Raw genomic sequence first — 57,128 nt, forward strand, 5'->3', positions numbered from 1 at the left:
GGAGCCGCTCAAGGCGGACCATCCATCCTTGCCAGTCCGCGATCTGCCGATCGAGCGTGGCGACGACACCTTGTTCGACGTCCAGCCGGCGCGTGAATGCAGCGATGGTCGATCGCCCGCGCAGGCCCGCGCGAATACGCTCGAGCCGATCAATGCCGCTCGGCCCCTTGAGCGCCTGCCACTGGTCCTGCGGGTCGCGGCTGGTGAACCGCTGCTGCGCTGCCTGGCCGAGGAAATGAGTGAGGGCGAGATAGGTCCCAAGATCGCTGATCGTGCGGCGGTCGGGCCGCGAAAGTTGCGCGACGATGTCCACCATCGCCGTACCGCCGGTTGCGCTGCGCTCGACAGCATCGCCGTCCGAGAAAGTCAGCGCCACGCTATGCGACCCCGGCTCAGCCCCCCGGCGCGTAAGGTAATCCTTCTCGACGAGCTTCCTGCGGCCCTTGTTGATATAGGGTTCGAACCGGCGGATCTTGTTGGTCAGTCCCCATTCGATCGCATCGAAGAAGCTGCTTTTTCCCAAGCCGTTAGTGCCGGTGAGCAGAACAAGACCGGGCGCCGCCGGAATGTCGATCGCAAAGTCGCCGAAGGTCCGGAAATCTTGGATAGCGATGCTGGAGAGGAAGATCTCGCTCATGCCTGACCCCTCCGACTCCAGGATTTGACCAACGCCGCGACAATCTCATCCGGCGTCTTCTTTTCGTCGAGGGCGATCCGCTCCCATTCGTCCGCCGTCGTCCGCGGTAAACCCGGCGCAGTCGCTCCGGTGCCGCTCAGCTCATCGAGCGCCACATCCTCGAACTGGCCTTCGGCATGGACCCATGGCCGGGCGAGGAAGGTTCGCTTGAGAAAGTCAGCGAAACTCTGTTCGTCATTTAACGGGTCTTCGGGGCGTAGCCACGCCAGCTTGCGAGCGACACGGTCATCGCGCTCGACCATCAACGCCATTGCACGCCAGGCTTCTTGCCGTTCGCTTGCGCGTGGTCCCAATAGCATCAACTGCAAGTCCAGCGTCTCGTTGGTGCCGAGGAACGAGCGCGCGACGACGCACTGGTTGCGGCAGCGCCGCAGCGTCTCGATCACCGCTTCCATGGTGGCAACGTCGGGGAGGATGCCAAGCACGATATTGAAGCGATCGATCCGGATCGCATGACTCTCCGCCGGCAGATCGGTCGGACTGAGCGTCGTCGACGTGGTCGATCCGCCGTTGAAGGTCGCGCTCGCCAGTTCGGGCCGATCCTCAACCTTGAGTCCGAGCTTTAGCGCCGCGCGGCGCAGCCGGTCAGCGAAATCAGCCAGTCCGGGTGACAGAGTCGCACTATCCGTCATGCCGCGCCTTTCATGATCGTCTTTTCGAGCGCCTCAAAGTGCCGCGTCTCCGCCGTCGCTAGCAGGGCGCGTAGCTCGGCCAAGCCCGCCGCCGCCGCGTCGATGAAATCGCGGCTGATCGACATGATCACCGGACCAGAGCCATCCGTATCGCTGAGCCCCGGCTGGTCGGTGTCGATCTGCGCGAACGGCCGCTCGGCGATTCGGCTGACCTCAATAGCGCTCTTGACTACGAGGATGACGAACTGAGTCTGCCACATGAACGACGCGGCACACAAAGACATCTCGTCACCGTTGATCATATCGGCCGCGCAGCCGTGGCCGGCCCATTCGCTGTCGCCATCGCGCAGGCGAACCAGATTGCCCGGTCTAGCACTTTTCGGGGATGTCGCGTCCCAAGCCGCAGCGATGGCGAGCGCGACCGCGGTGCCGCGTAGAATTGCAGGCCATTTGCTCGGGCCAACAAGAATTTGCGCTGCGTCGGGATGATCGTCCTCATCGACCGCACAAATCATCAAGCGCAGGAAATGATTTAGCAGTGCCGGGTCGTCGGTGAACGACGCATGCCAAACCGCCCATGTCGTGGCCATCGCCGCCCGAAGATCCTGCGCGATCTTTACATTGATTGGGCGGCCCGGATCGGCATTGCTGGCGAAGAACGGTTGGAGGTGCGCGTCCAGCCGCTCAAGAAGCCAGCTGTCGAGCGACCGGTGGATCCGACGCGCAAGAATATCGGGCGGCAGTGAAACCGGGTCCTGGGCAGCGCCTCCGGGATTGCCGGCAATGATCTCCGGCATCGCCATGCCTTCGGCGTGTGGCGAATCCAGGCTGAGTTCTCGGACAAGCTGGCTCCACAGGCCGGGCGCGGCGTGGAGCCGGCAATTGCTGCTATGGCAGGCGACCCGCAGCACCGCACCCGCAACGGCACCAAGCGCCTCGGGACCATCCGGCAATATGATCTCGAAGGGATGTTGCTCGCTCCACGAACGGATGAGCTGGTCTGCCGCTATCGCGCCAGACCAGCGAATGTTGGTGCCTTCGCGCAACAGTTGCACCGATATGGGAAGCTGGTTGGCCGCCAGTCGCTGCAGTCGCGGCGCAAGGATATTCGCACTGCGCGCCGCCTCCTTGAACAGAGAACGTGCCAGTGCTGACAATTTCGGGACAAGCGTTGCCTCGCCGTATCGGGCGAGCCATTCTTTGTGCGTCACATCAAAGCTGTCCAGGTGTGGGGCAAAGGGTGCCCGCACCACATCGCGCTGGGGACCGCGCCGGACGATCACCGCATCCGCCGCAACCGCCTCCCCGGCGCAGTCGAGCCAAAAGGTGGCGACGACCGGTGCCGGATTCGGCGCGTTAATCCGGGCTACGACATTGCAATGCAAGTGCCGGAACGAGCGCTGGGCGTCGCCCGCGCAAGCCTTGATAGTGAGATAGGCCGCGAGCCGGTTGAGCGTTGCCGTTGAGACGTCGAACAGTTCAGCATGCTGAGTCTGAAACGTGAGCTGCACGCCGGGACGGAGTTGCTGCGCGACCGCAGCGACCAGACCGATGTCGGTGAGGGACTGTAGAAGCTCGGCATCATAGGCCGCCATGAAATCAAAGCGGGCGCCATTGGCGTCCTCGACGCGGGCGCGCACATCGATTTCTGCAAGGATCGGCTTCAACGCCGCGATGCCGGGATGTTCGGAGATCAGTCGGATCATGCCGGCATGATCGAAATCGCGGGCTCCGGCGGCTACGAAATCGATCAGTCCACCATCGCCCGCGCCGCTGACGAAAAACCGAGGGGTCGGCCGACCTGCGAACTCGGCAACCGGAACGCCGGCATCGGTCCAATAGCTGGCGCTCTGTATAGCCGGCACCGGTTCGCCCGGTTCAAGCCCGAACCCGATGGCGAGAAACACCATGTGAAATTGTTCGCGCAGCCCGGCGCCTGGCGTTGGTGCCGGCGCATTAAGATCGGTGATGTCAAGCTGATACCCCTCAGCTGTCCGTGTCAGCGCGGTAACCTGATGGCGCAGCCGTCGCTCCAGGCGCGGCGCGAGCCTGATGACGATGTCCTCGAACCCAAGCAGAACATCGTCGCGAACGGCGCGACACGTTCCGGATTCCCAGTCAAGAATCGGCAGGTCGGCGATGGGATCGGTCGTGTAGTGCGCTGGCCAATCGTAGATATGCGGATCAAGCCGCCGACGATCGGTCGTCGACTGCAGGGGCAGAAGCGCATCGGCAGATTCGAACAAGACGACCTGCGACCCGGTGACCAGCGCGGCAGCCGCGGCTGCGGTGACGCCGGCCGCCCCACCGCCGACGACCGCGATCCTCGGATTGGCATTAAGGTAGCCAAGTTCCTTGAGCGCGTGGATTAACGATAGCGCCCTGACCTGCTGGGAATAGAAGGTGATGCGCCGGTCGAAGCTGCCGATGACAAACAGGTTCGGCCGGTCGCGAACAGCCGAGCCATCAAGGATGTCCTGGGCAAGCAAGGCATCAACCAACGACGCATACTCCCGCAATCGCTCGCGTTCGCCGTACCGGCACCAAAGCTGTAGGGTGATTTCTCGCACGCACGTTTGACAATCCGTTCCCCCTCCAGCCACGTCGCTGCGACGGCCTGCATATTAGCTTATGGGAAGAAATCGAGGGTGCCGCAAGATTCTGATAGGTCTTGCGAAATAGCTTCTAGCTGGACTCGCTGCCCGCCGCTCAACTTCATTGATTCGCCCCCGAGCAGCGTCCCGATCTACGCCGTAACAGGCGGTGACGGCGGCAGCCCATGGTGCTGATTGTGTCACACAATGAGCGTCTGGAGTTGCGATTATAGATCTTGAGGCTTCCATAGCGAGCCAAACGAAAATCCGCTTTTCACATCTGACGACAATGGGGCGACCGGCGATATAGTGGCCGCTTGCGTCACTAGACCACTTGCGCATCCTAGAGGGCTATAGCGTACACATAGTTCCCATCATCACTGTTCACAGCCCGCCAAACATCGCCGATTGCCCTCTATAGTGCGACATTGCCGGCGATCACCGCACGCCCACCAATCGGCATGCAAAACCGCCGATTCTACACTACTGCCCTATATATTCTGACGATCGGCGACGGCAGCAGGCTACCGATCGCGACCATTCCATGTTTGGGCGCAAACTCCTAGCAGCTGCCAAACGAAGAGCAAAGGAACACTGGGCGCATCGCGTTCGAACGGGGAGGTCAGCCTTCTTCGCTGCGATCATGCAAAACGGACATGCAAATCGCAGAGGTGGCAGCCACGACTATTTACACCTGCTCGACAAGGTATTTTTGGAAAAGGCTGAGCCTACACGCTGAGCGGGCCAGCAGAATCACGCTCGTGACTTTAATGAAAGGTCGAGCACGACCACATCGATCAGACCTCGGATGTGTGGAGGAATTCTCTGCTCGATCATGTTCTTTAGTTCGGCCGGTGATTTTACTTCGTGCGTCTGACGACCTGCCAAGGATTCCCCTGGCCCAAACCATAGCACGAGGTAGATGCCCTGTTGCGCGGCATCGGGATGGCTGCTGTAGCGCTCGTGCAATTGCGCTGACGCCGCAGTGAAGAGTTCGCGATGCCATTGGCCTTTGACCTCGACAACGAGCAAGCGCCGCGATCCATCGATCATCGCAGCAGCCGTAATGTCGCATCGGTTTGAATCCACAAAATACTGCTCGATCACCACCAACAGATTGCGCGCACGCATCTGGGCATTGAGGTGGTCAACGATACGATCGCGGCAGCCGTTCTCATCAAGCCGCTTTCCTCGCGGATGAAACACGGAAAGCGGGTTGGTTTCCGCGTAACGAAGCCATGTCTGGTAGTCTGAAAAGTCCTGCACGAGGACGGCTCGAAGGTCCTCGACGCTCGCGATCCGATTGTGATTGAGCAACTCATTCACTGCGACAGCTGAGGGCGGTTCGAATGCCAGAAGCGCCTTCTTGCGCAGGGCGGCAGCCTTGAGGCTTTTCGCCTCTGCGTGAAAATCCACGAATCTTGTATCAGCAAGAATGCGATCGAGCGCGGCAATCGCGTTCTGCAGCTCGTCGCGGCTTATGGTGTAGATCACCTCCGTGAGAAAACGGTACGCTGTTTCTCCGTCCGGCGAGTGAGAACCCCAACTGCTTGGCAAGTACACTTTGGGCCAGGCATCGATGTAAATATCGAGGATGCCATATACCTTGTTTGCGGAGAGTGTTGGCCAACCGCGATGCTCGTCGCGTGACATTCGCCCAGCGTATTGCTCGATGGACAGGAGGACACTCGGGTCGCTCCTGAGATACGCCCAGATTGGTTCAGGTGGATCAGAGAGGAAAAAGAAGCCGCGAAGCAGCCAGAATGCGCTGGGTCCATGCCGGCCGCCGTTCTCTCACCAGCGTCCGACTGAACCTCTTCACATCGCGACGAAATGAGCGCGTTGAGGGCAGCCCGGTCGCCATGCTCGGCCGCGAGATTGAACAGCGTATCACGCGCATTGTAAGGCATGAACGGGAACCGCGTCAGCCATTCAAGCGGTAGATGCGCTCTTAAATTGCTGAATGCCGCCTTGTAGTTCAGCCAGCTAACGTCCGTGGCAGCTTCCGGCGAATGCAACAATTGCGGCTCGATGAAAGCACGCGCGAACGCCTCGGCGTCGGCATCGCTTGCGAGTATGAGGCGGTCGATCTCAGCCTCAAATTCCTCGCTCTCGTTCTCGCGGTAGCCCGGATAGCTGCCGACATCGGTTTTGACCGCTCTGAGAACATCGTGATCGATGTGCTCCAGCGTCCGCTCTCTGCGGAAGGTCGCCAGACATGCTGCATGCAGGACACGCGTCACCACCAGTCTATCTGCGCTGAGCTTTGCCAGGGTGGGTGTATGCGGGGTCAACAGCGCAAACGCGTTGCACAGCGCGATGTCGGCTGTTGCGACGTCATCCAGAAACTCTGTGAGCTTTTCCGGTTCGAGCAGGTAGTATTGGGCGATGTCACGAACCGCGCCCCAATGCTGCCCGGCTTCGATGCGCGCTCTGTTTTCGCGGAAGAAGGTGGCCCTGTTTTCTTTTTCGGCGCTTTCCCGAAGTTGCCAGCGGCGCTGCCGGCGGGACCATCGTTCTTGCTGTTCTGAGCGGAGCTTGCGTGACCCTCTCTCAAGCTCTCCCCAGATTCTTGAGAATCGCGGATCGCTGCGTGCGTGTTTACGCAGATGAGCCCTTAGCGGATCAGGCCCCTTGTTTTCCGACCAGACATTATGACTTGCGTAAAATCCCGCCCAGAGAGCCAGATTTCCGGTCGAAAATGCTTCCGATGTAATTGCTACCAAGTCCTCCGATTTCATCCGCAGTCCGGCATGGCCATCGCTGCTCCAAAAGCGCGTACCCGCCTTCCAGACTGCCTGTTTGTCGGGGAGTTCGGCCATCGCAATAAGGTAGATGGCGCGTCGCGACCCGTCCTCCTCCTGAAGGCGCTTTATGGCGCTGCTACTCTCGGGTGATCGACGATCGGGAAAGATGAGGTGCTGTGTCCAGCGCCAGACACGCTGCGGATCGTAGGGGCCATCTGCCAGTTCGAAATAACGATCGAGCAGCGATCCGACTATCTTGCTCGGGCCAGGCCGGCACTCGCACTCGTAGGATCGTGACTTGCCGCATGTGCATTGGAGATCGCTCGTCAGGTCATCGAGCAGCGCGATTGTGGTCGTCAGATCAAACCCGGCTATCATCTGCTTCGTATGATAGCGAAGGTTGAACCGGGACTCGCTGTCTTCGTGCGCCCGCTTGGATGTCCTTTTCCCGACCCCTCTCAGGAGGGCGATGATCGCCGACAGTTCAATCGATTTCCGGAGTATTTCGACGCTTTCGACAGCAATCCGCAGCGAGGCGGAGTCACTTTTTTTAACCAGCGAATTGGTGAGCGAAGTGTGGTTATAGGATGCAAAACCGACCAGGATGCGCTGCGCGCGGATGCGGGCATATACGTCCATGCTGGCATCAAGAACGATATCGCGAAGGGTGTCAGCCAATTGCGATGCAATCGGCGATCCGTCCAGCAGCTCCAGAAGGAGGTTGCGAAGATCCGATGACGTTCCGCTCCCCGACAGCGCCGAGCGCACGTCTTCTACGATTTCCGGGGTGAGCAGTCCGGCCACGCTGAAGCGACGCCATGCGTCACTTCGCCGAAAATACGGGTCGACTTCGGACAGTTCCTGAAGCGACTTAAGCAAGAGGCGTTTGGATGAGGAGGAAAGCTGCGACGGGTCCCCATTGGCCAACACTGCATAGGGGTCGATCCGAATGCAGGCTTCCTGTGTCTGCGGGTTGCCGAGCGACGCCACCCAACCGAGGAGTCCGCGAAGTTCGTCACGCACGACGTTGTTGGGAGCAACGACTGACAAGACACGGCTGAGCATCAGATTGTCAGCATTGTCCTCCGTGCGGCGAACCAGATATCGGGCGGCGCAGTATTCGGCGACGATCCGGTGCACCGGCTCATGGTTGGTCAGTTCGTTTGTGGGTTTGAAGAGGCGCGTATTGAGTGCGATACCCACAGTGCCTGCATCTGCCGTGCTGAGCGAAAACAGGTATGGAAAATCTCGATCGCCGCTGTCTGCAACGGAAAGCCCGCTGGCTCCAGCCAGCATCGTCTTCGCAAACAACTCCTCGGCGATGACGACGATGCTCTCGATGGGCGGGCGGTTTCTTTGCCATTCAGACGAGATGGACTCAGATGCGAGCTTCTCGATGGCGTCAACAAAGATTTGCCGTTTCGAGATGAGCTGTCTTCCGCGCCTGACATAGGCGTCTGCGAACAGCTTCAGGAACTGCGGGTTGCCCAAGAGCGGCGACAAGTCGAACCGCTCGACCTCCTCACTAAATCGCGCGAACTCCTCTCCGGGAACATGCTGCTCGAAAAGTGCTCTTTGCTCTTCTCGTGTGAAGGGCTGTAGTCGGATAACGGCAGCGTCTATCCCGAAGGCTTCCTTGAGCAGGTGCGTGCGCGGCGTATCCCATTCGCTCGACCGCGAGGCCATGACAACGCGGCTGGCACCTGTCGCGCGGGCTTTCTCGATTACCTGATCTATGGCCGATTGATCGATCTTTGCGAGTTCGTCAAGGGCATCGATGACGAGCGCGTGGACTCCCGACGGAATTTCGCGGTGCCGGAACAAACTCGCCCGGATTGGCGCGGTGCCCGTTCGGGCTCCGAGGCTGCGGAGAAGTTCGGATTTCCCGGCGCCGGGCTCGGCCAAGACAAGGACGATTTCGTATTTCGACAGCAAGTCCTCCTCAGTGACAATCGTGTCACCGAGTTGTAGACCGCGTTGTACGTAGTGTTCCCGCATGGCGTGAAGCATAAATTCGGCAACGGGGAGTCTCTACAGGCAACTGAGACTTTCCCGTGCATTTTTCTGATCGCATGGCTTCACGTCACCAATGGTGCCCTGGCTGCATTCCCATTAAGGGTCATCACAAGTCAGCGTAGATAAACATTAAAGGAGCTCGACGCTCACGGAAGGCGTCCAAACCCCCGCTCCGGATGTTAGCCAATCTCGCGGCAACGCCTGGGTCTATGATGAAGGTGGAACAGCGTGGATCGCTGCAACCCACACGGCCTGATCGTCTTACCGCGCAGACCACCAACAAAGGTGCGACGCAGCTTATCGACGAGTTTTAAGGCCTTCCTGATTTTTGCTTTCGTTGGTACGTTCCGCAAGTGATGCAGCGAAGGTATCCGGCGTATTATTTCCCTTCGCGTGTGCGCCATATACCGTTGTTGAGCGAGGCAATCCTATATTCGAAGGCGGTCTGGAACGCAGGCAGGGAGCTTTCTTCCTGAAACGGCGTCTGAAAGGCCGGTCGCTGGAATATCACGGCAATCTGCGCCAAGGCTTCATCGTCGGTCAGGCCGGGAAAATCGTTCGCAAAATGGCGGAGTTCATCAGGACGGTCCGGAAACCGTTCGCCGTCGCAGAAGCGTCGCAGGAGATCGTCTCCGATCAAACGGAGATGTTCTTCAAATCGACTCCGGACCATATCGTCAGCGACGTTGTCCTCGCACTGACTGCAGCCTCTTTGACTGCATCGCGTCTTGTCGCAGAGACAGCGCCACCCACAACGAACTTGAACGTCTTGAGTTTGTTCGAGGACGCTGCGATGGCGCGCGTCATGTCCTCTTCTGCCTTCTTTTTCGTCAGCGTTTTACGACTGACACATTGAATGACGCTGGATCAAAACCCATCATTTTCGAGCGGTTCTTGTCACACAATGTCGCGTCCGCCGTCGCTGTCGGTCTGCCCATACCAGGCAAGGTCAGACCAGCCCGCGCGAACATGGTAGGCAGGCACAAGCCGCTCAAACTCGGAGCCACCGATGTCTTCGAAATGGATACGTTGAACAAGGCGAGAGGGCATGGATTTAAATGACAAGCGCTGGTCTCTGCTACAGGGTGGATACCGCGCTCCTTATGACGCAAGCGCTGCGCTGCAAAGATTAGCAAGTGGCGACATGACAGCTTGGGAAGAGCTCTGGGAGGAACTCCATCATCAAAGCGATGTCGGTGAAGCGTCGTATGCCGCGTTGCCTGAGATCGTGCGATTGCACAAAGTAAGTAGCAAAGGCGAATGGAATACCTACGCACTGGCCGCGACGATCGAAAGATCGCGTCTCAATGGCCGCAATCCACCGCTTCCTGACTGGCTGAAACGGGACTACGATGCCGCTTGGGCGGAATTGCAGAAGCTCGCTCTCCAAGAGTTGCCCCAGGCTGCCAACGATGCGTTGGCCGACAGCATCATAGCCGTACTTGCGCTTACAAAGGGACGGCGCACCCTCGCGGGTTTGGTGATGCTGACCGAAGACGAAAGGCAGGAAATCGTCAGCACGTACGGTGTTCTGTGATCGATCTTCGATGGCCGCTTTCCACTTATTCCGGTCCATCAGCAGGGTGCCAAAGCAAGGCACAGCTTGACAGCGCGCGCCCGATTATAGAAGCCGTCGTTGTTCGACAGCACAATCACCGGCTGATGCGCGAGTTTCGGCTGGAACGCCCGTTCACAGCTACAGTAACAGCTGTTGCTATCGATCCGCGCGTAGACGCGGCCTGGACCCGGGTTTTGTGCAGGGTCCATGTGGCCGCTCCCCAGACCTCCACCTGCGCCATGTCACCATCGGGAACGCCGGCATGTCGCGGTTGGCGAAGGCCAGCCGCAGGGGTCGGCCGTTGCGGTACAGCTTGAGGCTGGTTTTGCCGTTGATGACGGCCACCACCACGTACCGTACCACGGTGCCACGCTGCGGTCGACCACCACCACGTCCCCGTCGAAGATGCCGGCGTCGCGCATGGAGTGCCCGGACACGCGCCACAGGAACGTCGCCGGTCGGTTCCGGACCAGGATGCGGGTGAGATCGAGCTCGCCGTCGAGGAAATGTCGGCGGGGCTCGAGGACCCCGCGCAGATCCGCATACCCATCATGGGCAGGCGATCGGCCAGGCTGAGGGTGTACCCAGGTAGGCAAGCGTAGAAGTAAGGATGCGAATATGTGGAGCATAACAGGAACAATTTCCCGTCGGCAAATGATTTTGTGTGCGCCTTTCATGGGCGGGCCGGCCAGTCCTGATAACAGGCATCGACAGGATCAGCCTGGATGCTCCTGCAGGTGATCCCTATTCATATTGAAGTGGCGAGATAAGCATGTCCCATAGGAGCTCGGCGCCCCCTTCATACGTCATCTTCTGATCCCGGCCGCCGGTTCGTACGATACTCATTCCCATGCTCCGCAGGAAAAGGCCCTGCTCGTCACTGTCGACACGCAGCTGCTCGTTGAAACCGTTCCGCTCGGATTGCGAGTAGGAAATCCCCTTCCCCATCTCCTCACCGAGGGTCACCCAGCACCGTGATACCTCCTTGCCGTGGCGGTAGATCTTCGCCGAGAAGCGGTTGCCGCTGATCTGGCGGAACGACGTGTCGACATCGGTATGGCGCATCTTCAGTTCTTCAAGGGAATTGTCGAAGAAGCGCTCGATGTAGGCGTAGGCCTCCTCGAGGAACTGGTCACGATCACGGTCCGAAAACCGCTTGCTGACAGCCAGATTGCTCGACCTCGGACCTGCCCCGCGCACGGGCATGGCTGAAGGCGGCACGTTCCGCTGCACGTTTCGGAAGGGATCGGCCTGAGGAGCGCTACCTTTGGCTTCAAGCGCCTTGCGAATGGCAACCGTCACAACCTGGAAGGCTTCATCCAGATCGGCCCAGGCCCGTATGGGTTTGCCATCCGTCGGCGTTGCCAGGAGTTTGCCGAAGGGCGCCGCGTGCCAGTCGCAATGCCGCAGGATCACGGGAATGACCACCGCTTCACCCGCACGGTGGCGCTCCAGCGCACGCGCCAGTTCAACATCGTAACAGTAGTCAGATGCCAGGAAGTCCGGACTTACCAGCAGGAGTATAACGTCCGCCGCCTCCAGATTGTCACTGATGGCGCGATCCAGTTCATCTCCCACGATGATGCGGCGATCATGCCAGGTTTCGATCAGCCCCTGCCGCTGGAGCATCTTGAGAGAGACTTCAAGACGATCCCTCAGTTCCTCATCCTTGTGCGTGTACGAGAAAAAGACTTTCGCCATTGGTCCTCTTTGCTCCGACTTGGGAACCCTTGCCGCTCGTGCGCGAGCTTCCCCGGATTGGCATTACCGTATTCCTCGATGACATAGCGCCCTATCTTGGCGCTTCGATAGGGCGACAAGGGGGGTCGCCGTTAGCGGAGCTAAACGGAAGCGCTATAATAGGTTTTGAGAAGCGCTTTGCCAAAGTTGCCCGCACTTGGCAGACGTTGCGAAAGTCTAAACCATGCATTCGATAGCGCTAGGCTTTGTTACTCCCATAATTCGCGTATTTTCCTGATTCAACTCCCTTCTCCAAGCGCCTGCTTTCCATTCTCACTCCACAGCGTCCGCGCATGCTCCGCGTGGTCGCTCCGCAGCTTCCCCGCCATCCAGAGCAGCCCTCCATAGATCACGGCACGATCATCGCCGGTCAGCTCTACAACGCCCGCTTTGATGACGAGCCCGCCGAGCTCGATCAGATACCGCGTCCGCTTGCGGCGCTCCACTTGCCAGCTACGCATGTCATGCCTCGCCTGTGCTGCCTGATGACGGTTGCGTGCTGCCTTGTTGCGACGGATCGCTGTTGATGTCGCGCTGAGGTGCTGGCGCATTTCGCCGCGACCTAGCTTGAAAGAACGCGGCGCCGCGCCTAGCCCACGCCTCCCGTTTCGTTGCGTCCTTTGTTTCCGCCAGCACGATCAACGCACCAGCAAGTTCCTCAGCACTGAAGGCATCTGCTCCCGTCGCAATCACCAGCTCACCAAGTTGCTGAACCTTGCGGGTCTTCAGCTCCTTGGCCTTGTCTTCCAGCGCCTTCAGCTCGGCGTCAAAGTCTCGCGGTTTGCGCATCGTCGGCTCCATTCGTTGTCGATGCACTGATGCTAGTTCAGTCTGTTCTGGAAGGCTTCCCTGTTGCCGGGACCGGCTGTGACGGCTTGATCCCGCCCGAGATTTTAATCGAGGAGGGCGCGCTTATACGTCGTTCCGACGTCGCTTTTCCCGTGCTGATGATCGTCCCTGCCATGGCGATCTATCACCTCCACGTCAAAGTCATCGGCCGCAAGGCTGGCTCGAGTGCGGTGGCGTCTTCTGCCTATCGATCAGCCTCCCGGCTGCGTGACGATCGCATCGATCGTGTGCAGGATTTTTCCGCAAAGCGCGGCGTCGTTCATTCCGAGGTGCTGCTGCCGGATGGTGCGCCGGATCGCTGGTCCGATCGCGAGCAGCTGTGGAACGATGTCGAAGCCTGTGAAGTTCGTCGCGATGCCCAGCTTGCCCGCGAGGTCGAGTTTGCCATCCCACGTGAGCTGAACCAGGCACAAGGCACTGAGCTTGCCCGCTCCTTTGCGCAAACGGAGTTCGTCGATCACGGCATGGTTGCCGATCTCAACGTGCATTGGGACTTTGCCGAAGACGGCAGCCCCAAGCCGCATGCCCATGTCATGCTCACCATGCGCCAGATTGAGGTCAACGGCGATGAGATTGGCTTCGGCGCAAAGGTGCGGGATTGGAACCGCACCGAGCTTGTTGAGCGCTGGCGGCGACGCTGGGCCGAGCATGTCAATGAACGGCTAGCCGAGCTCGACATCGACACGCGGATTGATCACCGCAGCCTGGAGCAACAGGGCATTGATCTAGAGCCGCAAAGCCAGATCGGCGCACCGGCACAGCGCATCGAACAACAGGAACTGGCCGTCGACGTGAGCGAAGCCGATCGCGCTGCTTTGCATCGTGAGATCGCGCGCGGCAATGGCGAGCGCATCATCGCCGATCCTCAGCTGGCATTAAACGCCATCACCAATCAGCAATCGACCTTCACGCAGCGCGACCTGGCGCGCTTTGTTCATCGCCACAGCGACGGCATGGAGCAGTTCAACACCGTCATGGTCGCGGTTCGTGGCGCACCGGATGTCGTTCAGCTCGGCACCGACACACGCGGCGAAAAGCGCTTCACCACGCGGCAGATGATCGAGACCGAACAGCGCCTGCATCGCGCTGCCGATCTGATGGCGCAGCGTGAACGGCATAAGGTCGGAGATAGCTACAGGAAAGCCGCGCTGGCTCACGCCGAACAACGCGGCTTGGTTCTATCCGGTGAGCAGTCTGACGCCTTGGTGCACATCACGGAAGGGCGTGGTCTCGGCATCATTGTTGGTCATCCCGGCACGGGTAAAAGCGCCATGCTTGGCGTTGCAGGCGAAGCCTGGGAAGCCGCCGGCTACCAAGTCCGCGGTGCTGCCTTGTCTGGCATTGCAGCCGAGAACCTTGAAGGCGGATCCGGCATTGCGTCACGTACCGTTGCCAGCCTTGAACACAGCTGGAGCCAAGGTCGTGATCAGCTCACCCGCCGCGATGTTCTGATCATCGACGAAGCCGGCATGGTGGGTACACGGCAGCTTGAGCGCGTGCTGTCCCATGCAGCTGATGCCGGCGCCAAGGTTGTGCTGGTGGGTGATCCACAACAGCTGCAAGCCATCGAAGCCGGCGCTGCCTTTCGCTCGCTTCACGAGCGTCACGGCGGCGCAGAGATCGGTGAAGTCAGGCGCCAGCGTGATGACTGGCAGCGTGAGGCAACGCGCGATCTGGCAACAAGCAGAACCGGCGACGCGATCCGCAGCTATGACCGCCATGGCATGGTGCATGCGGCGCCAACACGTGAGCAGGCACGCGCGGATCTGATCGAGCGCTGGGATCGTGATCGGCAAGCGTCACCGGATCAAAGCCGCATTATCCTGACCCACACCAATGCGGAAGTCCGTTCGCTCAACGAAGCGGCGCGTGAGCGCATGCGCGATGCAGGTGGTCTTGGGGAGGATCTAAGCCTGACAGTGGAGCGGGGCGCTCGCAGCTTCGCGAGCGGCGACCGCGTCATGTTCCTGCAGAACGAGCGCAGCCTTGGCGTGAAGAACGGCACGCTCGGTACCGTGGGACATGTCACTACACAAACCATGCAGGTGCACATCGATGATGGTCGATCGGTCCGCTTTGACCTGAAGGACTACAACCGCATTGATCATGGCTATGCCGCCACCATCCACAAGGCGCAGGGCCTGACGGTGGACCGTACCTATGTGCTGGCGACACCAGGCTTGGATGCTCATGGCAGCTACGTGGCGCTGTCACGTCACCGCGAGAGCATGGCACTGCATTATGGCGGCGATGACTTCGCCGACGAGAAGCAACTGATCCGCACCCTATCGCGCGAGCGCGCCAAGGACATGGCGTCCGACTACGACCAGCGAGACCCGGCACAAGACTATGCCGAACGACGCGGCATCACCTTCCGCGCCCGTGTGGCTGAGATCGTGCGCAAGATCGTGCCCGAGCATCTGCGCGACAGGGTCGATGCGATGCTGGGAAAGGGGCGGCAACCGGAAACAGGAGGGTCGAGCGATAAACCGGAGCGGCGACCGGAACGGGAGGAAAGAGGGGTTGAAGTCAGTCCAGGCGGACAGCAAACGACGAGGCCAGAAGGCGTGCGCGATCAAACGCCAGCGGAACCTCAGCCGATGCTCGACGAGGAGGCTCTTCAGCGCAGAGCGCGCACAAAGGCGCTGGTCCGGCATGCACGCGTCGTGGATGCAATCCTCAACAATGGGGATGCAGACGGTAAGATCACGCCTGAGCAAACGCGCCAGCTGACAGACGCAAGGAAGGCCTTCGACGACGTCCGCCCGCATGGCTGGCGCGATGCCGAAGCCGCTTACACCAAGGATCCGAGCCTGGTCAGCGAAGCGGCTTCAGGACGAACCGCACGTACCATCCGCGCCTTGCAGCTTGAGGCCGAGCTGCGCACTGATCCGCAGCGCCGCGCCGACCGCTTTGTGGAGCGCTGGCAGAAGCTCGAGCGAACAAGCCAGCACCACTACCAGGCTGGTGACATGTCGGCTTATCAATCCACGCGAGCAACCATGGGAGCCATGGCAAAAAGCCTCGAGCGTGACCCACAGCTGGAGTCCATCCTCGCCAGCCGCAGCAAAGAGCTCGGCATCACCATCGACTCAGGTCGCGGCCTTGGACAAGCGCTCGCGATCTCCCACGGCCTGGCACGCGGCAGAGGCATCGGGTTGTAGACCCAAACCATCCGATTTGCCGCCGATCCTGCGCCGGCATACTACGGCCCCAACAGCGAGCTTGTGCAGCCGCGGCGGCTTGTTCTGTCTGGCTCAGAAACCGTCAGGAAAGCTCAGCCAGAGGCACCGAAGCCATGCCAGCACCAGATCGCATCATCCGCATGAAGACCGTGCTCGCCCGCACCGGCCTATCGCGATCAACCATCTACCGCAAGATCGCTGAAGGGACCTTCCCAGGGCAGATGAAGATCAGCGCTAACGGCACAGGCTGGCACGAAAGCGAGGTGAACCGATGGATCGACGATCCGACTAAGTGGCGGCCACAGAGCGTGGTTGACGTGGATCTTTGAAAAACAGGACATCTAACTTTGCAGATACAGTCCAAAGTTGCGCAGTCTAATTCATGGAGCTGTTCAGTGCCTCAACGCTTGTCTTCGATCGGCAAAACGAAACCTGCCTTGACCCGGTCCATTACCACCATCGTCTTGAAGCCTTTGATGTCGTGGTTCTCATAGAAAAAGCGCCGGGTGAACGCTTCATAATCTTCCATGTCCCTCGCCGTGACCACGAGCATGAAGTCGGCATCCCCCGTCACGTAATAGCCGACCATCACTTCCTTTGTGGCTCGTATTGCTGCTTTGAAGCGATCGACGATGTCTGCCCGCTCGCGTTCAAGCGAAACAAGCACGATCATCGTGATTCCGCGCCCGACTGCCTTCGGCGAGATGATGGCGACGTCGGCTTCGATCACGCCTTCCTCGCGTAAGCGCTTCAACCGCCTTTGGCAGGCTGTCGGAGACAGGTTGGCGAGTTCGGCAAGCTCATCCGAAGTCAGCCGGTTGTTCTTCTGGACCGCTTCCAGCAAGGCACGGTCGGCGCGATCGAGGTTGGTCATGCAGTTTTCCTGCGTAATATCCGAGAATAAGCTTTTTTCCTGCGCAAATTTCTAAGCTGACGCAGCCTTTCAATGATTGCCGTCCGCTACGCTCATGTAAACCCATGGAGCTCCTTCAATGCACGGCATTGCTGTCCAATCCTTCCGAAATCTTGCACGCCCGGATTTGCTCGAGCACCGCGCCTTTCTGGACGGAGCATGGGTGGCGCGCGAAAAGACCTTGGCGGTGATCGATCCTGCGAACGGCGAACATCTTTCGGACGTGGCAGCCTGCACGCTGGAGGATGCCGATGCAGCCGTTGAGGCTGCGCAAGATGCCTTCATGGAATGGCGCGACCGGCTTCCCGCTGAACGCGGCCTGATCCTGCGTGGATGGGCAAACCTGATGCGTCAGCATGCGCAGGACCTGGCCGTCATCATGACCGCCGAGCAAGGCAAGCCTCTGTCGGAAGCGCTTGGCGAAATTACCTATGCCGCGAACTTCCTGGATTGGTTCGCGGCCGAAGGCGAGCGCGCTTACGGCGAAACCATCCCTAGCCACCTGCCCGGCAGCCGTCTGTCGGTCCAAATGCAGCCGCTCGGGGTCGCTGTGGCGATAACACCTTGGAATTTTCCAACCGCGATGATCACCCGCAAGGCGGGCGCGGCATTGGCTGCCGGCTGCACCATGATCGTCAAACCGGCGCCTGAAACACCACTGTCTGCGCTCGCTTTGGCCAAGCTTGCGCAAGAAGCAGGTATGCCGACCGGTGTCTTCCAGGTCGTGACCGGCGAGGCAGCGCCGCTGGCAAAGCGTCTGCTGGAGCATACGCAAGTGCGCGCCTTTTCCTTTACAGGCTCAACGGAAGTCGGGCGTATTCTACTCACGCAGTCTGCTGCAACGATCAAGAAAGCGTCGCTTGAGCTTGGCGGCCATGCACCCTTCATCGTCTTTAAGGATTCCGAGATCGCGACGGCCGTTAAAGGTTGCATCGGCGCGAAATTCGCCACATCCGGTCAGGATTGCCTCGCGGCCAACCGCATCTATGTGCAGCGCAACATCTATGACGGCTTCGTCGACGCCTTCGCGACAGCCACCAGGCAGTTGCGAGTCGGCCACGGGTTAGAACCGGGCGTCGACATCGGCCCGATGACACGCCCAGCAGTGGCGGAAAAGTGCCGGCAGCAGATTGCGCAGGCGCTAGCCGCGGGCGCGCGCCTCGTTTGCGGCGGTCAGGACAGCCCGATTGGCGGCAACTTTGTTCCCCCCACCGTTCTGGCTGATGTGACGGAAGACATGCTGATTGCGCGTGAAGAGACCTTCGGTCCGGTTGCCGCAATTCTTCCCTTCGATGACGAAAGCGAAGTCATTGCTCGCGCCAATGCCACCGAAATGGGCCTCGCAGCCTATGTCTATACCAACGATCTCAGCCGCGCGATGCGCCTGTCCAACCGGCTCGAATACGGCATGGTTGCCGTTAACACACCCAAATTCACCGGCGCGCCGATCCCGTTCGGCGGGTGGAAACAATCCGGCCTCGGCCGCGAGGGATCGCGTCACGGTCTCTCCGAGTACCTCGAAGCGAAATACATCTGCTTCGGCAATCTTGCTGCCTGAAAGGAGCTTGGCTCATGACCATCAATCTCACCCGGATCGCAGAGATGGACCGCAACTCGGTCCTGCATCCGTTTACACAGCTCAAGGATTTCGCGTCCGGCAAGATGGGCGATCCCACCATTGTCGAAACGGCCAAGGGCATCCGCATCCAGGACGCGCATGGCAAAGAGCTGATCGACGGTTTCGCCGGTCTTTATTGCGTCAATGTCGGCTATGGCCGCACCGAAGTCGCCGAAGCGATCGCCAAGCAAGCCTATCGCCTCGCCTATTACCACTCCTACGCCGCCCACACGACGGATGAGCTTGCCATTCTTTCCGACCGCCTTGTGAAGATGGCGCCTGGCAAGATGAGCAAGGTCTTCTATGGCATGTCCGGTTCGGACGCCAACGAGACCCAGGCCAAGCTCGTCTGGTACTACAGCAACCTTCGCGGCAAGCCGAACAAGAAGAAGATCATCTCGCGCGAACGCGGCTATCACGGCTGCAGCGTCGTTTCCGGTTCCATGACCGGCATGAGCTTCTATCATGACCACATGGACCTGCCGCGCGCAGGCATCCTGCACACTGGCGCACCGCATCATTATTGGGGCGCGGAAGCCGGCGAGACCGAGGTGGAATTCTCCAAGCGCCGCGCGAGCGAACTCGAAGCGCTGATCCTGCGCGAAGACCCCGATACGATCGGCGCCTTTATCGCCGAGCCCGTGCTTGGAACCGGTGGCATCACCCCGCCGCCTGAGAACTATTGGGAAGAGATCCAGGCCGTTCTGAAGAAGTACGATATTCTACTGATTGCCGATGAGGTCATCACCGGCTTCGGACGGACCGGTTCAATGTTTGGATCACAGCATTACGGCATTGAGCCAGACCTCATCACGGTGGCAAAGGGTTTAACCTCCGCCTACTTCCCGCTATCGGGCGCCATTGTCGGCGAGAAGGTGTTCAAGGTCATGGAAGACGGTGCCGACCGCGTCGGATCCTTCTCGCACGGTTATACCTATTCCGGCCATCCAATTGGTGCGGCTGCCGCCAACGCTGTCCTCGACATTGTCGAGAAGGAAAACCTGCCGGGCAATGCTCGCGTAGTGGGCGGCTATTTCCAGGAGCAGCTTCGAGCCAAATTCGCACAGCTCCCGATCATCGGTGAGGTGCGCGGAGTTGGCCTGATGGGTGCCATCGAGTTCGTGGCGGATCGCGAGAAGAAGACGCGCTTTGAGCCGGGGCTGACGGTTGGAGCCCGAGTGTCGAAAGCCGCGCGCAATCGTGGCCTCATCGCGCGCGCCATGCCGCATGGGGACATCCTCGGCTTTGCGCCACCGCTCGTGACGACCAAGGCCGAGATCGACGAAATCGTCTCCATCGCGGAAAGCGCCGTGCGATCGGTCATGGATGAACTGGTCCAGGAAGGTCAGAAAGTCTGATCCCTCGAAGTCTGGGCGGATCTGGTTAGTCTGCCCAGCACGACGGCGAAAATGCGGGTTCAAGGACCCGAAATCTCGGAAAAAAAGCGGGTCGAGATACCGGCTGAAATGCCGGATCTGGGCCGCCGAATCGGTGTTTTCCGGAAGCAAATTCCGGTTTTTCCCACCCAATTGACGCTTCAAACTGGCGTTTGAGCGTGCATAATGTCATGAAATCGTCTGTGAGAAGCGAGACAATTTCATGAGTCAGTCCGCCAACCGATCGGGCGCCAAGCCGGCCCCGCCCATCAAGGCGGAGAGGTGGCAACCCGCTTTCGTCAAGCAGAAGGGCGGGACGAAGCATGCGGCCTTGACCGAACTGATCATGGCGGACATCGACTCCGGTGTGCTCAAGCCGATGGACCGCATGCCGACGCATCGCGATCTTGCCCGCGCGCTTGGCCTTTCCGTGCAGACGGTGAGCCTGGCCTATAAGGAAGCCGAGCGGCTCGGCTATCTAAGTGGCGAGATCGGGCGCGGCACGTTCGTCAAGGCGCGGGTGACGGACCGCGCCGGGCGCATGATGCTCGATCACAGCCCCAACGAAGTGCTCGATCTTTCCATTATCCGCGCTGCCTATCTCGACGCGCATGAAAACGCTTCGCGCGAGATCTTCCGCGAATTGGCCGAAGGCGATGTCGCGGCATTTATGCGCCCCTGTCGCCCCATCGCCGGTCTCATGCGCCACCGCGAAACCGCGCAGGCGTGGCTGCATCCGCTTGGGCTGACTGCCGGTCCCGAGCGTATTCTCGTCACCAATGGAGCCGCGCACGGTATCTTTCTGGCCCTTAGTTGTGTCGTCCGCTCCGGCGATATCGTGCTCTGCGAAAACCTCACCGATCACGGCATCATCGGTCTGTCCAACGTTCTCGGCTTCAGTTTGAAGGGCCTTCCAACCGATGCGGAAGGCGTGTTGCCGGATGCTCTGGAAGCCGCCTGTGCCGCTGGCGGTGTGCGCGCGCTTGTACTCATCCCCACCCTCAACAATCCGACCGGCCACGTTGCGGGCGTGGCGCGGCGGCAGGCCATCGCCGCGATTGCGGAGCGCCATGGCGTCTTTGTTATCGAGGACGAAGTTTACCGCGCACTGATCGAAGACGCCCTACCCTCGATAACGGAAATGCTGCCGGACCTCGGCTTCTTTATCACCAGTTTCACGAAAACGGTGTTGACCGGTTTGCGTGTTGGCTATCTCGTCGTGCCGCCGGCCTATTCCATACGAGCGGCTTCCATCCTGCGCGTTTCCAGCTGGAGCGGAACCTATTTGGCGGGCGAGATCGCAAGCCGCTGGGTAGAAAACGGAACAGCGCGTCAGCTGCTTGAAATCCAGCGCGAGGAAGCCTCCGCACGCCAGGCAATCGCCACCAAAATTCTCAGCGACCACATTGCGTCGACCCATCCGCTCGCACTCTGTGCCTGGCTCAAGGTACCGCCACGCTGGACAGAAGACGGATTGGTCCGCTCGCTCGCCAATCAAAACATCGCCGTGACACCATCCGAGCCCTTCATTGCAGGGCCAAGCCACGGCAGCGGCATTCGCATCTGCCTTGGCGGCCGGCTTAGCCGGGACAGTCTAAAGAAAGCCCTCCTGACTGTGCGACAGGCCTTCGAGCAACTGCCGCCCATCTATGACATAGGCGCTATTGGATAGTCGAAGATCCTTATATTGGATCATTACAATATAAGAATTGACATGTTTTCTCTTCGCTCTCAACATGACAATCATGAGGCGAGAAAATCTTTCCCGCATTGCTGGAAACACGCACCTGCCTGTCGCTCTGACAGACATTCAACGCGCCGCTGCCTGGATCGAAGGCCGTGTGGTCCGCACTCCGCTAGTGCAATCGCCTTCCCTTTCGCAGCAGAGCGGTCAGCCTGTTTACCTGAAACTCGAAACTTGCCAGCCGATAGGTGCCTTCAAGCTCCGGGGCGCGATGAATGCGATTTTGGCGGTTGAGCCAGCGTTGCGCCAACGCGGGCTTGTGACGGCCTCCACGGGCAATCACGGGCGGGCTGTCGCTTATGCAGCAAAAGAGCTTGGCGTGCCTGCCACCATCTGCATGTCGGCACTTGTTCCAGCAAACAAAGTCGATGCCATCAAGGCCCTCGGTGCTGAAGTCTGTATCACGGGTACGTCTCAGGACGATGCGCAAGAGGAAGTTGACCGTCTGGTTGAAACGCGTGGTTTTGTGTCGATCCCGCCATTTGACGCGATAGATGTCGTCGCCGGACAAGGCACGATCGGCCTCGAACTTGTCGAGGATCTGCCTGATCTCGACGCCGTGCTCGTTCCACTGTCCGGCGGTGGTCTCGCTGGCGGCATCGCAGTTGCGGTGAAGGCGCTTCGACCACAGGCCCGCATCATCGGCATTTCCATGGAGCGAGGCGCGGCGATGCAGGCGTCAATCGCGGCCGGGCGACCGGTTTTCGTTCGCGAGGAAGAAACGCTCGCAGACTCGCTCGGCGGCGGGATCGGTCTTGCCAACAGCGTTACGTTCGCGCTTTGCCGCGACCTTCTCGACGAAAACGTTCTTTTGACCGAAGACGAAATCGCGGCCGGCATCCGACATGCGTTTCTGACGAAAGGCGAAGTTGTCGAGGGAGCGGGCGCTGTCGGCATTGCCGCGATCCTTGCCGGCAAGGTTAGCCTTCACGGCCCAACCGCCATCATCGTGTCCGGCGGCAACATCGACCCTGCCCGCCATACGGCGATCATGGAAGGTGCCAGCGCATGAGCCGTGTCCGCATCCTCCTGGAAAAAGACCTGCGAGCCGTCGTCAAGCTCGATCTCTCGGCCGTCGACTGCGTGGAACAGGCGTTTGCAGCTCTTGCAACGAAACCCGTCGCGATGCCGCCGGTTTTGCGTCTCGACATACCGGAATTTCGCGGCGAAGTGGATGTAAAGACCGCTTATGTGCCCGGCTTTGACGGTTTTGCCATCAAAGTCAGCCCCGGTTTCTTCGACAATCCCAAACTCGGCCTTCCAAGCTTGAACGGATTGATGATCCTGTTCAGTTCCCGAACCGGCCTGGTGGAAGCCTTGCTTCTGGACAACGGCTATCTCACGGATGTGCGTACGGCTGCGGCTGGTGGGGTCGCAGCCAGACATCTTGCACGCGAGAATGCCCGCAGTGCAGCAATTCTGGGCGCAGGCATGCAGGCACGATTGCAGCTTGAGGCCCTCACGCTCGTGCGGCCGATCCGGGAAGCGCGTATCTGGGCGCGCGATCTGGAAAAGGCACAAAGGCTTGCCGGCGCGTTTTCGCGGGAACACGGGATCGAAGTCACTGCCGTGGCCGACGCGCAGGACGCGATCGCCGGCGCCGATATCATCGTCACCACGACACCGGCCGAGAAACCGATCCTGTTGGCCCGCTGGCTGGAGAGCGGCCAGCATCTCACCACGATGGGGTCGGACGCCGAGCACAAGAACGAGATCGACCCGGACGTCTTCGAACGCGCGATCTATATTGCCGATCGCCTGGCGCAAACGCGCAGCCTGGGCGAACTGCATCACGCGATCGAAGCCGGCATCGTCAAGCCCGACCAGAGCTTTGATGAACTCGGTGCCGTGATTGCCGGGACGGCGAAAGGCCGTCTTCGCGAAGACGATATCACCATTGCCGACCTGACGGGAACCGGCGTTCAGGACACCGCCATCGCCAATCTCGCCCTGACCCGCGCAAAGAATGCAGGCAGCGGACAGACGATCGAAAATAACACGACAATGGGAGATGCAGCGTGAGTGTAACGCTGAACTTTACGCGCGAGGAATATGCGACGCGCCTCGCCAAGACGCGCGCTGCGATGGAACGGGCGGGGATCGAGGTGCTGATCGTCACCGATCCCTCGAACATGCACTGGCTGACCGGCTATGACGGCTGGTCCTTCTACGTGCACCAATGCGTTCTGGTGCCGCCGAGCGGGGAGCCGGTCTGGTTTGGCCGCAAGCAGGATGCCAACGGCGCTAAGCGGACCGCCTATCTCGCGCAAGAGAACATCGTCGGCTATGCCGACCATTACGTCCAGTCCACCGAGCGGCACCCGATGGACTACCTCTCGCAGATCATCGGCGACCGGGGCTGGGACAAGCTCGTCATCGGCGTCGAGATGGACAATTACTACTTCTCGGCAGCCGCTTACGCTTCACTGCAGACCCATCTGCCCAATGCGCGTTTCAAGGACGCGGCAGGCCTGGTAAACTGGCAGCGCGCCGTGAAAAGCGCGATCGAGCTCGACTATATGCGCAAGGCCGGACGCATCGTCGAGCTGATGCACAAGCGGATCGTCGACGTGATTGAGCCCGGCATGCGCAAATGCGATCTCGTGGCCGAAATCTACGATGCGGGCATTCGCGGCACGTCTGAGTTCGGAGGTGATTATCCGGCCATAGTGCCGCTGCTTCCCTCGGGCGCCGATGCGTCCGCCCCGCATCTCACCTGGGACGACAAGCCGATGCGGACCGGTGAAGGCACCTTCTTCGAGATTGCCGGCGCCTATAAGCGCTATCACTGCCCGCTGTCGCGCACCGTCTTTTTGGGCAAGCCGACACCGGCTTTTCTCGAAGCGGAGAAGGCGACGCTTGAAGGCATGGAGGCCGGGCTCGCAGCCGCCAGACCCGGCAATACCTGCGAGGATATCGCAAACGCCTTCTTCGCCGTGCTGAAGACCTATGGGATCATCAAGGACAACCGCACCGGCTATCCGATCGGCCTGTCCTATCCGCCGGACTGGGGCGAGCGCACTATGAGCCTGCGGCCGGGTGATCGCACCGAACTGAAGCCGGGCATGACCTTCCATTTCATGACGGGGCTATGGCTGGACGACATGGGGCTGGAGATCACCGAAAGCATCGCGATCACCGAAACGGGGGTGGAGTGCCTGTCCAACGTGCCGCGTCAGCTCTTCGTCAAGGGATAGGTCATGCTGACCAGCGCCCCTCGCCCCTCCCCTGTGACCGCTACCCTAGACCTCGATGCACAGGGCGTGCAGCACGGACATCTGCGCCTGCCTTATAGTCGCGACGACAGCGCTTGGGGCTCGATCATGATCCCGATTTGCGTCGTCGCCAACGGCAGTGGACCGACCGCCCTTTTGACCGGCGGCAATCATGGCGACGAGTATGAGGGACCGGCTGCCCTGTTCGAGTTGGCCCAGACGCTTGATCCCAGCCAGGTCGACGGCCGGATCATCATCGTTCCCGCGCTCAACTATCCGGCGTTCCGCGCCGGCACGCGCACCTCGCCGATCGATCGCGGGAATCTCAATCGCAGCTTTCCGGGCAGACCCGACGGCACGGTGACCGAGAAAATCGCGGACTATATCACCCGCCATCTGATCCCGCTGGCCGATATCGTTCTCGACTTCCATTCCGGCGGCAGGACTCTCGATTTCTTGCCCTATGCCGCAGCCCACGCCTTGCCGGATAAGGATCAGGAAACCCGCTGCTTTGCAGCGGTTGAAGCCTTCGCCGCGCCCTATTCCATGAAGATGCTGGAAATCGATGCCGTCGGCATGCTCGACACGACAGTCGAGGAGATGGGCAAGGTCTTCGTCACGACGGAACTTGGCGGCGCGGGAACGGCAACAGCCAACTCCATCGACATTGCCCGGCGGGGAACACTGAACGTCCTGCGCCATGCCGGCATCCTTGCCGGCACCCCGGACCATCAAGACACGCGCTGGCTGGATATGCCTTCCAGCGATTGCTTCACCTTTGCGGAAGATGACGGACTGATCGCCTTCGCCCTTGATCTCGGGCAGCCGGTGAAAACCGGCGAGATCATCGCGCGGGTCTATCCCATCGGTAGAACGGGCCTGGTGCCAACCGAATACCGGGCCGCCATAGACGGGGTTCTCGCAGCCCGCCACGTACCGGGCCTCATTAAGGCCGGCGACTGCCTTTCCGTTATCGCCACGATCACGGAGCATCCCTGACAACCCAGATGCCTGACCTTGCGAGATCCGAAAACGGACCGCGACAACAATCAACCAGAGGAGAATGACATGCAAATCTCGAAGATCACCGGACTGTCCGCCCTGGCACTGGCCATCGGCCTTACCTCCGCCAGCGCCCTGACCCTCGATGAGGTAAAGGAACAAGGCTATATTCGCGCCGCGACCGCCAACGAAGTCCCTTATTCCTTTATGCAGCCCGACGGCACTTCGGCCGGCATCGGTCCTGACGTCGCGACCGCTGTCTTCAAGTCGATCGGCGTTGAAGAGATCAACTGGACGGTCACCCCGTTCGGTACGCTCATTCCTGGTCTCAAGGCCAAGCGCTTCGACTTCGCTGCCGCCGAGCAGAACATCTCGGCCGAACGTTGCAAGCAGGTCGCCTTTTCCGAGCCGAATTCGTCTTATGGCGAAGGGCTGCTCGTAAAGAAGGGCAACCCGAAGAAGCTGACGACATATGCTGATATCGCCAAAGACCCGTCTCTGAAGGTCGCAGTTGTTTCGGGCGCAAACAATGTCGATTTCCTGCGTGCCGTCGGCGTTAAGGACGATCAGATCGTCTTCATTCCCGCCAATGCCGATGCGATCCCGACCGTTCAAAGTCGCGTCGATGCCTATGCCGCCACCGAGTTGACGGTTTCCGAGCTCGCCAAGGACCAGACGAATGTCGAGCAGGTTGCGCCTTTCACCGATCCGATCGTGAAGGATACGCCGGTGCGCAACTATGGCGGCTTTGCCTTCCGCCCCGAGGACAAGGAGTTGCGTGACGCCTTCAACGCGGCATTGGTCGAGTTCCGCAAGACGGACGAATACAAGACCATCCTGGGCAAATACGGCCTGTCGGAGCAGAGCATTGCCGCTGCGGCCGAGAAGACCGTCGCCGACCTCTGCGCAGGCAAGTAAGCACGGTTGAGCGCCCGGTTTCTGGCCGGGCGTTCCTGCGACCTCATGAACGGGAGCGCTCCAGATGACCTGGACTGCCTACCTGCCGATGCTTTGGCAAGGCGCGGTCGTGACGATGACGATCACGCTGGCTGCCATTATCCTGGGCGTCATCCTCGCCTTCGTATTCGGCATTCTGCGCGTCGAAGGCGGGCCAATTCTGTCGAAAATCGCCCTTTGCTATACCGAAGTGTTCCGGGGCACTTCGCTTCTTGTGCAGCTGTTCTGGTTCTATTATGCGCTGCCGCTGGTCGGCCTGAGCTTTGATCCGATAACGACCGGCATCCTCGTGCTGGCAGCCCATGCCGGCGGTTACGGTTCCGAAATCGTACGCGGTGCGCTGTCTTCGGTTTCGGTGCAACAACTGGAAGCGGCACGCGCGCTCAACTTCAACCGCTTACAGACCCTGTTCCGTATCTCGCTGCCGCAGGCTGTGGTGGAGATGATGCCGGCCTTCGGCAATCTGACGATCGAGACACTGAAACTGTCGTCGCTCGTGTCGCTGATCTCGATCGCCGACCTCACCTTCTCGGCCCAATCGATCCGCAACATCACGCTCGATAGCACAAGCATCTATTCGGTGACGCTGCTTTGCTATTTCGCGATGTCGCTGATGCTGATGGTCGTGGTGCGCGTGATCGAGCACATGGTCAGGCGCGGCAACGCCTTTCCGCGCGCGGCACATTCGTGAAGGGGCTCCTACCATGATGTACGGCTATGAATGGGACACGACGACGTGGCTGACCTACGCCACTTCCATCCTGCCCATCATCCTGATCGGCCTGACTGTGACCCTGAAGGCAGCGGCGGCCGGCTTCGCCATCGCACTCGTTCTCGGCCTTGTCTTCGCGCTGCTGCGCCGCAGCCGGATCAAGGCCATATCCTGGACAACCGCCGTAGTCGTCGAGTTCCTGCGCGACACGCCGCTCCTCGTTCAACTGTTCTTCCTTTACTACGTGCTGCCGGATTTCGGGATCGTCCTTCCCGCATTTCTGACCGGCGCGTTGGCGCTGGGCCTGCAATATGCGGCCTATACATCCGAAGTCTATCGCGGCGGCATCGAGGCCGTGCCGCGCGGGCAATGGGAAGCCGCGACGGCCCTCAACATGACGCGAATGCAGACCTACAGCGATATCGTCGTGCCGCAGGCCGTGCCGCGCATCCTGCCCGCCATGGGCAACTACCTCGTCGCCATGATCAAGGAAACGCCGGTGCTGTCGGTGGTGACCGTGCTCGAGATGATGGGCTTGGCCAACATGATCAGCGAGCGCACCTTCGAATATCTGGTTCCGCTCACCATGGTCGGCCTTATCTTTCTTCTTCTCACGCTCGTTTGCTCGGCTGCCCTCCACCGCCTGCAACTCGCACTTCCCAAGGCAGGGATACCCCTCAAATGACCGATAAACCCTCCCAGCCGATCATCGAATTTTCAAACGTCACTAAGCGCTTCGGGACGCTGACCGTTCTCGACGACTTCAACTTCAAGGTCGCAAAGGGCGAAAAGGTCACGTTGATCGGCCCGTCCGGCTCGGGCAAGTCGACCGTGTTGCGCATCCTGATGACGCTCGAGCCGTTCCAGGAGGGCAGGTTGGCACTTGCCGGCATGTCGTACCACGAACCGACCGGAAAAGGACCGTTCAAGGCGTCGGAGAAGCACCTACATCAAATCCGAAGCCATGTCGGAATGGTGTTCCAGAGCTTCAACCTGTTTCCGCATATGACGGCGCTGCGCAATGTGGTGGAAGCGCCCGTTCGCGTCCTCGGCCTGCCGCGTGGCGAAGCTGAGTGCCGCGCGGTCGATCTCCTGGCCATGGTCGGTTTGGCCGATAAGAAGGACCACTATCCCTCCCAACTTTCTGGTGGCCAGCAGCAACGCGTCGCTATCGCCCGCGCGCTCGCCATGCGGCCGCGCGTGCTCTTGTTCGACGAACCAACTTCAGCGCTCGATCCTCAACTCGTCGGCGAGGTGCTTTCTGTTATCCGCGGCCTCGCCCACGAACACGACCTCACCATGCTGCTCGTCACGCATGAGATGCGGTTTGCCCGCGAAGTGTCCGACCGTGTCTGCTTCTTCGATAAAGGCCGCATCTGCGAGGAAGGTGAGCCAAATGCGATCTTCGGAGCGCCGCAAGAGGAGCGAACGCGCGAGTTCCTGCAGTCAGTCCTGAGCTAGATGGTTGTGACAGCATAACCTTTAATCTGTCACCAAACAGCTAGTCCGGTGCGTTCACGACGGGGCCGCCGGGTGCGAAGTTGAACACTTCCAGCCGCATATCCTGTTCGTTCGGCTTCCTCGCCAGGAGCGTGAGGCTCGCCGGTCCGACCGGTATGATCCGGTGAGGTTCGAGTTGCAGCAGCGTTTGCAAAAGCGCTCGAATGACGCCGCCGTGGCATACCACGAGAAGCCGATCCGCGGTCTTCATTGAGGATCGCACAGCCAAGGCGGTACGGGTGGCGAAGGTCTGCCAGACCTCCCCGCCCGGCGGCGCGAAGGTGCCGGCGCGCCATCCACGGTAACCGTCGGGATCGGCCGCGATGATGTCGGCGATAGACTTACCGGTCCAGTCACCCACGTCGATCTCACGCAACCGCGCGTCGCAAACGGCGTTTGGGAAACCCAGCAGTTCGGCGGTTCTCTTTGCTCGGCAGAGGTCCGACGTAATTACCTGATCCGGCGCAAGCTGAGCAATGGTTGAAGCCAGGCCAGCAGCTTGCGCCTCGCCTTTAGATGAAAGGCGAATATCCGCCTGCCCCTGTAAGCGGCGCACGGCGTTCCACTCGGACTCACCATGGCGGACGAGGAGAAGGCGTTTCATGAAAGCCGCTCCCCGCTTTGTGCAAAGAGCGCGGCAGGCATGTTGGGCAACCGAAAATGCACCTTGTCTCCCACCTGCAGGCGCGGCGCGCCGTCAACGACTGCGGTCATGCGCAGCGTGCCTCGCGTTCCCGTCAGCATGGTGCGGCCAGCAACCGGGCTGGCTTCTGCAAAGTCGAAAGCGAGACTGTCGTCCGACCCCTCTCCAGCGGTGAGTAGATCCTCGGGTCGGTACATTGCTAAGGCTTCCTTCGGCAGTCCGTCCATGCGCGTCGAGGGCAAGGTGTTGACGGGCACAAGATTGGCGGGCGGCGTTCCAACAAAGGTCGCAACGAAGGCCGTGGATGGGTTGGCCACCAGTTCCTCTGGTGATCCGAACTGCTCGACCTTGCCATTGTTCAAGACAGCGACATGAGTTGCCATGGTCATCGCCTCGACCTGATCATGGGTCACGTAGACCGACGTCGCTCTGGTCGCGCGATGGACGCGCAGGAGTTCCGTCCGCATCTCGACCCGCAGCTTGGCATCGAGGTTGGAGAGCGGCTCATCGAACAGGAGAATAGCCGGACGCGGCGCGATCATACGCGCGATGGCGACGCGCTGTTGCTGCCCGCCGGAAATCTCATTGGGATACCGTGCTGAAAGAGCCTCGATACCAAGCATGCGCAGCACTTCGGCCACACGAGACTGCCGCTCGGCCTTGCCCATCTTGGCGACCTTGAGAGGCCAATCGACATTGCCCGCTACCGTCATATGCGGCCACAACGCATAAGACTGAAACACGAGCCCCGTATCGCGCCTGGATGGGTCGATGACCCAGCCGCGGTCGCCATCCGACACGATGTTGGAGCCGAACTGCACTGTGCCGCTGGTCGGACGCTCGAGGCCCGCAAGCATGCGCAGCATGGTCGATTTCCCGCAGCCTGAAGGCCCGACAAGAACGAGGAACGAGCCTTGCGGAACCTCAAGGGAAATGTGGTCCACGGCCTTGAACACGCCGAAGGATTTGGTGAGATTGTGTATCCGGATCATGACAGGACCTATGATTTCAGCCAGGGCTGCGACTTGGCCTGGAGCTGATTGGCCATCAATGTCGCGGCGATCGAGATCACCAGGATCACCACGGTGATGGCATTCGCAAATTGGGTGAAGCCTTCGGACGCGTAGCGATAGGCAAGCACCGAAAGCAGCGGTGTGGTTGGCGTGAAGAGAAGAACCACCAAAGACAGGTCGCGCATGATCTTGACGAAGACGATCAACCCACCCGCAGCCAGACCGCGACTGGCCAGTGGGACAGTGATCGCCACCAGCCGCCGCATCATTCCCGCCCCGGTCATCCGTGCGCTTTCATCAAGATCGCCGGACACCTGGCTGATCACGGCACGTCCCGTTTGCACCGAAAACGGCAGCAGATAAGCTGTACCGGCAATGAGAAGCAGCGGGAACGTGCCGTAAAGCGCCGGCAACGGTCCGATCGGGGCGCCGAAAAGAGCGATATAGGCGGCGCCAAATGCAATGCCTGGCACCAGAAGCGGCAGGAAGCTTATCTGGTTGATCAATCCTGCAAGTGGCCCTTTTCCATCTCGGGCCAGCACATAGGCAACGATAAGACCGATGATGCTGCTGGTGATCGCGACGGCAATGCCCAAGTCGACAGTCAGGCTCGTGGCCGACATGATGAACGGGTTTTCCCAGATACCCGGCTGACCTTGCGCGATCGACGGGTTCGACAGTCCGGTCCAGTAATGCACCGTCCAGTTGGAAAACAGCGCGGAGGACGATGGCGCCAGCGACGATGCGATCAGGATGATCACTGGAACAACCGTGGTGACCAGGCAAATGAACAAGGCGACCATGAACAATGGTAGCCGTGCCGTACCGAGATCGAACCGCTTGGCGCGACCGCCCTTGCCGGTGATGGTTGCATAAGAGCGGCGGCCGGAAATGACTTTGTTGCCGAGCCACAGAAACAGTGCTGAGACGGCGATGAGAAGGATCGCCACGACATAGCCTCGCGATGTCTGTCCAACTTCGATCAGCCCGTAAAGGCGGGTCGCCATGGTCTGCATGCGAACCGGCAGACCAAGCAAAGCCGGTGCGGCAAAGTTCGAAACGGCGCCGGCGAACGTCAGTGAGGCACCGGCCACGACTGCTGGCATCGCGACCGGCAGCACGATGCCCAGCAGGATGCGGCGACTCTTGGCGCCGGCGATCTGCGCGGCTTCAACCAGATCAGAGTTCACCGTCGCAAGGGCTGCCGCGATAACGGTGAAAGCCAGCGAGTAGTAGTGCGCGATCAGCACGATCAGCGTGGGTATCATACCCCAAGCGAGCCAGTCCGGAATGGTAAGACCCAGGCCTTCGAGGAACCCGCTCTGTCCACCGACGCGCGAATTGCGAAACAGCGATCCCCAGGCGAGCGAGGTTGCAAAACTCGGGATCATGAAGGGCATGGTCGCCATGAGGCCGATGGTGCGCCGGAACGGAACGTCGGTCATGACCACGAGCCAAGCCAGGAAGCCGCCAATCAAGACGCAGCCACAGGCAACTCCGACGCCAAGGATGAGCGTGTTCGTTAGCGGGACCCATAGAAGGTTTCGGGACAGCCTACCGGTGGTCACGTCACTCCAGGCAGAGATCGCATCGAGGCTAAGAGTTTCAAGAAGAATGCGCACAAGCGGACCGGCGACCAGCAGGCCGAGAACCGCTAGAACCAGGAGCTTGAGCGCAAAATGCCCGTTGAGTGGGAAAGACCGCGCGGGAAGGTGGCTGGCTGACAGCGACATGAATAGTCCTATGAGCTCCCAGCCTTCTCGCCGTGAGCTGGATAAGAAAGATTATTGCAGGGAAAGGACGAGGTCGCTGACGTCCTGACGGATCTTCGCCGTTGCCGACGGGTCGATCGACCAAGCCTTCAAGTCAGCCAGGGGCACTGCGTCTGGATGGCTGACGATATCGCTGCGAGTCGCATAGTCGCCTGCCACATAGAACGGCTTGAAGCCCGCCCCGCCTGTTGAACTGTCATCGCCCATCAAGAAATCGATCGCGAGACGCGCCGCAGCCGGGTTCTTGGCAGTGGAAGAGATTGCCAGCACCGCTGGAAAAATGATGCCATTTGCCGGGACAACCGTGTTGACCACCTGCAAGGCCCAACCCTCATCTTCATTGTCGCGACGATCGGAATAGGAGGTAAAGCCGACCGGCGGGTTCTTCTGACCGCGCGCGCCGACCGCAGCATTCACGTCGTCCGTGGAAGACACCAGGATCAGATCATTCTTGAACAAATCGACGATGAACTGCTCGCCCGCCGTTTCGATCTCATCGTCAAGCGTGATCGCCTTGCCGAATTGCGCTTGGTAGGCCTGCGCCATCTCATCGGAGCGGACTACAAGTTCCGTCATCAGATCCAGGTAGTCTCCGCGTTGAAGCGGATCGACCATGATCACCCGCCCCTTCCAGGTCTCGGTGGTCAGTTCCCAGAGGTTCTTGACCGGCGCGCCGCTGGGGTTGGCCTCTTCATTATACATCAGCACCTTTGTCGACAGGCGCTGCGCCAGAAGCGGGCTTTTCTCGTTCTCGTCCAGCAGCGACGCGACGCGAGGAGGGACATATCGCGTAATCAGGCCCGGCTCGAGCAGGTCCTTAAAGACGACCGGCGCGTCCGAGATGTAAACCACGTCGGCACTCGCGATCCCGGCACTGGCCTCGGCTTTCAGGCGTGTGATCTGCTCGGTTGAGGACATGTCGTGGCTGACCATGTCTATGCCCGGATACGCGGCCTCGAACGCTTTTTCCACGGCTGCGATCCGGCTGGTGAAAGCATAAACGGTCACCGTGCCTTCGGCCTTGGCCAACGGCAAAAGCTCCTCGGCACTCATGGCGTCGAGTTCCGGCGCATTTTGTGCAAGCGCCGGCAGCGTTAGGGCCACCAAAGCCGTGGAAAGCAACAAAGGCTTCATGTTCATTGAATTTCCCTCCTCAGAAATGTCGCCCAATGCGACTTCCGCGATGCAACCTCCTTTGCAGCGCGGATATGACATGCATATTAACTTGCAGATTTTGTGCGCATGAAATTAGCCTTGCAGTCTCCTCCTACTCGAACGCGTCGATCAACTGACCCAAGGTTTCGAGGTAGAGCAACGATGCCTGCGGTTCTTCCTTGGCCATTGCAAGCACCAGCGCATTGCTGATCGCCATCGGCACAGTCAGGGTTTGAAAGGCGTCCTGCGATCCCGCTCGTGGCGCAAAGAGAAGGTGATCCGCCGCTGGAACCAGCGATGGGCCGACGCTTCCCGAAATGACGACAGATGTAGCGCCCACATCGCGCGCTCGGTTGAGCAAGGCTGCGTAATGGGTAGGCTGGCGACGGAACGCAAAGGCGACAATTGCATCCTTTTCATCCATTGCGAGCACCTGCTCCGCCAGATCTCGGCCCTCGCCTTCCAGCACGACCGTATCGCAACCCATGCGGCGCAAGCGACGTTCGATTAGAACAGCAAGGGCTTCCGCATTACCGCGCGCAAACACATAGATGCGTCCTGCGTTCAACAAAGCCCTGGCCGCGGCCTTTAGCGTCGCATCATCCATGTATCGCTGTAGGCCGGCGAGCGCTTCGATCTCACGGGTAACCAAATCGGTGATCAGCCCAGCTTCGCTTGTTTTCTCAAGGGTGTTGCGGACCCGCATCGCCGGATCGGTACGAACAAGAAATTCTTCTTGGATCGCTGCTCTGAACTTGGCATAGCTCGTATAGCCAAGCTTTCTTGCAAGCCGCGACGCCGTCGCTTCGTGCACACCGATTTGTTGCGCCAATGCGCTAGCGGTGCCCAATGCCACGTCACGTGGGCTTGAGATGATCTGCTTGACGAGCAACTGCTCTGCGCGGGTCAGCGCCTCAGCAACCTTCTTAACCCGCTCCAAAACTGACACTGCCTCTCCCATGCTCTCAGTCTAAGCTAATGCAAATCTCATTGCAACATGATAAATCCTGCAAGTTATCTTGCGAAAAGTTCTTGCGATGTCTGTTGCCATGCCACAGGCCGTCTTCAGCTATCCGACGGTTGCCTACGATCGCAGCTCGGCATGGTGGCAGGCACTACAAATAACCTGGCAGCCCGCGTCAGTTCATCCCCTTTCCGCTTCATCCGTGACGCCGCCTTTGTCGTTGATAGCCTCACCTCATGCCATTAGAAGTATTTTGCGCCATCACTCGCTAGATATTGCTTGCAACAACTGCCCGATAAGCTCTGCTTTCGCCGAGGCAAGCCAAGAGCAACAGCGTGCAGTCACTACGTTCCGCCATCGGCAATCCAGGTGGCGGACACTTTGAGCCACATGTTTGGAACAGCGCCCGCGCCGTTGTCCGGCGCGCTGTTCGCAAGCCTGAACGTGATGCCTTTGCTTCCATCATCGCTCAGGACAGGCAGGCAAGCCTACTAAACCTATAACCATTCTCAGTTACGATGATATTCCCGGCTTCTGATCAGAAAGTATGGTCTGCTAGATTTGTGGCGCCCATTGGCATTTGTCCTAAAGGCACGTAGGTACAGTCCTTCGTCGCCTACATCTGCCGCAGTGATCGTCAACTCATGGCCATCACGTAGATATTGGTAGGTAGCTCCATAATCGAAACTGATTTCCCAGCTGACATTGGCAGCTGAAGGCATTTCCGGCCTAAGTACGACGTTGCCGTCGTCCGGAATCTCTTTGACGAAAGGATCGTCGAGGTAGACGCCAAGATTGCCAGAACGGTCAGCAAGAGGCGGGGCAGTCTCGGGGCCAACCAACGCAATCGTGAGCACCAGTACCAAAAGGCAGCCGCAGGCAAGCAGAACAATCCGGTTGAATTGCAGCGTGTCGAAACGGGTGCGGCTCGTCGTTGGCGTTCTGCGATGGACAGCCGTTGACGGCAAGGCTGGATCAACTGTCATCGATTTGGATCCTGCCGTTTACTCCGGCAACCGACGGCGATGCGAAGGAGACGATGAGGCATCCGCTTCGGAGTGTAGGGATGCGGCCAAGCGAGAGCTTTTCTCATGCAAGAGCCCGCTGCACCAAGACCGTATCGACATACTGGACGAACCTGACGATCTTTCCGTCGAGGATCGTCCAGGCATGCACAAACGGTGCACGGAAGCTCTTCATGGTTGTCTTGAACGTACCGCTGTAGTGCCCAAGCGCGATGACCTCGTCGCCTTCGCTCACATAGCGATCGGGTACAGCCCGATAGTCGTTCCACTCACTCGCCAGCTTGACGAACACGCCATCCACAATTGCTTGAGGCCCATGAAAGGTCCCTGCGTACGGATAGCCTTCCGCTTCTGTCCACTCGATTTCAGGTGACATGTCGGCAAGAACGACAGGCAGGTCCGCAGATGCAAAGCCTGCATAAAGACGTTTGACGATTTCAGTGTTGCTCACAGGGTCTCCCTCTGGTCAGCGTTGAAGCCTCTTTGCTTCGACAGACCTGAAGCTGTGGCGTTCGCTGAACCAGCAGGGGTGTTCGATGCGATCGAACACATTTCAGTTGCGGAAGAAACTCGCCCTTGGTCGGGCGTGTTCAAGTCGACGCTTAAACGCAGAGTGGTCGACCCGTCACAATCGAGCGGCGCGGTACGACAGCTGTTTCGCTTCTCTCGGTTCCCGACACAAAGAAAAACTGCTCGCAGCTTTACCCGCGATCGCATGAGGCCGGGGACTTAAAACTTCCAGTCCACTGAGACCGGAGGCTGATAACGGCAGAAGCTGCCCGTCTTGATGGAGAGCGCCAAATGCTGCCCGAGCGCTGGGCAGGCAGCTTCGACTTGGGCAACGGCGGCGCGCAGCGTGCGGGTCACATTCACCCGCATCCGTTCCTGGGGCGAACCGAGACGTCTGGCCCGCCCGCCCAGGCCAGAGCTCTTCGCCAGTTGCTGTGAGACAAGCTCATGCTCGCGAAGAACGCTTGCTCGCCGATCAACGTCCAACGCGTCCTCGTCCAAGGCCAGCGCCCGTTCAAGGAGCCGCAAGCGCTTGCGATAGCCAGCGACCGCCTCCGCATCCAGCACCGGATCACCACGGCCGATCTCACGAGGCTCGCCGTCGGCTGCTGCTGCGAGATCGCTGGCGAAGATCTCAATCCCTGGAGACTGGAGAAGATGCCGGATCTGCCGTAGTCCCTTGCTGTCAGGCAGTACGGCCTCATGTTCATCGAACTGGATGATCCAGACAGCATCGCGCTGCCGGAAAACACTGACATGCGACAAAGGCGTAGCCAGTCGCTGCAGAACGCACTCGGCGATCTCACGGGCCGCGCCATCTTGAAGGCGTACGGCCAGCGCTTCAGCCTTGATAGCAAGGGCTTTTGCCCGATCCGGGTCTTCCCTGGCGACAATCCTAACCCGCGCGCAATCGGCCAGCAGCCGCGCCTGCGAACCATGCACATCGCCAAGGCGCTCCAGACCGACGCGCTCGCACAATGCCAGTGCTTCGTCATAGAACGGCAGAGCCGCCCCTGACCTGCCATTGCGTTCCAGAACGCCCGCAAGGCTCTGATACCCGATCATCCGCACCACAAGGCTGCCCTCATGCTGAGAAGCAATGACCGACTCATAGCGGCTGGCAGCTTGTTCCCACTCTTCCAGACGTTCATGACCGAAGCCAACATTCCAAGCTGCGAAGCCTTGGCCCCATCGATCCTCCGGGTAGCGCGCGATCAGCTCCGCCCCTTCGATAGCACGCCGCAATCCGGCGTCTTTGCTGCCCGCCATAATGTCACATTCACCGCGAAGACAAAGGTGATAGCCACGCAAAAGATCGGCGTCAGGCTCGTCCAAGTCCTCCAGAAGCGCCAGTCCGCGATCCAGCTCTATCGCAGCATTCAGCCAGTCACCTGTGTCGTGCGCTTCAAGAAAGCCAAGGCTGAACTGAGTTGCTGCCCGCAGCATGACAGGCGCCTCGCCGGCCTGGTCGAGCGCAGCACGCAACCAGCTGATGCCCTCGCGATGCCGGCTGGCTGTCCACCAGAACATCGTGAGGGCAACCGCAGTTCCCAGAGCTTCGACGCCCCGCCCTTCGTACAGGAGGGTACGCAGCGCTTCATGCAGATTGTCCACGTCTCCCTGAAGCTCGGGAAGCCAGGTATCTTCAGGCACGAAGTTGACGGCTCGCGCCCGTTGCGCCAGCGCCGAGAAGTGCATCGCATGAGTGTGTCGTACGGTGTCCAGTTCGCCGGCTTCCTGCGCCAGTTTTGCCGCGAACAACCGCACCATATGAAGAAGCCGATAGCGTGCGGTGCTGAAATCGAACTGAACCAGCGAGTGTTCCACCAACTCGCGCAGCGCGGGCAGAACGTCCGCCTGGGTCAGCCCTTCCCCGGCGCACACAGGCGCCACGGCCTCCAGCGAGAAGCTTGACGGGAAAGCTGCAAGGCGGCGCAGCAGAAGGCGCGCGCTAGACGTCAGGAGCGCATGGCTCCACCGGATGGTGTCGTCGAGAGTATCATGCCGCGTCGGCCTCGAACCGCGCCGCTGCAGAAGGTCGGACCCTTGCGAGAGTTGTGAGGCGATTTCGTTTACTGGCACGATGTCGGTCCAGCCCGCAGCGAGCTCAATCGCCAGCGGGAGGCCGTCCACTGCCTGGCAGATTGCCTGTACCGCGCCCAGTGCCGCGCCTGCCAAGCGTAGGCTCGGTGCTCGATCGCTGGCCCTCTCGACGAACAGGTCGATCGCGGCTTGTTCGTCGAGCACCCTTAACCGCAGCTGCTTTTCGCCGACCAAGCTGAGTGGAACGCGGCTGGTGGTCAGGACGGAAACCTTTCGGGTATCCGTCACAAGTGCGTCTACCAAAGCGGTGACCTCGTCGATGACATGCTCGCAGTTGTCGAGCACCAGCAGCAGCTCGGTATCGCATAGCCATTGCACGATCGCCTCAGGATATGGCCGTCCGCCAGTCTGCGGCATTCCCACCGCAGCCGCCACGGCTCCGAGCACGGCGGAGGCATCTGACAGGCCATCGAGCCGCACAAACGCGGTGCGCTTGGCCTCGTTTCGTTCGTTTGCGGCAAGCCATTCCAAGACCAAACGGGTCTTGCCGACGCCGCCTGGGCCGATGACCGAGACGAAAGCCGAAGACTGCACCAGTGCACTGAGTTCCTGCAGTAACGCAGCACGCCCGATGAAAGGGTCACGTCTGGACATCGCCGTTCACCCGTTTCTCTAGGCCGCTTCGCATATGCCGTTCATGTTTCTTTTCGCATTTCAGCGCGGAGACAGCAGGGATGCAGCAGACTCGCTATTCACGTTACGGCTTCCCTCTCCGAATTGCAGACCTCCACTTGAAGAATTACTGCGCTGCATTTTCGATATAAACTAAAGTTCTGGCCCAAGAGGTTCACTCCAGTTCCCGATTAAAATTCATTGTCGAAACCGATCCTCGGCTGTCAATCGCATCGTTAGTGGCTCGGCCTCATCCCACCTGTAGATCTCCGTACGTAAGTAGCGAAGCTCATCATCGTGAAGATCCTCATCCACTTCAATCCACCATGCCTTGGGCCTGCCGTCGCTTCCCTCCGACCAACGGTATCCCCTCGCTTTTAGATGATCCTTCATATCGAACGGTGAGTTCTGGGCGAAGATGCGGATCCTGCAGCGTGTACTCGATCGCAGCAGCTCGGCGAAGGGCGGCTGCCCGCCCTCCTCTACCGCCCGTGCCAGCACCTCAAGCAGCGCATGACAATCGTCAGTGGCGCGATGCCCCTCATGAAAGAGGCCCGACTGGCCAACCAGATAGCCGAGCTTGTTGCCTTCGAAGCCGAGATCGGCCCACTTGATCTCCGACACAGAACAAGCCCAGGCTTTCGGCACGAACGATGGTGAGAGCTTCTCGCAGAAGGGTCTGTCGAACCCTGCATTGTGCGCGATGATCAAATCGGCTGGCTCGATCAAGGCATCTAGTGCAGTGATGTCGAGATCCTGCCCTGCGACCATATCGTCTGTGATGCCGGTGAGGCGGGTGATATCAGGCGGGATCGGCGAGGAAGGTTGGCGTAACCCGTTGTAGATACCGACGACGTCACCGACTGTACCTTCATCATTATAGGTGAAGGCTACGGCACCGATCTCGATCACTTCGTCCTTCGTGTGCTGCAGACCGGTTGTTTCCGTATCAACCAACACGGCCAGGTTCGGATATGCGCTTTGGAGGCGTGGAACTACCTGCCTGGGTACCAGCTTGCGCAGCACTCTGTAGTGGCCGCTTTGTTCTAGCCGTTGAGCTGCCACTTCCGCGTCCCAAGCCTCCGAAGTTGCTAAAGCCTCTTTCCGCTTCTTACGCAGCGGTCGCGGTGATTGCCGATAGCTCGGAGCTTCGTCGAAAAGGTCGAACTGAGATGCTGGCGTCTTCATGCCCCCGCCCTTACCTTCTTTGACGGTGTGCTTCTGCTAGCCGAAGGTCCTGACCATCCAACACGGGCGAGCGTGTCGATCAGCGTGGAACGCGCGACTGTGAAGGTACGGCATACAGCAGACTTGCTGGCGCCGGCTTCCAAGGCTGCGATGATCTGGTCGATCTTTTCCTGATCAAGCGCCTTGGGCCGCCCTGCCTGCTTGCCTCTGCGCTTTGCAGCCGCCAGCCCTGCAATGACACGCTCACGCGTGAGTGCCCGTTCGTACTGGGCTAGCGCGCCGAAGATCGAGAACAGCAACTCCCCGTGAGGCGTGGTTGTGTCCATCTGTTCGGTCAGGGAGCGGAAAGCTACGCCCCTCCCCTTCAGGTCATCAATGATGGACAGGAGGTGCGGCAGGGAACGGCCGAGACGATCCAGCTTCCAGACCACAAGGCAGTCTCCGCTGCGCAAGTCGTCGAGACACGCTCTCAGTCCGGGGCGATCGTCAAGAGCGCCTGAAGCTTTATCCTGGTGTAGATGACGCTCATCCACACCGGCAGTGATCAACGCGTCGCGCTGCAGATCCACGGACTGACGATCTTAAGCGGACGAAACACGCATGTAGCCAACGAGCATGTGCGAGAAACCTCGAATCGGATGTTTCCGCACATTACACGATTACGACAGGGGTTTTCGTACAAACTTGGACCACTAACAGGGTCGTTCTATTTCCCCGGCGAGCAATGAACGGAAACCATGTGGTTTTCGACATGCGCCGCTGATCCGACCTGGATCGCCGCGGTGACAGCTATGCGCACCATTTCGGACGTTCGAACACAGTTGCTGATAACCTCGAAGCAGACCTCCGGATGCCTTCCTGGAATGACCTAGAGGGCGCCATCCATTAGCTGCGCCACATCCCGACACGGGGATAGCAAGAGATGTGAATGAGAGAACACAGCAAACTTCGGGTCCGCTCAGATCTCAGGTGACGGCATGTGTTGACAGATGACGGCAAGTGACTTACGTCTTGATTAGTTGACGGCAACTGATGGAGGGTTTCATGCAGCAGCCGAAATGCAAACGGATCATCGACGGCAAGACCTATAATACGGAGACCGCCACCATGATCGGTGGCTACTGGAACGAAGAGAACCCTCCGGTCACCTACGGAAATTTCCTCTATCAGACCCGGTTTGGCGCATTTTTTCACTACGAGGAATCCGAAGGCTTCGCACCTGAGGATGACTATCAGAAAGTCACTCCCCTTTCCCCGGATGAGGCTCGCGCATGGCTCGAGAAGTATCAGAGCTACGATCCGGACCGTATTGAGCGTCTCTTTGGTGAGATGCCAGAGGCTGGCTCCGGTGAGGTGAAATTCACCCTCCGGATGCCTGATAGCCTGCGGGCGCGACTGGCCGCCAAGGCAGAGGCGAATAAGCAGTCGCTCAACGCATGGATGGTGCGTTGCCTGGAACTCTGCGCAGGCGATGGAGACCGGACGTGAGCAAGATCGAAATCGACGCGTCGCTCAAGACGCTGCGCGTTACGGCCGATGGCGCCATCGCGGTGGTGCTTGGCGTCGCGGTCGCCGCTGTCATCATCGCTTGCGCCGTGAGATTTTTGACGGACTGGCTGTAGGGCCTACCGCTACTTCTTTGGTCGAGGCTTGCTGATTGCGCTTGCGATCTGATCGACAATGTCAGGTCCATCGGCGCGGGGAGGCTCCCCGGGCGCAAAATCAGTGCCGAACTCCACCGGGTAAATCAGGACCTCGCCAAGACCTTGTTCGATCGCTTCGCGGCGGAAACGTACCAATTCCTTGGACACACTAGGTGCCGACACGCGACTGGTGAAGCCGGCGATGAGGTCGCATACCTGAAGGGATGCGTTCTCATGGCTTTTCGCGCTGACCGTTGAAACCACGTGTATCGGGAAGCGCAGCGTCTTGTCGCCGATAGTGAAGATCTGCGGCTCAAGATCAGGGTTGGTCATCCGTTCCCACATGTCGGAACGTTTGAAAAAATGCGTGCTTTCATCGTGGATGACCTCAAAGGGTCCATCCGTCTTTTCCTGCCAGAACTTCATGCACTCGATCGCCGACGTGACATGGATCTCGTTCGAGTCTACGAATGCTGTGAGATTTCGATTAGCTGCTGCCTCTGCAGTTCCCTGGGCGATCAAGCTTAGGAACGTTTCCGTGCCGCGGGGCGGATTGGCTAAGACCGAGCCAATCTCACTCCGGAACGCGCGGAGCAACGGGGCAGTAGGAGCTCGGGCGAATTCGTTGTAGCTCGACAATACCCGGTCCGCATCTTCGCGCGGTAAAAGTTGCTCGAACACGTACCCGACCGAGTTCGCGAAACGGATGGCATAGCCGTCCTTATAGAAGTCATACCCTGCGTCGCGCAGCATCGGCTCCACGAGCTGATCGACGATCTTCGATACGACAACGTACCGCTTGCTGATCTTTGCGGCGCAAAAACTGTCGGGTCTGGCACCGACCTCTTTGGCGAAAGTCAGAAAGTTCCGTCGTCCGGTCGGACGTCTGAACACGTTCGCTGATTTCAGTTCGGGCCCCTGTTGCCCGGGAAACGATCTGGCGATTATGTCGGCCGACTCCCGTTCGGATAGGTCCGTGCTGGCCAAGGCGAAGAACGGCTGGATTGGATCGAACAAGTTCGTGCCCGTCTGACCGCTCTCGTCGAAATAGACCTTCTGCATCAGAACTCAGCCATCCGGAAAAGTCGGCCGTCGTCACCTTCATCGTGAAGCCGGAGGACTACCTCATCGTCGCCGAAGGGGATCGGCTTTCCCCTCGCGTCGCGAGGCATGTCCGCCTCGATGAGGGTCAGGATGTACTGGGTCTTGCCCGACGCGATCTGCTCGCGCACGATTTTCAGCAGCGCCTCCTTCTTGCGGTTGTCGAGTGCCTCAAGCACACCGTCATGGAAGGTGAAATGGTAGAACGCCGCGTCCTCGTAAACCTTCAGCAGCGCTAGGTCGAACAGGGCACAAATGAGCTTTTTGTAACTCGTACCATCACCCTGGCTCGACGTCTTTCCGATCTGCCCCTTCTCCTCGAGACCGATCTCATAGTCGAGGTTGTTGCTCGAGTTCAGGCGGAAATAGAACACCCCATTGTGGTCGAGCACCTGCTGGCAATAGCGGTTGAAGATCGCCCGGAACTTCTCGGCCACGGCCGTCTGCTTGGCGACCATCACCTTCATTTCATCGACGATACGGCCGCGGTCACGTTCCAGCTCGCGTACCGAACGCGCCATTTCCGCGACGGCCCCGAGCTTTCTCTCCTGCTCCTCACGATACACCAGGTGCGCGCGCTGATCGACGAGCTGCTTCTGCAGGTGCTTATATTTGGAAAAGGTGTTGGTGTTCTTCAGCACGGCCATGCTGGCCTGGCGCTGGCCGTCGAGCTCGCGATTGCGGTTCTGCAGCACCTCGCGCTTTGCCTCGAGCTCACGTCGGCGCGAACGCAATGCGACATCACGCTCGTGGGTGACCTTCTTATTGAAGGCGACCAGCTCCTCGTACTTGCGTTTGAGGCTCTGCGCGAAATGGAGTTGGGTCTCGCGAAAGACCTCTTCGATCTCGGCGAGGTCGAACTTGTCTTTTTGCTCGAGCGCTACGTCGATCTGACGGATATCGTAGCGTATGTCGTAAAGCGTGCTATTTATCTGCGCGATCTCGCCTTCGATCTCATCGACCAGTTGCGTCATGATCCGACGCTCTTCAGCGTCAAAGTGGAAGCCATCGAGCTGGGCAGAGAGCTCTTCGATCTCCTGCCTTAGCCGTGCGATATCCGTGATTAGCGCAGGGAGGTCGTCCTCCTTGAACTGCACCTCGGTCTGCTGTTCTTCAAGACGCTGCTTCGCGGTCTGGATCTCGTCATCGAGTTGGTATTTCCGGTCGATGAGTTGGCCCTTGAAGCCGAACAGATGGGCGACGAACGGTTTCCAGTGGGCATCCTTTCCCTGGGAGAACTTTCTAAGCTGAAGCTCATCGCTCCAGTCGTCCTGCGAGCGAAGGAAGTAGGTTATGGCCTTCCGGTAATCGTACGGTTTGAGCACGCGCAGGTCGAGCCATCCATCGAGAAGCGTCTTCGCCGCATCGATGGGCATCGCCACATGATCCCACAAGTCGTCGGCCGCGTCGCAATAGTTCTGTCGGCCCTCGGCGTGACGCTTCAGACCGATCTCATTCGGGTTGGCCGGGCTGCGGCGGATGGTGGCGAAATCGCCGCTATTGAGACTTATCTCCAAGAAGAATACGAACCGCTCGAAACGGTGCTTGTGCTTCACCAGGAAGAACTCCGGCGATATGCCGCGCAGCATCATGAAATCGATCAGATGCAGGAGCGTCGTCTTACCGAGGTTATGGGAGTCGCGCTTTTTGTCGGCCGGCTTGCGCACCTCCCCCAGCACGACGTTGAGGCGCGCGGCATCCGCGCCTAAATTAAAGTCGATCGGCTCGAAGATCGTGGGGAGGTTTGAATATATCCGACTGATCTGCATTAGTCGGTCCGATATTCCAGCGTGTCGTTCTGTACGTGGTATTCGACCTTGCCGAGCAGGTAGAGGAAGTTCAGCGCCGGCAGGAACATAAGCTCCCCGTTGCTGCCTACCCGGCGGATAACGCGCTGCTTCAGCGTCATCATTTCGATGACGCCACGCTTGTGAAGCTCCTTTAGCATGATCGCAGCGACGCGCAGGAGCGACGTATTAAGATCGAGGTGTTTTCTAGGTGTCAGCATGTTCCGCCTCCACCAGAGCAGTGAGGTCCTTCGAGCCGATGTCGCAATGGCAGTACATGTAGTGCAGAAGGATGCTCACCAGCCTTCGCTTCTGGCGCAGGGCGGGACGCTGCTTCTGGATGTGGCCATAGAGGAAATTGAACACGTGATCGAAGTTGGGGAACTTTGCACGGTGCAGAAGGATACTTTCCTTCATCTCTGCGGCTGAGTCGGCATAGATTTCGGCGAACTCACGATTTCTCGGGTTCGAGAGGAAGGCTTTGATTTTATCGAAATAGGGCATCGATCGCGCGACGATCACCTGTCTGTAATAGTCTTCGGTGAGGCCGTTGATGAGGTTCTTATCCTTCAGCTTCACAGACTCGAAGTCGAAAGCGCTGGTGTAGGCGGACTCATCCTCATCCTTGGTATAGTCGCGGAAGGCGTGGATCACTTCGATGAATTCGTCGGACTCGAACACGAACGGAGCCGTGTCCTTCGCGTTCGGCAGATGCTTCTGTAGGTCGGCGTGGCTTACGAGGAGGGAGTGTATATACTCGACGCCGAGGACATGGCCCGATTTGACACCGCATGCTTCGAGGCCAGTAATCAGCTTAATATCGGTCCCGGCCGTATATTTGCGGTTCGTGAAGACCATGTAATGGTCGCAAATGCCGTCCTTCACCCGAGCCTTTAGTTTCGGATGCTCATCCTTCATGAGCTTGAGGAAATCGCGGTCCGAACACGAGCGGTCAGGGGCATTGATGTGCTTCGCTTGAAGCACGACATGGCCCACCAGTGGGGAGGTCGTGCTCGGAAACCGCTCCGCCGTTCCATGGAATTTTCCGTCCCGGCCACCATCCTTGCCAGCCGCAAAGGGGGTGACGCCAAGCCCGAGAAGGTGCTTGGCGATCTGGACCACCAGCGCCTCGAACTCATCGTCGCTGAGTTCGTAGAGGAAAAAATCCCGCTTCACCAAATGCTCCGTGTCACGATGTAGCGAGCGGAGAGGACTTACCGCACTGCGCGGCTTTCTCGCCCGCTGACAGCTCAGCAAAATTCTTGATCGTCACGAACACATTGGGGAAGCGAGCCGTGATCTCAAGCTTTCCGCCCAGTGCCTCGACGTAGCGGCGCAGATTGCTGATATACATGTCCGCTCGCAGCTCCATCTTTGCAAGGGCCGGCTGTCCGACATGCAGGTCGCTTGCCAGCTCCACCTGGGACTTCGCCCGCGCCCGGCGCAGCTCGTGGAGCGCCATCTTCTGTAGCAGTGTCCGGGTCGCAAGCGCGCTACACGGGCGACGCTCGGCCGACGTGCGCTGGCGGAGCTCATTAAATGAACGATGTCCTATCATATCCCCTTCCCCTCGGATCTCGACCAGGTACTCGTCATAAAGACGGTCCGCGATCGGGATCACGGTCTCATAGAACCGGTCGTCACCCACCTTGTTTCCGCCGACCAGCAAGATGGCTGTTCGGCGCGGATCGAACGCGTAGAAGATGCGCCAACTCTCCCTGCGCTTTGCACTCTGAGCTCAGCCGCATGCGTGGGCGGAGAGCCTCCGAGGCCGGATGATTATCGATGCGGCAGCTGGGCTCCGTTCCCCTTAAGCAGCCGGAGGACGCGATCGATGTGATCCAACACGGTTTCAATAAGGTCGATTCCCATCGACCCAAGTCGCTCGTGACCACCACATTCCAAACGTGCACGTCCAGAAGATATTTCACTGGCGGAGTATCGCCAAGGATATTGCGCACACGACAAAACTGCAAAAAGAACTTGCTGCTAAATATCGGGTCCAGCGATGGGCTTGCAAAAGCGAATTTACATTTGTCGGCCTCGTAACGGCCGCCAGAATGATGTCGTCCACGGTTTGCACCATCAGCCACACCTGAGCGGGGTTGTTGCCGGATCGCTTCTTCGCAGCGGAGTGGCGAAAGCGGTCGTTCACCGCGTGCCACTGGCTGATCGAAACCTTCGGAACCTCTGCATCAACACAGCCGATCGTCGTCGTGCTCGCAGTTGCGCCGCCCACTTTCTTCGACTTTGCCATCTAGTGATTCTGCCTCAGACCACAACGGCTCTAACCGATCGCCCCTCGCACCGCGAGATCGCAGAGCTTTTCCTTGAGGAGATGTGCTAGCTCACTTGTGTCCCCGAGCGCGACTATCTCTTCAACGGTGATGACGACGAGGCGTCTTCGCTCGCGTAGGGCGGCTGCGACGACGGCATGGGCGGCGGTCAGATCGTTAGGATCGCCTGTGATGCCTCGGGTCGACACCAGAATCCCTATGTCGAGCCCGCGATTTCTGAGCTTGCTGTCGAACCAATTGACTTCGCCGCTCCCAACACTGTTCGACCAATTTTTGCATTCAACCAAGATGATGTTGGGAAGGAAGTTGAACCCTTCAGGACTTGGATCATTCCAAAGCGCAACGTCGATCTCTTCGGTATGAAACACGTTCATAACATTGCGCCTGGTGATGGCGATGCCGGGTACAAGAGCGAAGAGGTAGCAGATGAGGTCCTCGAGAGCTCGGCCTTGGCCGGTCGTGGTTTGCGCCGCGGCGCTCGCGTCCATGTAGCCTTGGACGACGGCCTGATCTATTGCCGCCATCAGTGCTCAAGCCCGTGAACACGATGGTTGCGCAGGCTTCGCACAATCTCTGGAAATGTCACGTACTCTAGCTGGGCGAATAGATGATCGATCTTGAGTGCGAGGACAGCGGGATTGCTCCGCCAAACCCGATCATCTTGCGAAGGCCCCTCACCGTAGAGCAGCATCGACCAGCGCGAGCCAATCGTGTGTGCGGCTTTCTCAGTCTGACCTAATGCGCGCTTGACGTCCTCCCGCGACCGGAGGCGCGCTTTGATCTCGATCGGGAATGGGTTATCGACATAGGACTGCAAGCCGTCAGACCAGACGACGAGATCGATCCCGCGGCCGGGCGAAGGGGCTTCCGCGACAACCTCGGCACTCGATTCGCGCAATACAGTTGCGACTAGCCTTTCCAGCTCACGAAATTGGCCATCGTGCATCAACTGCGAAAGACGATTGCGATAGAACCTCGTTTCGATCGTTCTTGCCAACGGAGCCGGCCTGCTAGACTGGTCAAGTCGGATTGGACCCAACGGGCTGGCGAGTATCTGATCGAGCGCAAAGTCTATCGCTTCGCGATTTTGAAGGCTTGTGCGAACGATTTGAAAGCCTTGTAGGCTGGCGGGGAGCACACCTCCCTTTGCGGGCGCGAAGATCAGAAGTGGCTTGCCGTATCCTACCGCTAATCCGAGTTCAAAGATCGTATTTGAGATATCGCTGTGGGTTAAGACGCCGATGAGGAGGTCAGCTTGTGCGATGCTCGCAGCAATAGAGGCCTGCCAGGAAGTTCCCGCTGAAGACTCGCTTAGTCCTAGGACCTTCACTCTGCGTTGAATAAGGGCTTCAGCGATGGGTCGCACGTCAGCCGTGGCCGGCGCGGAAATGAAACAGGTCTTGATTCGGTCACTTGCCAAAAGTCTATTCCCTAGCGCATCCTGTCTGCATAGGTTCGAAGTTACGTTCCGGAGGCGGCGGGTGTCTACTGTCCCCACACGCACAAAAACAGCTTTAGGCAGGTCGCTCTCTCATTCAGGATTCCCGATTTGGAGTTGTGACCGACGAGGCAGACTTGGTGCTGTATCGCTATCAGAGACGGCAGCTTTCCCCCTGGCGCTGCTCGCAAGCGAACCGTCCGGATACGGCCAGAGTTTGCCCTAGGAAATCATTTCCCACTCTTGAGCCGAGTCAGGATGCTACGGCAACTGTTGGGTGGTTTGCAGTCAGTCTGCTTTTCGGCGATCATCGGCCGAAAGCGGACGACGCATACCTGCGGAGAACGAATGAAGCCTACACCTCCCTATGCCGTGCATTTCATTGTTGGAAACCTCGCCATCGTCCTGGTGGCATTGCTGGTGTCTGTAACCGCTGCCTGGGCGTTCGGAGTATTTAGTTTTGGCTGGTTTGCTTCATCGATCGTCCTTGCGCTTCTGGTGCGATTGATCACAACGAAAGTAATCGGCCTGTATCGCTGAGGCGATCAGGAGTGATCGATGGTTCCTGCGCTGGTTGGGCAAGGGTTTCGGCGGAGCTGGAATGTAATAGCCTACGAGAGACGGTTCACGTCTGCGGGCGCCTGAAATTGAACGGCTGCTTCCGGGCGCAGCACAAGCCGCTACGAACGGCCGCGATGGGGTCGGTAGCGGAATGGCTGCTTTATGCTTGCTCGATCCTCAAAGCTGTCGGTCAGCTTTCGGCCAAAAGTGCAGCTGTCCTTGCGCCTGGTCTGAAGCAGTTCATCTCAGTTCGAAACAATAACTGTCTTGGTTCTCAGTTTTCAGCGTCAACTAGATCGTTGATCAGGGCAGCCTGGCTTCTCATGGCAATCTGTCGAGCAGTCCCGGTGAACTCTTTAGGACATGTGCCCAGATCGCGTAGCCGGCTGGATTCATATGGATGAGATCGGGCAAAAAGAGACGTGACATTGGTCGGCCGTTTTCTCCAAGCAGTCCCGTGCCCACATCGATCCAACATGTGTCAGTGCGCGAGCTACACCAATCCGCGCATAGTGTATTGAACCGGTCGACTTCATCTGAATAGAGCCAGCGTGCCGGGCTCTGTTTGGTGGATAGAATGAAAACCCGAGCTGTTGGCAACCTCTCCGATATCTGTTCGCGGAGGATCAGGAAGTTGGAGAAGGTGCTGCGTGCGGTGAGGCCGTCATTCGCGATGTCGTTCTCACCAAAATACAAGACGATCTTGGTTGGGTTAAGCGGCAGCAGCAGGCGTTCCATGTAATGGATCCCAGACAGGAAAGTGCCGCCGCCGAACCCTAGGTTGACCACGTCCAGCGACTTGAGGTCGCCTGTCAGACCCGTCCACAAGCGGATGGATGACGAGCCATAGAACGCAATAGGCGCCCGAGGTACCCCATTGCGTTCAAGCTGCGCGAGTATGGCATAAATGTCATTTTCGTGCCGGTTGGTACCCAGTGTGGGCGGAAAATCATACATCACGGTGGCGATCGCAGGCGGCCTTGAGGATAGCGATCGCGCCATCTATCGCTTCGCTGCCGGACGCTTCCTTAACCGTTAGACCGAAGGTCGAGGCTGCTACTCCGTAAAGCCCGTTAAGACCATCATTGCCCACAATTGCCACCTCATCACCCGCCTTGAACCAGCCTTCCTCAGACGCTTGTCGGAACTCCTGTCCGATTACGAGACCTGAGACATAGGAGCGCAACTCGTCAGCAGAAATTTCTTTCGCAAGTCCCCCGGTGCGAGCCGAAAAGAGCAGGGAAAGCATAGCACCTGTGCCGGCAGCTTCCTTCAGGCCACGCCGAAAGGCTGCTGCATCTTCGACCGGGGGATTGGCCGCCCCACGTGCGATGAAGGAATGGTTCATGAGAAGTGAGAAGATCTCGCCGGTGACAAAGGTCTGAAAACGAGCAATCCGTCCGTCAGCCACAAGGGCCCACTTGCTATGGGTTCCAGGCAGGATCACCGTCCGGTTGCTTGCTAGTCCCAGGCCGACCACCTGTGTCTCCTCGCCCCGCATCACATCTGCAAACGGCTTCCCGGCAGGGTCAGTGAGGCCGGCCAGAAACACTAGTTGCGAGCCATTTGGTAGTGTTCGGGTGACCGTCCCATGGCTTAATTCCTCCAAGCCAGCAGGGCAGTGCACGTAGTCAACCTCGACCCAGCCGTTCCGGCTGGTGATCATGCCTAGTGCTGCAATCGGCAGAGCGCCGTGAGCGGTAAGCCAAGGCTGCAAAGTCTCCAGCAAAACCTTCTCGTGCTCGCCTTTAGCAAGAACGGAGATGCCCTGTTGTGTCTCCAGGTGGTCAAGGGCCTGCCCTTCCGCGGTCACGAGGGTCGCCCGGAGAGAGGTCGTTCCCCAATCAACAATAATCGAAGCCGCTTGTTGTCCCATGTCGAGGATCCCTTGGCAGTTGCGTGGCAGGCCTTGTCTTACGAGCGAACTTCGCTTAGTGTCAATTTGTGATTTACATGTCTCATATTATGATACTAAATGGATTGCGCTATGAGTTCTGATCTGACTGGTATTCTTCCGGTTCTACCGACGCCTTTCGCTCTAGGCGGCGACGTCGATCGCTTGGGGATGGCGAAGTTGACCAAATTCGCTTTGGCCCATGGGGTACACGGCGTGGTGTTTCCTGGCTTCGCCAGCGAGGTGGAGACGCTGACCGGCCAGGAGCGAGCTGATCTACTCAAGATCGTGGTGGCAGAAGTGGGCGGGCGTGTACCAATTATCGCCGGCGCCAGCGCTGCCACCTGGGAAGAAGTGGTTGCGCACGGATCTGCAGCTGCCGCCCTGGGCATCCGGCACCTGATGGTTCAGCCTCCGAAATCGGTTGGTATCGACGCTCCCGCCTTGATCGACTTCTTGGGCAAGGTGTTGGATGCGCTACCCTCTATAGAGATCATCCTTCAGAATGCGCCGGCCCCCCGGGGTTCGGATTTAAGTCCCGCCGCGATCATCGAGATTATTACCGCCCTTCCCCGTGTGGCCTATGTGAAGGAAGAGACGCTTCCTGCTGGACCCGCGATCAGTCACATCATCGCCAATGCCCCACAAACGCTGAAGGGCGTGATCGGAGGCGGTGGTGCTCGCTATGTTCTTGACGAATATGCACGCGGGGCAACTGCGGCCATGCCTGCTCTCGAGATCGTCGACGAGCATGTCGCCTTGACGCGCGCCTGGAACGAAGGAAGGCGAGACGAAGCCCGCCAGATCTACGTCCGTACGTTGCCACTGCTCGTGCTTCAGGCTGTCTACCGCATGCGCCTGACGAAATATGTGTTGAGGCGCCGTGGTGTCATCGAACACATCGACGTTAGGGCGCCAACGCCAATGCTTGATGACCCAGCGTGCACCGATATCGATCGGAACTTGTCAGAACTTGGCTTGCTGGTCGCGGAAGCAGCATGAGCAGTCCTGTCGTCTCGGTCGAAGTCTTTACGCTAACCCAACCCCGCAAGGTTCCTTATCTTGGCGCCCTGCGTGAAGGTGAGGTGGTCAATGCAAACGGCTACATCGTTCGCAAGGGCAACCGCACCGTCTATCCAACCTTCGACCGCAGCGTTCTCGTCAGGATGGTGACGGACGCTGGCGTGGTTGGCTGGGGCGAGACATACGGCATCGTCGCCCCGGGCACGGTTGCAGCGCTCATAAACGACCTGCTTGCAGGATTTGTCATCGGCCGAGACGCTTTCGACCCATCCGCCGTCTATGACGATCTCTACGACATGATGAGGGTCCGCGGCTATATAGGTGGTTTCTATGTCGATGCATTGGCAGCTCTGGACATCGCGCTTTGGGATATCGCAGGCCAGGAGGCAGGCAAACCCATAAGCGAGATGTTGGGAGGCGGCAAAGAAAGTTTTCCAGCCTATGTTTCTGGTCTGCCGGAACGGACGTTGGCGGCGCGCGGCGAGCTAGCCAAATACTGGCAAGATCGCGGCTTTGATTCATTCAAGTTCGCTACACCCGTCGCAGATGACGGCCCTGCCCGCGAAATGGAGAACCTCCGCAACATTCTTGGACCGCGGGCCAAGATCGCCGCAGACATGCACTGGAACCAAACACCAGAACGCGCCCTCGAATTGATCGAGGAAATGGCGCCCTACGATCCATGGTTTGCGGAAGCACCGGTTTGGACGGAAGACATTGCAGGTCTCGAGAAAGTCTCCAAAGGCACTAGCATCCCTATTGCAGTTGGCGAAGAGTGGCGAACGCATTGGGATATGCTGGCTCGTATCGAGCGGTGTCGCATCGCAATCGTCCAGCCCGAAATGGGCCACAAGGGCATCACCAACTTCATTCGCATCGGCGCGCTGGCAGCCAAGCACAAAATCGACGTGATCCCGCATGCCACGGTAGGTGCGGGAATTTTTCTGGCTGCAAGCCTCCATGCGGCATCGACCCTGCCCACCATGCGCGGACACGAGTTCCAGCATTCGATCTTCGAGCCGAACCGGCGGCTCCTGGTGGGCAACATGGATTGCCGTGAAGGTCGGTATCACTTGCCGACAGGTCCCGGCCTGGGAGTGCGGCCGTCCGAAGCAGCGCTTTCTCTACTCGAGCGCATCTGAATATAATTGGGAGGAAAAAAGATGAGGAAGCTTCTACGCAGCCTGGTACTAACCACGGCCGCCTATGCACTTGTTGCTTCAAGCGGGGCAACGCCCGCTTTCGCGGACACAGTCCTGAAGTTCATTTCCTGGCAAACGGATGATGCAGGGACGGGCGAATGGTGGAAAGCCGCAATCGCGGAATTCGAGAAGCAGCACCCTGGCGTCAGGATCGAGTTCACGAAAGCCGAACGTAGCTCGTATGCCGACACGATGACGACGCTCTTCGCAGCGGGCACGCCGCCTCAGATCGTCCATCTTGCTTCCTTCGAATTCCAGATGTTTGCAGACAATGGCTGGCTTGAGCCGCTCGATAGCCGGATCGAAAAAGATGGTATCGACCTGAACGGGTGGGCCGGGCAGCAGAAATGCGAGTGGAACGGCGAAACCGTCTGCATCATGACGAACTATTTTGGCTTCGTCATGGCTTACAACAAGAAGATCCTCGACCAGGCAGGGTTGGCTGTCCCGACCAGTTATCAAGAGTTTTTTGATGTCGCTAAGGCAACAACGAAAGACCTCAACGGTGATGGCATCGTTGATCAATTCGGGACCGGCCATGAGACCAAGGGCGGTCCCGGGCAGTATCTGACCGAGATGTTGAACTACATTTTGGATGCAGGCGCGTACTGGACGGACAAGGATGGCAATATCACTATCGATACGCCGGAAATGGTCACCGGACTCACGCGCTGGAAGGAACTGAACAAGTCAGGCGTCGGGCCGGTCGATATGGCCGCGAGCGATGTCCGCAAGCTGTTTGCTGACGGCAAAATGGCCATGCGTCTGGATGGACCTTGGCTTTATGGCACCACGGAAAAGGGCAGCGCCAAAGCCGACATCGTCTATGCCGCTCCGCCGCTTAACCCGCCGCTTGGTGGGTCTTCCAACGTATTGGCAATCCCGGTCGATATCCCTGAGGAGGAAAAAAGCCTCGTCTGGGACTTTATCAAGCTGACCATGTCCCCTGAGTATCAGCGGCTCTACGCGACGCTGGGAGGCAACACGCCGCCAAGCCCGACGGCTGACGTCTCTGGCGTCGAGCAGAAGCTTCCGCACTTTCCCATTTTGCTTGAAACGATGAAGGCTGCAGCAGCTGCCGGCGTCGATCGTATCCCAACAGGTCTTGAGCTCTATTACAATGAGTTCAGCAAGATGATCATGGAAGAAAGTCAGCGGATGCTGATCGAGGACCTGGATCCAGCTGAGGTTGCCAAGACCATGCAGGCAAAGGCGGAACAGCTGAAGGGTTGAGATCACCCTTTCCGCTTCGCTTTCCGCCAATAATCAAATCTGTACCACCAGGGGGAGGACCTATGGTGACCGATACTTCCATCACGTCGCGTCGCAAGTTTTTTGATCTCGCGCGACCAAGCCGTCAGCATCTGCTGGGATATATCCTGATCGCTCCGGCAGTCTTGATGGTCGCTGCGATCATCGTTTGGCCGCTCTTTGTGGCGATCGACCTGTCGTTTCAACAGGTCAAAATTCCTCGGCTCGGTGCGGCAGGCAAACCTTTCTCATTTGCGAATTATCAATGGCTGCTGAATTCCCAGGAATTCTGGCTGGCATGTTGGGTGACCCTTAAGCTCGTCGTGGTTGTAACGATCGGCAGCGTTCTGGTCGGCCTTGGCAGCGCGCTTCTCGTCAACAACAAGTTTCGCGGTCGTACAATTGCGCGGCTTGGCATGGCATTGCCATGGGCTGTTCCAGAGATTATCGCGGTCGTGATCTTCGCTTGGATGTTCAACAGCTCCTTCGGACTATTTGGCTGGCTCGCCCTGCAACTTGGGTTATCCGATCAGATGGTGCCCTGGGTGTCTGATGCGAGCGCCGCCTTCTTGGCGGTAGCAATCACAATGGTCTGGAAGGGCTTCCCCTTCGTCTCGATCATGTGCCTTGCAGGCTTGCAGTCCATTCCTGCCGACTACTATGCGGCTGCTCGGGTGGACGGAGCGAGTGCATTTCAGCGCTTCCGTTGGATCACCCTTCCCCTGCTCACGCCCGTTCTTGGTGTTACCGTCGTCCTGACGCTTTTGTGGGTATTTCGCGACTTCTCGATCATCAAGGTTCTGACTGGTGGCGGCCCTCTGCGCTCAACACAGACCCTGTCCATCATGACCTACGACCAGGCCTTTCAGTATCATAATTTTGGTCGAGCGGCGGCTGTTGGCGTGCTGACGCTTGTGATCTGCGTTCTTGCCAGCTTGTTGATGCTCGGCCGTCGCTCCCGGTCCATTTACTAAGGAGCCATGTCCATGAAACGTAGTCTCGCTCAAAGCATCGCTCTTTATGCGACGGTCATTCTCACCGCGGCGGTTATTCTGTGGCCCGTTTACTGGTTGATCGTGACCGCATTGTCGACCACGGATGAGCTCTACCGGCTGCCGCCGACCTTTTGGCCCGACGATCCGAAATGGGACGTCTTTGCCCGGGTGTGGGAGGCCAAACCCATCGTGCGATGGCTGACAAACTCCACGCTGGCGGCAGTTGGATCCGTCACCCTCTCGATGGTGGTATCCGTCAGTGCCGGCTACGCATTGTCGCGCTACTCGATGAAGGGCGGAGCTACGATGGGCCTGTTCGTGCTGACTGCCAAGATGCTGCCGGCAACGCTTCTGGTCATCCCGTTGTTCTCCATCTTCTCCCGTATGGGCTTGATCGGCAGCCTGTGGACGCTGGTTCTGGCTCATTCCACGATGATCATCCCCTTTGCGACATGGATGCTGAAGGGTTACTTTGACACCATACCACGGGAGTTGGAACAGGCAGCCATGGTCGATGGCTGCTCACCTGTTGGCGCCTTGTGGCGCGTGGTGCTTCCGATTGCGACGCCCGGCCTTGCAGCGACTGCACTTTATGCTTTTGTCCTCAGCTGGGCTGATTATGCCTATGCGCGAACCTTCCTCGTCAACTCGCCCGACAATTGGACCGCCAATCTCGGCATCACGACGATGCAGGGTGAGTACGTCACCTACTGGAACGATATCGCGGCGGCCTCGGTGTTCGTCGCGATCCCGATTATCGTCATCTACCTGTTCCTCGAACGCTATTTGGTCGGCGGCCTGACCGCTGGCGCGGAGAAGTGAAGCATGGCTAACATTTCCATTCGCAACGTCAGCAAATCGTATGGCTCCCTCAGGGTTCTAGAGCCCTTTTCACTGGAAATCGAAGACGGCGAATTCGTTGTTCTTGTTGGCCCTTCCGGCTGCGGTAAATCAACCATGCTGAAGATCCTCGCGGGGCTAGAACCGGCAAGTGACGGCCAGATCTTCATTGGCGAACGGGAGGTGACCGATTTGGCACCAGGCGATCGCGACATAGCCATGGTCTTCCAGAATTACGCGCTGTACCCGCACCTGACCGTTCGCCAGAACATCGGGTTCGGCTTAAAGATGCGCGGCGCCACTAACGCAGAGATCGACAGCCGGGTCGAGAACGCAGCTCGTATCCTTGAGGTCACGCCTTATCTTGATCGTAAACCTAAGGATCTGTCCGGTGGTCAACGCCAGCGCGTAGCACTGGGCCGCGCCATCGTGCGTCAGCCTCAGGCCTTCCTGATGGACGAACCGCTTTCGAATCTGGATGCTAAGCTGCGTGTCAACATGCGGGCTGAAATCGGCGCATTGCACAAGCGGATCGGCGTTACGACCGTCTACGTGACACACGATCAGGTTGAGGCCATGACCATGGCAGATCGCGTCGTCATCATGCAGGGTGGCGTTATTCAGCAGATCGCTACGCCCGACGAACTCTTCGATCGACCTGCCAACCTTTTCGTTGCGAGCTTCATCGGATCGCCGGGAATGAACTTCCTAAACGCCGAAGTTCAAGATGGCACTTTCAACTTGTTTGGCCGCGACGTGGCTCTGCCCAAGTCAGGGGCTCATCAAGGCCCCGTGGTTGTAGGGCTTCGACCCGAGCATCTATCGCTCGGCGAAGGGCCTGCCAGTTTTACCGTGCGGCCCACCCTTATAGAAAGCCTGGGGTCGGAAAAATATGTCTACTTCGATGCTCAAGGAGCGGTTCAGCCACAAGGTGATGAAGGCAGATCAAAGGGACTGATTGCCAGAGTTGCGCATTCAGGAAGCCTCTTGAAGGGTGAAGAGCTTAGGCTCGGCTTCAACCCAGAGCACCTTTACCTATTTCACCCTGCGACAGGA

General features: G+C 59.0%; 54 protein-coding genes (1 of these 54 running past the window's edge). 24 read left to right on the forward strand and 30 right to left on the reverse strand.

What is annotated here, in order from left to right; translation table 11 throughout:
* The 5 genes from RTX98_RS03210 to RTX98_RS03230 form a co-directional block, all read right to left on the reverse strand.
* Nucleotides 1-637, reverse strand: a 637-nt coding sequence (locus RTX98_RS03210; RefSeq protein WP_312794525.1) for an AAA family ATPase, incomplete at its 3' end; no start/stop codon positions are given.
* The gene (locus RTX98_RS03215) at nucleotides 634-1,329 is read right to left on the reverse strand and encodes an ABC-three component system middle component 1 (protein WP_312794526.1); all 696 of its coding nucleotides are present in this window, start codon (nucleotides 1,327-1,329) and stop codon (nucleotides 634-636) included. The genes RTX98_RS03215 and RTX98_RS03210, both read right to left, overlap by 4 nt.
* Nucleotides 1,326-3,830 (reverse strand): ABC-three component system protein, encoded by a 2,505-nt coding sequence (locus RTX98_RS03220; RefSeq protein WP_312794528.1) that lies wholly within the window; start codon nucleotides 3,828-3,830, stop codon nucleotides 1,326-1,328. The genes RTX98_RS03215 and RTX98_RS03220 overlap by 4 nt, the downstream gene beginning before the upstream one ends.
* Nucleotides 3,831-4,676: 846 nt before the next feature.
* The gene (locus RTX98_RS03225) at nucleotides 4,677-5,417 is read right to left on the reverse strand and encodes a hypothetical protein (protein WP_312794530.1); all 741 of its coding nucleotides are present in this window, start codon (nucleotides 5,415-5,417) and stop codon (nucleotides 4,677-4,679) included.
* Nucleotides 5,414-8,605 (reverse strand): hypothetical protein, encoded by a 3,192-nt coding sequence (locus tag RTX98_RS03230; protein ID WP_312794532.1) that lies wholly within the window; start codon nucleotides 8,603-8,605, stop codon nucleotides 5,414-5,416. Before RTX98_RS03230 ends, RTX98_RS03225 begins: the two co-directional genes overlap by 4 nt.
* Nucleotides 8,606-9,023: 418 nt before the next feature.
* On the opposite strand from RTX98_RS03230, the gene RTX98_RS03235 reads away from it, so the two are divergent.
* Nucleotides 9,024-9,542 (forward strand): hypothetical protein, encoded by a 519-nt coding sequence (locus RTX98_RS03235; RefSeq protein WP_312794534.1) that lies wholly within the window; start codon nucleotides 9,024-9,026, stop codon nucleotides 9,540-9,542.
* A 192-nt stretch (nucleotides 9,543-9,734) separates the two neighbouring features.
* Entirely contained in the window at nucleotides 9,735-10,223 is a 489-nt protein-coding gene (locus RTX98_RS03240; protein ID WP_312794536.1) for a hypothetical protein, read from the forward strand.
* Between the two features lie 263 nt (nucleotides 10,224-10,486).
* Here RTX98_RS03240 and RTX98_RS03245 read toward each other — a convergent pair whose 3' ends face one another.
* The 4 genes from RTX98_RS03245 to RTX98_RS03260 all read right to left on the reverse strand — a co-directional run bounded on the left by RTX98_RS03245 (nucleotide 10,487) and on the right by RTX98_RS03260 (nucleotide 12,773).
* On the reverse strand, nucleotides 10,487-10,921 hold the full coding sequence (locus RTX98_RS03245; RefSeq protein ID WP_312794538.1) for a LexA family protein: 435 nt from the start codon (nucleotides 10,919-10,921) through the stop codon (nucleotides 10,487-10,489).
* A gap of 67 nt (nucleotides 10,922-10,988) precedes the next feature.
* Nucleotides 10,989-11,945, reverse strand: coding sequence for a toll/interleukin-1 receptor domain-containing protein (locus tag RTX98_RS03250; protein WP_312794540.1), 957 nt, complete (start codon nucleotides 11,943-11,945; stop codon nucleotides 10,989-10,991).
* A 278-nt stretch (nucleotides 11,946-12,223) separates the two neighbouring features.
* Nucleotides 12,224-12,445 (reverse strand): conjugal transfer protein TraD, encoded by a 222-nt coding sequence (locus RTX98_RS03255; protein WP_312794542.1) that lies wholly within the window; start codon nucleotides 12,443-12,445, stop codon nucleotides 12,224-12,226.
* Nucleotide 12,446: 1 nt separating this feature from the next.
* Nucleotides 12,447-12,773 carry a conjugal transfer protein TraD gene (locus RTX98_RS03260; protein ID WP_312794628.1) on the reverse strand — a complete coding sequence of 109 codons (327 nt, stop codon included), beginning with the start codon at nucleotides 12,771-12,773 and terminating at the stop codon, nucleotides 12,447-12,449.
* A 173-nt stretch (nucleotides 12,774-12,946) separates the two neighbouring features.
* Here RTX98_RS03260 and traA point away from each other — a divergent pair, with 173 nt between their 5' ends.
* The gene (traA, locus tag RTX98_RS03265) at nucleotides 12,947-15,997 is read left to right on the forward strand and encodes a Ti-type conjugative transfer relaxase TraA (protein ID WP_312794630.1); all 3,051 of its coding nucleotides are present in this window, start codon (nucleotides 12,947-12,949) and stop codon (nucleotides 15,995-15,997) included.
* Between the two features lie 134 nt (nucleotides 15,998-16,131).
* Nucleotides 16,132-16,347 (forward strand): AlpA family transcriptional regulator, encoded by a 216-nt coding sequence (locus RTX98_RS03270; protein ID WP_312794544.1) that lies wholly within the window; start codon nucleotides 16,132-16,134, stop codon nucleotides 16,345-16,347.
* A 71-nt stretch (nucleotides 16,348-16,418) separates the two neighbouring features.
* Here RTX98_RS03270 and RTX98_RS03275 read toward each other — a convergent pair whose 3' ends face one another.
* A complete protein-coding gene (locus RTX98_RS03275) occupies nucleotides 16,419-16,892 on the reverse strand; it encodes an Lrp/AsnC family transcriptional regulator (protein WP_312794546.1) in 474 nt (157 codons plus the stop codon).
* 118 nt (nucleotides 16,893-17,010) lie between these two features.
* On the opposite strand from RTX98_RS03275, the gene RTX98_RS03280 reads away from it, so the two are divergent.
* The 11 genes from RTX98_RS03280 to ehuA all read left to right on the forward strand — a co-directional run bounded on the left by RTX98_RS03280 (nucleotide 17,011) and on the right by ehuA (nucleotide 29,016).
* Nucleotides 17,011-18,489, forward strand: coding sequence for an NAD-dependent succinate-semialdehyde dehydrogenase (locus tag RTX98_RS03280; protein ID WP_312794548.1), 1,479 nt, complete (start codon nucleotides 17,011-17,013; stop codon nucleotides 18,487-18,489).
* 14 nt (nucleotides 18,490-18,503) lie between these two features.
* On the forward strand, nucleotides 18,504-19,907 hold the full coding sequence (locus RTX98_RS03285) for an aspartate aminotransferase family protein (RefSeq protein WP_312794550.1): 1,404 nt from the start codon (nucleotides 18,504-18,506) through the stop codon (nucleotides 19,905-19,907).
* 241 nt (nucleotides 19,908-20,148) lie between these two features.
* Entirely contained in the window at nucleotides 20,149-21,597 is a 1,449-nt protein-coding gene (locus tag RTX98_RS03290) for a PLP-dependent aminotransferase family protein (RefSeq protein WP_416223057.1), read from the forward strand.
* 64 nt (nucleotides 21,598-21,661) lie between these two features.
* A complete protein-coding gene (gene eutB / locus RTX98_RS03295; protein ID WP_312794552.1) occupies nucleotides 21,662-22,681 on the forward strand; it encodes a hydroxyectoine utilization dehydratase EutB in 1,020 nt (339 codons plus the stop codon).
* The gene (gene eutC / locus RTX98_RS03300) at nucleotides 22,678-23,691 is read left to right on the forward strand and encodes an ectoine utilization protein EutC (RefSeq protein WP_312794554.1); all 1,014 of its coding nucleotides are present in this window, start codon (nucleotides 22,678-22,680) and stop codon (nucleotides 23,689-23,691) included. The genes eutB and eutC overlap by 4 nt, the downstream gene beginning before the upstream one ends.
* Nucleotides 23,688-24,866: an ectoine hydrolase DoeA gene (doeA, locus tag RTX98_RS03305; protein WP_312794556.1), complete on the forward strand. Its 1,179-nt coding sequence runs from the start codon at nucleotides 23,688-23,690 to the stop codon at nucleotides 24,864-24,866. The genes eutC and doeA overlap by 4 nt, the downstream gene beginning before the upstream one ends.
* A gap of 3 nt (nucleotides 24,867-24,869) precedes the next feature.
* A complete protein-coding gene (gene doeB / locus RTX98_RS03310; protein WP_312794558.1) occupies nucleotides 24,870-25,883 on the forward strand; it encodes a N(2)-acetyl-L-2,4-diaminobutanoate deacetylase DoeB in 1,014 nt (337 codons plus the stop codon).
* A 69-nt stretch (nucleotides 25,884-25,952) separates the two neighbouring features.
* On the forward strand, nucleotides 25,953-26,804 hold the full coding sequence (gene ehuB / locus RTX98_RS03315) for an ectoine/hydroxyectoine ABC transporter substrate-binding protein EhuB (protein WP_312794560.1): 852 nt from the start codon (nucleotides 25,953-25,955) through the stop codon (nucleotides 26,802-26,804).
* Nucleotides 26,805-26,868: 64 nt separating this feature from the next.
* Nucleotides 26,869-27,534 (forward strand): ectoine/hydroxyectoine ABC transporter permease subunit EhuC, encoded by a 666-nt coding sequence (gene ehuC / locus RTX98_RS03320; RefSeq protein WP_312794562.1) that lies wholly within the window; start codon nucleotides 26,869-26,871, stop codon nucleotides 27,532-27,534.
* Nucleotides 27,535-27,547: 13 nt separating this feature from the next.
* Nucleotides 27,548-28,240, forward strand: a complete 693-nt coding sequence (ehuD, locus tag RTX98_RS03325) for an ectoine/hydroxyectoine ABC transporter permease subunit EhuD (protein WP_312794563.1) — start codon at nucleotides 27,548-27,550, stop codon at nucleotides 28,238-28,240.
* Nucleotides 28,237-29,016 carry an ectoine/hydroxyectoine ABC transporter ATP-binding protein EhuA gene (ehuA, locus tag RTX98_RS03330; protein ID WP_312794565.1) on the forward strand — a complete coding sequence of 260 codons (780 nt, stop codon included), beginning with the start codon at nucleotides 28,237-28,239 and terminating at the stop codon, nucleotides 29,014-29,016. The genes ehuD and ehuA overlap by 4 nt, the downstream gene beginning before the upstream one ends.
* A gap of 40 nt (nucleotides 29,017-29,056) precedes the next feature.
* On the opposite strand, the gene RTX98_RS03335 is transcribed toward ehuA, so the two are convergent.
* The 10 genes from RTX98_RS03335 to RTX98_RS03380 all read right to left on the reverse strand — a co-directional run bounded on the left by RTX98_RS03335 (nucleotide 29,057) and on the right by RTX98_RS03380 (nucleotide 40,609).
* Complete coding sequence (locus RTX98_RS03335) at nucleotides 29,057-29,659, reverse strand: histidine phosphatase family protein (protein WP_312794567.1); 603 nt, start codon at nucleotides 29,657-29,659, stop codon at nucleotides 29,057-29,059.
* Complete coding sequence (locus RTX98_RS03340; protein ID WP_312794569.1) at nucleotides 29,656-30,690, reverse strand: ABC transporter ATP-binding protein; 1,035 nt, start codon at nucleotides 30,688-30,690, stop codon at nucleotides 29,656-29,658. Before RTX98_RS03340 ends, RTX98_RS03335 begins: the two co-directional genes overlap by 4 nt.
* An 8-nt stretch (nucleotides 30,691-30,698) precedes the next feature.
* Nucleotides 30,699-32,444, reverse strand: coding sequence for an iron ABC transporter permease (locus tag RTX98_RS03345; protein WP_312794571.1), 1,746 nt, complete (start codon nucleotides 32,442-32,444; stop codon nucleotides 30,699-30,701).
* A gap of 51 nt (nucleotides 32,445-32,495) precedes the next feature.
* Nucleotides 32,496-33,617 (reverse strand): ABC transporter substrate-binding protein, encoded by a 1,122-nt coding sequence (locus RTX98_RS03350; RefSeq protein ID WP_416223058.1) that lies wholly within the window; start codon nucleotides 33,615-33,617, stop codon nucleotides 32,496-32,498.
* Between the two features lie 133 nt (nucleotides 33,618-33,750).
* Nucleotides 33,751-34,587 (reverse strand): MurR/RpiR family transcriptional regulator, encoded by an 837-nt coding sequence (locus tag RTX98_RS03355; protein ID WP_312794575.1) that lies wholly within the window; start codon nucleotides 34,585-34,587, stop codon nucleotides 33,751-33,753.
* 524 nt (nucleotides 34,588-35,111) lie between these two features.
* Nucleotides 35,112-35,588 (reverse strand): hypothetical protein, encoded by a 477-nt coding sequence (locus RTX98_RS03360; RefSeq protein ID WP_312794577.1) that lies wholly within the window; start codon nucleotides 35,586-35,588, stop codon nucleotides 35,112-35,114.
* A gap of 103 nt (nucleotides 35,589-35,691) precedes the next feature.
* Nucleotides 35,692-36,078 (reverse strand): nuclear transport factor 2 family protein, encoded by a 387-nt coding sequence (locus tag RTX98_RS03365; RefSeq protein WP_312794579.1) that lies wholly within the window; start codon nucleotides 36,076-36,078, stop codon nucleotides 35,692-35,694.
* A 278-nt stretch (nucleotides 36,079-36,356) separates the two neighbouring features.
* Complete coding sequence (locus tag RTX98_RS03370) at nucleotides 36,357-38,834, reverse strand: ATP-binding protein (protein ID WP_312794580.1); 2,478 nt, start codon at nucleotides 38,832-38,834, stop codon at nucleotides 36,357-36,359.
* Nucleotides 38,835-39,050: 216 nt separating this feature from the next.
* Nucleotides 39,051-40,040: a 3'-5' exonuclease gene (locus RTX98_RS03375; protein WP_312794581.1), complete on the reverse strand. Its 990-nt coding sequence runs from the start codon at nucleotides 40,038-40,040 to the stop codon at nucleotides 39,051-39,053.
* Nucleotides 40,037-40,609, reverse strand: coding sequence for a recombinase family protein (locus RTX98_RS03380; RefSeq protein ID WP_312794582.1), 573 nt, complete (start codon nucleotides 40,607-40,609; stop codon nucleotides 40,037-40,039). The genes RTX98_RS03375 and RTX98_RS03380 overlap by 4 nt, the downstream gene beginning before the upstream one ends.
* Before the next feature lie 475 nt (nucleotides 40,610-41,084).
* Here RTX98_RS03380 and RTX98_RS03385 point away from each other — a divergent pair, with 475 nt between their 5' ends.
* Nucleotides 41,085-41,528 (forward strand): toxin-antitoxin system HicB family antitoxin, encoded by a 444-nt coding sequence (locus RTX98_RS03385; protein ID WP_312794583.1) that lies wholly within the window; start codon nucleotides 41,085-41,087, stop codon nucleotides 41,526-41,528.
* Entirely contained in the window at nucleotides 41,525-41,662 is a 138-nt protein-coding gene (locus RTX98_RS03390) for a hypothetical protein (protein WP_312794584.1), read from the forward strand. Before RTX98_RS03385 ends, RTX98_RS03390 begins: the two co-directional genes overlap by 4 nt.
* 9 nt (nucleotides 41,663-41,671) lie before the next feature.
* On the opposite strand, the gene RTX98_RS03395 is transcribed toward RTX98_RS03390, so the two are convergent.
* The 8 genes from RTX98_RS03395 to RTX98_RS03430 form a co-directional block, all read right to left on the reverse strand.
* Nucleotides 41,672-42,745 (reverse strand): DUF3800 domain-containing protein, encoded by a 1,074-nt coding sequence (locus RTX98_RS03395; protein WP_312794585.1) that lies wholly within the window; start codon nucleotides 42,743-42,745, stop codon nucleotides 41,672-41,674.
* The gene (locus RTX98_RS03400) at nucleotides 42,745-44,553 is read right to left on the reverse strand and encodes a DUF2326 domain-containing protein (RefSeq protein WP_312794586.1); all 1,809 of its coding nucleotides are present in this window, start codon (nucleotides 44,551-44,553) and stop codon (nucleotides 42,745-42,747) included. Before RTX98_RS03400 ends, RTX98_RS03395 begins: the two co-directional genes overlap by 1 nt.
* On the reverse strand, nucleotides 44,553-44,792 hold the full coding sequence (locus RTX98_RS03405; RefSeq protein WP_312794587.1) for an ABC-three component system middle component 8: 240 nt from the start codon (nucleotides 44,790-44,792) through the stop codon (nucleotides 44,553-44,555). Before RTX98_RS03405 ends, RTX98_RS03400 begins: the two co-directional genes overlap by 1 nt.
* Nucleotides 44,779-45,747, reverse strand: a complete 969-nt coding sequence (locus RTX98_RS03410; protein ID WP_312794589.1) for an ABC-three component system protein — start codon at nucleotides 45,745-45,747, stop codon at nucleotides 44,779-44,781. Before RTX98_RS03410 ends, RTX98_RS03405 begins: the two co-directional genes overlap by 14 nt.
* A gap of 13 nt (nucleotides 45,748-45,760) precedes the next feature.
* Nucleotides 45,761-46,219 carry an XRE family transcriptional regulator gene (locus RTX98_RS03415; protein ID WP_312794634.1) on the reverse strand — a complete coding sequence of 153 codons (459 nt, stop codon included), beginning with the start codon at nucleotides 46,217-46,219 and terminating at the stop codon, nucleotides 45,761-45,763.
* 279 nt (nucleotides 46,220-46,498) lie between these two features.
* Nucleotides 46,499-46,828 (reverse strand): hypothetical protein, encoded by a 330-nt coding sequence (locus RTX98_RS03420; RefSeq protein ID WP_312794591.1) that lies wholly within the window; start codon nucleotides 46,826-46,828, stop codon nucleotides 46,499-46,501.
* Nucleotides 46,829-46,858: 30 nt separating this feature from the next.
* On the reverse strand, nucleotides 46,859-47,392 hold the full coding sequence (locus RTX98_RS03425) for a restriction endonuclease (protein WP_312794593.1): 534 nt from the start codon (nucleotides 47,390-47,392) through the stop codon (nucleotides 46,859-46,861).
* Entirely contained in the window at nucleotides 47,392-48,234 is an 843-nt protein-coding gene (locus tag RTX98_RS03430) for a hypothetical protein (protein WP_312794595.1), read from the reverse strand. Before RTX98_RS03430 ends, RTX98_RS03425 begins: the two co-directional genes overlap by 1 nt.
* 420 nt (nucleotides 48,235-48,654) lie before the next feature.
* On the opposite strand from RTX98_RS03430, the gene RTX98_RS03435 reads away from it, so the two are divergent.
* The gene (locus RTX98_RS03435) at nucleotides 48,655-48,846 is read left to right on the forward strand and encodes a hypothetical protein (protein WP_312794597.1); all 192 of its coding nucleotides are present in this window, start codon (nucleotides 48,655-48,657) and stop codon (nucleotides 48,844-48,846) included.
* Nucleotides 48,847-49,188: 342 nt separating this feature from the next.
* Here the strand turns inward: RTX98_RS03435 and RTX98_RS03440 are convergent, their stop codons facing one another.
* Both RTX98_RS03440 and RTX98_RS03445 read right to left on the reverse strand, forming a co-directional pair.
* Nucleotides 49,189-49,824 carry a GDSL-type esterase/lipase family protein gene (locus RTX98_RS03440; RefSeq protein WP_312794635.1) on the reverse strand — a complete coding sequence of 212 codons (636 nt, stop codon included), beginning with the start codon at nucleotides 49,822-49,824 and terminating at the stop codon, nucleotides 49,189-49,191.
* Complete coding sequence (locus RTX98_RS03445) at nucleotides 49,817-50,743, reverse strand: 2-dehydro-3-deoxygalactonokinase (protein WP_312794598.1); 927 nt, start codon at nucleotides 50,741-50,743, stop codon at nucleotides 49,817-49,819. Before RTX98_RS03445 ends, RTX98_RS03440 begins: the two co-directional genes overlap by 8 nt.
* Nucleotides 50,744-50,854: 111 nt before the next feature.
* Here RTX98_RS03445 and RTX98_RS03450 point away from each other — a divergent pair, with 111 nt between their 5' ends.
* The 6 genes from RTX98_RS03450 to RTX98_RS03475 all read left to right on the forward strand — a co-directional run.
* On the forward strand, nucleotides 50,855-51,763 hold the full coding sequence (locus RTX98_RS03450) for a dihydrodipicolinate synthase family protein (RefSeq protein ID WP_312794600.1): 909 nt from the start codon (nucleotides 50,855-50,857) through the stop codon (nucleotides 51,761-51,763).
* Nucleotides 51,760-52,926, forward strand: coding sequence for a mandelate racemase/muconate lactonizing enzyme family protein (locus RTX98_RS03455; RefSeq protein WP_312794603.1), 1,167 nt, complete (start codon nucleotides 51,760-51,762; stop codon nucleotides 52,924-52,926). The genes RTX98_RS03450 and RTX98_RS03455 overlap by 4 nt, the downstream gene beginning before the upstream one ends.
* Nucleotides 52,927-52,947: 21 nt before the next feature.
* Nucleotides 52,948-54,219 carry a sugar ABC transporter substrate-binding protein gene (locus RTX98_RS03460; protein ID WP_312794605.1) on the forward strand — a complete coding sequence of 424 codons (1,272 nt, stop codon included), beginning with the start codon at nucleotides 52,948-52,950 and terminating at the stop codon, nucleotides 54,217-54,219.
* Between the two features lie 62 nt (nucleotides 54,220-54,281).
* Nucleotides 54,282-55,211, forward strand: a complete 930-nt coding sequence (locus RTX98_RS03465) for a sugar ABC transporter permease (RefSeq protein WP_312794606.1) — start codon at nucleotides 54,282-54,284, stop codon at nucleotides 55,209-55,211.
* Between the two features lie 12 nt (nucleotides 55,212-55,223).
* Nucleotides 55,224-56,054 (forward strand): carbohydrate ABC transporter permease, encoded by an 831-nt coding sequence (locus RTX98_RS03470; RefSeq protein WP_312794607.1) that lies wholly within the window; start codon nucleotides 55,224-55,226, stop codon nucleotides 56,052-56,054.
* Nucleotides 56,055-56,057: 3 nt separating this feature from the next.
* Nucleotides 56,058-57,128, forward strand: partial view of a sn-glycerol-3-phosphate ABC transporter ATP-binding protein UgpC gene (locus RTX98_RS03475; protein WP_312794608.1) — the 5' portion only. Its footprint extends 12 nt past the window's final position; the window shows 1,071 of its 1,083 coding nt (coding positions 1-1,071); its start codon is at nucleotides 56,058-56,060; the stop codon falls past the right edge of the window.

Origin of the sequence: Tianweitania sp., from assembly GCF_032053605.1 — a bacterium.
GTDB lineage: Bacteria > Pseudomonadota > Alphaproteobacteria > Rhizobiales > Rhizobiaceae > Tianweitania.

What these genes read in the sequence shown, in the direction of transcription:
- eutB (WP_312794552.1), top strand. Translation starts at nt 21,662, where the DNA reads ATGACAATCATGAGGCGAGAAAATCTTTCCCGCATTGCTGGAAACACG.
- RTX98_RS03370 (WP_312794580.1), bottom strand. Translation starts at nt 38,834, where the DNA reads ATGTCCAGACGTGACCCTTTCATCGGGCGTGCTGCGTTACTGCAGGAA.
- doeB (WP_312794558.1), top strand. Translation starts at nt 24,870, where the DNA reads ATGCTGACCAGCGCCCCTCGCCCCTCCCCTGTGACCGCTACCCTAGAC.
- RTX98_RS03465 (WP_312794606.1), top strand. Translation starts at nt 54,282, where the DNA reads ATGGTGACCGATACTTCCATCACGTCGCGTCGCAAGTTTTTTGATCTC.
- traA (WP_312794630.1), top strand. Translation starts at nt 12,947, where the DNA reads ATGGCGATCTATCACCTCCACGTCAAAGTCATCGGCCGCAAGGCTGGC.
- ehuA (WP_312794565.1), top strand. Translation starts at nt 28,237, where the DNA reads ATGACCGATAAACCCTCCCAGCCGATCATCGAATTTTCAAACGTCACT.
- RTX98_RS03285 (WP_312794550.1), top strand. Translation starts at nt 18,504, where the DNA reads ATGACCATCAATCTCACCCGGATCGCAGAGATGGACCGCAACTCGGTC.
- ehuC (WP_312794562.1), top strand. Translation starts at nt 26,869, where the DNA reads ATGACCTGGACTGCCTACCTGCCGATGCTTTGGCAAGGCGCGGTCGTG.
- RTX98_RS03450 (WP_312794600.1), top strand. Translation starts at nt 50,855, where the DNA reads ATGAGTTCTGATCTGACTGGTATTCTTCCGGTTCTACCGACGCCTTTC.
- RTX98_RS03215 (WP_312794526.1), bottom strand. Translation starts at nt 1,329, where the DNA reads ATGACGGATAGTGCGACTCTGTCACCCGGACTGGCTGATTTCGCTGAC.
- RTX98_RS03350 (WP_416223058.1), bottom strand. Translation starts at nt 33,617, where the DNA reads ATGAAGCCTTTGTTGCTTTCCACGGCTTTGGTGGCCCTAACGCTGCCG.
- RTX98_RS03420 (WP_312794591.1), bottom strand. Translation starts at nt 46,828, where the DNA reads ATGGCAAAGTCGAAGAAAGTGGGCGGCGCAACTGCGAGCACGACGACG.
- RTX98_RS03345 (WP_312794571.1), bottom strand. Translation starts at nt 32,444, where the DNA reads ATGTCGCTGTCAGCCAGCCACCTTCCCGCGCGGTCTTTCCCACTCAAC.
- eutC (WP_312794554.1), top strand. Translation starts at nt 22,678, where the DNA reads ATGAGCCGTGTCCGCATCCTCCTGGAAAAAGACCTGCGAGCCGTCGTC.
- RTX98_RS03400 (WP_312794586.1), bottom strand. Translation starts at nt 44,553, where the DNA reads ATGCAGATCAGTCGGATATATTCAAACCTCCCCACGATCTTCGAGCCG.
- RTX98_RS03385 (WP_312794583.1), top strand. Translation starts at nt 41,085, where the DNA reads ATGCAGCAGCCGAAATGCAAACGGATCATCGACGGCAAGACCTATAAT.
- RTX98_RS03335 (WP_312794567.1), bottom strand. Translation starts at nt 29,659, where the DNA reads ATGAAACGCCTTCTCCTCGTCCGCCATGGTGAGTCCGAGTGGAACGCC.
- RTX98_RS03240 (WP_312794536.1), top strand. Translation starts at nt 9,735, where the DNA reads ATGGATTTAAATGACAAGCGCTGGTCTCTGCTACAGGGTGGATACCGC.
- RTX98_RS03290 (WP_416223057.1), top strand. Translation starts at nt 20,149, where the DNA reads ATGAGTCAGTCCGCCAACCGATCGGGCGCCAAGCCGGCCCCGCCCATC.
- RTX98_RS03405 (WP_312794587.1), bottom strand. Translation starts at nt 44,792, where the DNA reads ATGCTGACACCTAGAAAACACCTCGATCTTAATACGTCGCTCCTGCGC.
- RTX98_RS03250 (WP_312794540.1), bottom strand. Translation starts at nt 11,945, where the DNA reads ATGGCGAAAGTCTTTTTCTCGTACACGCACAAGGATGAGGAACTGAGG.
- RTX98_RS03275 (WP_312794546.1), bottom strand. Translation starts at nt 16,892, where the DNA reads ATGACCAACCTCGATCGCGCCGACCGTGCCTTGCTGGAAGCGGTCCAG.
- RTX98_RS03270 (WP_312794544.1), top strand. Translation starts at nt 16,132, where the DNA reads ATGCCAGCACCAGATCGCATCATCCGCATGAAGACCGTGCTCGCCCGC.
- RTX98_RS03255 (WP_312794542.1), bottom strand. Translation starts at nt 12,445, where the DNA reads ATGCGTAGCTGGCAAGTGGAGCGCCGCAAGCGGACGCGGTATCTGATC.
- RTX98_RS03440 (WP_312794635.1), bottom strand. Translation starts at nt 49,824, where the DNA reads ATGTATGATTTTCCGCCCACACTGGGTACCAACCGGCACGAAAATGAC.
- RTX98_RS03360 (WP_312794577.1), bottom strand. Translation starts at nt 35,588, where the DNA reads ATGACAGTTGATCCAGCCTTGCCGTCAACGGCTGTCCATCGCAGAACG.
- RTX98_RS03340 (WP_312794569.1), bottom strand. Translation starts at nt 30,690, where the DNA reads ATGATCCGGATACACAATCTCACCAAATCCTTCGGCGTGTTCAAGGCC.
- ehuD (WP_312794563.1), top strand. Translation starts at nt 27,548, where the DNA reads ATGATGTACGGCTATGAATGGGACACGACGACGTGGCTGACCTACGCC.
- RTX98_RS03395 (WP_312794585.1), bottom strand. Translation starts at nt 42,745, where the DNA reads ATGCAGAAGGTCTATTTCGACGAGAGCGGTCAGACGGGCACGAACTTG.
- RTX98_RS03470 (WP_312794607.1), top strand. Translation starts at nt 55,224, where the DNA reads ATGAAACGTAGTCTCGCTCAAAGCATCGCTCTTTATGCGACGGTCATT.
- RTX98_RS03460 (WP_312794605.1), top strand. Translation starts at nt 52,948, where the DNA reads ATGAGGAAGCTTCTACGCAGCCTGGTACTAACCACGGCCGCCTATGCA.
- RTX98_RS03435 (WP_312794597.1), top strand. Translation starts at nt 48,655, where the DNA reads ATGAAGCCTACACCTCCCTATGCCGTGCATTTCATTGTTGGAAACCTC.
- RTX98_RS03425 (WP_312794593.1), bottom strand. Translation starts at nt 47,392, where the DNA reads ATGGCGGCAATAGATCAGGCCGTCGTCCAAGGCTACATGGACGCGAGC.
- RTX98_RS03260 (WP_312794628.1), bottom strand. Translation starts at nt 12,773, where the DNA reads ATGCGCAAACCGCGAGACTTTGACGCCGAGCTGAAGGCGCTGGAAGAC.
- RTX98_RS03455 (WP_312794603.1), top strand. Translation starts at nt 51,760, where the DNA reads ATGAGCAGTCCTGTCGTCTCGGTCGAAGTCTTTACGCTAACCCAACCC.
- RTX98_RS03245 (WP_312794538.1), bottom strand. Translation starts at nt 10,921, where the DNA reads ATGAAAGGCGCACACAAAATCATTTGCCGACGGGAAATTGTTCCTGTT.
- RTX98_RS03445 (WP_312794598.1), bottom strand. Translation starts at nt 50,743, where the DNA reads ATGGGACAACAAGCGGCTTCGATTATTGTTGATTGGGGAACGACCTCT.
- RTX98_RS03375 (WP_312794581.1), bottom strand. Translation starts at nt 40,040, where the DNA reads ATGAAGACGCCAGCATCTCAGTTCGACCTTTTCGACGAAGCTCCGAGC.
- RTX98_RS03280 (WP_312794548.1), top strand. Translation starts at nt 17,011, where the DNA reads ATGCACGGCATTGCTGTCCAATCCTTCCGAAATCTTGCACGCCCGGAT.
- ehuB (WP_312794560.1), top strand. Translation starts at nt 25,953, where the DNA reads ATGCAAATCTCGAAGATCACCGGACTGTCCGCCCTGGCACTGGCCATC.